This is a genomic window from Streptomyces sp. NPDC054887 (assembly GCF_053610585.1).
The window spans coordinates 1-56,220 of the sequence record NZ_JBSGYQ010000011.1; the positions used below are offsets into that span (position 1 = coordinate 1).

Below are 56,220 nucleotides of genomic sequence, written 5' to 3' on the forward strand. Positions count from 1 at the left end.
GCCCCGGTGCCGGGGGCTCCGGCCCCCCCCCACTGCGCCCCGCGCCCCCCGGCCGGGGCGGCCTGGGCCCGCGTCCCGCGCCGGCCCCGGGGGGGGGGGCCCGGGCCCCCGGGCCCCCCCACCGCCGAGGTCAGGCCTCAGACCGCGGCGAACGACTTGTCCTTCATGATCCACGTCGCCAGGGTCGAGCTGCCCTCCGAGGCCAGCGCCGTGAAGGTGACGCCCAGCTTCAGCGCCCCCGTACGGGTCAGCGAGATCTCCTCGGTCTCGGTGACCTGACCGCGCGGGACGATGAAGCGGTACGTGACGTCCGCGCCGTCCTTGAACTCGATGCCGAGCTGGCGCTCGTCCTGCTTCGGCTCGGCGGCCAGCTTGTACTGGTACGTGTCGGTGACGCCGGTGGCGGTCACCGGGGTGACGGTGTCGCCGCCCATGAAGAACGACAGCGTGTCCTTGTTCAGCTGGAGCAGCTGGAACTTCACCGTCAGGTCGCGGTCCGAGTAGATGAACCGGGCCGGGCTCACCGACTGCCAGGTGTCGACCGGGTCGATCTTGTCCTTCTTGTTGAACTTGATGCCGTCGGTGGTGGTGTAGCCGAGCTCCGTCCAGCCGCTCGCCCACTCGTCGCCGGTGTGGGCCGGCGCGGCCGGACCGGTCGTCCCGGCCTTCGCGACCAGGATCCGGCCGGTGCCGGCTACGCGGATCTGGCTGCCGTTGTTGCCTGCCATGTCTGCTCCTCCATGAAGGGGTGGCGCGGCGGCGGGTGCCGGCGCGCCGGTGTTCGGAAATGACGAAGGCCCCGCCGGTGGCGGGGCCTGGGGGACGTACGGGTCAAGCGGGCCGGACGGAGATCCGGACGGTGGAGAGGTAACGGTTGCCGGCCGGCCGGTTGTAGTCGGGCAGCCAGCGCGGCCCGTCCGCCTCGGCGACGTCGGTGACCGCCGCCCCGCCGTACGCGGTGCCGGACAGGGTGAGTACGGCGGCACGCGCGGCCAGCGCCACGGTGTGCGCCGTCGTCTTGTCCGGCCCGTACACCTCCAGGTCGATCAGCGGCTGGTCGAGATGGAGGTCGTCCACCCAGGCGCCGCCGACGCGGGAGACGAGGACGGCCTTCTGTGTGCCGTCGAAGCCGGCCGGGGGCCGGTTGTCGACCACCGTCCCGGCCAGCTCCGGCCGGTTCTTCAGGTGGTCGACGACGAGCCGTTCCGCGTCCGGGAAGGCGAGGGGACTCACATGGACACTCCCTTCGGGGGACTGTGCTGCGGAAAACACGAAGCGGCAGATCCGCCGCCCGGGTTCCGGACGCAGCTCTGCCGCTGCCCCAACTGTGATCCATGGACGCCGACTTCGCAACTCAGTACGAGAACCGCTCGTGGGAAACCGGCTCCCGGGAACGCCGAAGGGCGGCCACCCCACGGGGTGACCGCCCTTCGCCGGACATGCGCCTTACTGGTTGTACGGACCGTAGTCGTAGTCCTCCAGCGGGACGGCCTGGCCGGAGCCGGTGCCGAACGGCGAGTAGTCGATGTCGTCGTAGCCGACGGCCGAGTACATCGCGGCCTTGGCCTCCTCGGTCGGCTCGACCCGGATGTTGCGGTAGCGGGACAGACCCGTACCGGCCGGGATGAGCTTACCGATGATGACGTTCTCCTTGAGGCCGATCAAAGAGTCGGACTTGGCGTTGATCGCCGCGTCCGTCAGAACCCTGGTCGTCTCCTGGAAGGACGCCGCCGACAGCCACGACTCGGTCGCCAGCGAGGCCTTGGTGATACCCATCAGCTGCGGACGGCCGGAGGCCGGGTGGCCGCCTTCCGTGACCACACGACGGTTCTCGCCCTCGAAGCGGCCGCGCTCGACGAGCTCGCCCGGAAGCAGCTCGGCGTCGCCCGACTCGATGATCGTCACGCGGCGGAGCATCTGCCGGATGATGATCTCGATGTGCTTGTCGTGGATCGACACACCCTGGCTGTTGTAGACCTTCTGGACTTCGCCGACCAGGTGGACCTGGACCGCGCGCTGACCGAGGATCCGCAGCACGTCGTGCGGGTTGGTGGCACCCACGGTGAGCTTCTGGCCCACCTCGACGTGGTCGCCCTCGCCCACGAGCAGACGGGCACGCTTCGAGATCGGGAACGCCGTCTCGTCGCTGCCGTCGTCCGGGGTGACGACGATCTTCTTGGTCTTCTCGGTCTCCTCGATACGGATGCGGCCGGCCGCCTCCGAGATCGGGGCGACACCCTTGGGCGTACGAGCCTCGAAGAGCTCGACGACACGGGGCAGACCCTGGGTGATGTCGTCACCGGCCACACCACCGGTGTGGAAGGTACGCATCGTCAGCTGCGTGCCGGGCTCACCGATGGACTGGGCGGCGATGATGCCGACCGCCTCACCGATGTCGACCAGCTTGCCGGTGGCCAGCGAGCGGCCGTAGCAGAAGGCACAGGTGCCGACCGCGGACTCGCAGGTCAGGACCGAGCGGGTCTTGACCTCCTCGACGCCGTGCATGACCAGCTGGTCGATGAGCACGTCACCGAGGTCGACGTTGGCCGGCGCGATGACCTTGCCGTCGATGACGACGTCCTCGGCGAGCATGCGTGCGTACACGCTGGTCTCGACATCGTCCGTCTTGCGCAGGATGCCGTCGGCACCCTTCGACGCGATCTTCAGCTTGAGGCCGCGGTCGGTGCCACAGTCCTCCTCGCGGATGATCACGTCCTGCGAGACGTCCACCAGACGACGGGTCAGGTAACCCGAGTCGGCGGTACGCAGGGCGGTGTCGGCGAGACCCTTACGGGCACCGTGGGTGGAGATGAAGTACTCCAGCACGGACAGACCCTCACGGAACGACGCCTTGATGGGACGGGGAATCGTCTCGTTCTTGGCGTTCGACACCAGACCACGCATACCGGCGATCTGACGCATCTGCATCATGTTTCCTCGGGCACCCGAGTCAACCATCATGAAGATGGGGTTCGTCTTGGGGAAGTTCGCGTTCATCGCCTCGGCAACCTCGTTGGTCGCCTTGGTCCAGATCGCGATGAGCTCCTGAGTGCGCTCTTCCTTGGTGATGAGACCGCGCTCGTACTGCTTCTGGACCTTCTCGTCCTGCGCCTCGTAGCCCTTGACGATGGCCTTCTTGGCCTCGGGCACGACGACGTCGGAGATGGCCACGGTGACGCCCGAACGGGTCGCCCAGTGGAAGCCGGCCGCCTTCAGGTTGTCGAGCGTCGCCGCCACGATGACCTTGGGGTAGCGCTCCGCCAGGTCGTTGACGATCTCGGAGAGCTGCTTCTTGCCCACCGAGTAGTCGACGAACGGGTAGTCCTCGGGCAGCAGCTCGTTGAAGAGCGCGCGGCCCAGCGTGGTGCGCAGCCGGAAGCTGTCACCCTGCTGGAACTCCTGCTCGCCCTCCTCGGCGACCGGCGGCACCCAGCCACGCGGCGGGATTGTGCCCACCGGGAAGCGGATGTCGACCTTGGCCTGGAGCGACAGCTCGCGGTTGTCGAACGCCATGGTCGCCTCGGCGGTCGAGCCGAAGCTGCGGCCCTCACCGATGACCTTGCGCTCTTCCTCGTCGGTCGTGAGGAAGAAGAGACCGAGAACCATGTCCTGGGTCGGCATGGTGACGGGACGACCGTCGGCCGGCTTCAGGATGTTGTTCGAGGACAGCATCAGGATGCGGGCCTCGGCCTGCGCCTCCGCGGAGAGCGGCAGGTGCACGGCCATCTGGTCACCGTCGAAGTCCGCGTTGAACGCGGTGCAGACGAGCGGGTGGATCTGGATGGCCTTGCCCTCGACCAGCTGGGGCTCGAAGGCCTGGATGCCGAGGCGGTGCAGCGTCGGCGCACGGTTCAGCAGAACCGGGTGCTCGGCGATGACCTCTTCGAGCACGTCGTACACGACCGTGCGGCCGCGCTCGACCATGCGCTTCGCCGACTTGATGTTCTGCGCGTGGTTCAGGTCGACCAGGCGCTTCATCACGAACGGCTTGAAGAGCTCCAGCGCCATGGCCTTCGGCAGACCGCACTGGTGCAGCTTGAGCTGCGGACCGACGACGATCACGGAACGCGCGGAGTAGTCCACACGCTTGCCGAGGAGGTTCTGACGGAAGCGACCCTGCTTGCCCTTGAGCATGTCGGACAGCGACTTCAGCGGACGGTTGCCGGGGCCCGTGACCGGGCGACCACGACGGCCGTTGTCGAAGAGCGCGTCGACGGCCTCCTGAAGCATGCGCTTCTCGTTGTTCACGATGATCTCGGGGGCACCGAGGTCGAGGAGACGCTTGAGGCGGTTGTTGCGGTTGATCACGCGGCGGTACAGGTCGTTCAGGTCGGAGGTCGCGAAGCGGCCACCGTCCAGCTGCACCATCGGACGCAGGTCCGGCGGGATGACCGGCACGCAGTCGAGCACCATGCCCTTGGGGCTGTTGCTCGTCTGCAGGAACGCCGAGACGACCTTGAGGCGCTTGAGCGCACGGGTCTTCTTCTGGCCCTTGCCGGTACGGATGATCTCGCGAAGCCTCTCGGCCTCCTCCTCGAGATCGAACGACTCCAGGCGCTTCTGCAGAGCAGCGGCGCCCATCGAGCCGTCGAAGTACGTACCGAAGCGGTCGCGCAGCTCGCGGTAGAGCAGCTCGTCGCCCTCGAGGTCCTGGACCTTGAGGTTCTTGAAGCGGCTCCACACCTCGTCGAGACGGTCGATCTCGCGCTGCGCACGGTCGCGCAGCTGCTTCATCTCGCGCTCGGCGCCTTCGCGCACCTTGCGGCGCACGTCGGCCTTGGCGCCCTCGGCCTCGAGCTCGGCCAGGTCGGTCTCGAGCTTCTTGGCACGGGCTTCGAGGTCGGCGTCGCGGCGGTTCTCGATCTGCTGGCGCTCGACGGAGACGTGCGCCTCCAGCGACGGCAGGTCGCGCGTACGGCGCTCCTCGTCCACGAACGTGATCATGTACGCGGCGAAGTAGATGACCTTCTCGAGGTCCTTCGGCGCGAGGTCCAGCAGGTAGCCCAGGCGCGACGGGACGCCCTTGAAGTACCAGATGTGGGTGACGGGTGCGGCCAGCTCAATGTGGCCCATCCGCTCACGACGCACCTTGGCGCGAGTGACCTCGACGCCGCAGCGCTCGCAGATGATGCCCTTGAAGCGGACACGCTTGTACTTACCGCAGTAGCACTCCCAGTCCCGGGTCGGGCCGAAGATCTTCTCGCAGAAGAGTCCGTCCTTCTCGGGCTTGAGCGTGCGGTAGTTGATGGTCTCCGGCTTCTTCACTTCGCCGTGCGACCAGGTCCGGATGTCGTCCGCGGTGGCGAGGCCGATCCGCAGCTCGTCGAAGAAGTTGACGTCGAGCACTTGTCGTCAATCCCTCTTTCGGGGTCGAGAGTCAATCATGGTCTGAACGGGTCCGGGGAGAGCCGGCCGCTGCGGTGAAGCAGCGGCCGGCCAACCCGTCAGACCTCTTCGACGCTGCTCGGCTCGCGCCGGGACAGGTCGATACCGAGCTCTTCCGCAGCGCGGAAGACGTCCTCGTCGGTGTCGCGCATCTCGATGGACATGCCGTCCGAGGACAGCACCTCCACGTTGAGGCACAGGGACTGCATCTCCTTGATGAGCACCTTGAAGGACTCGGGGATGCCAGGCTCAGGAATGTTCTCGCCCTTGACGATGGCCTCGTAGACCTTCACGCGGCCGGTGACGTCGTCGGACTTGATGGTCAGCAGTTCCTGGAGGGCGTATGCGGCGCCGTAAGCCTCGAGCGCCCACACCTCCATCTCACCGAATCGCTGGCCACCGAACTGGGCCTTACCACCCAGCGGCTGCTGGGTGATCATCGAGTACGGACCGGTCGAGCGCGCGTGGAGCTTGTCGTCGACCAGGTGGTGGAGCTTGAGGATGTACATGTACCCGACCGAGATCGGGTCCGGGAACGGCTCGCCCGAGCGGCCGTCGAACAGGTTGGCCTTGCCGGACGGCTGGACCATCCGGTTGCCGTCGCGGTTCGGGATCGTGGACTCGAAGAGACCGGAGATCTCGTCCTCGCGCGCACCGTCGAAGACCGGCGTGGCGACGTTCGTGCCAGGGGCCACCTCGTCGGCGCCGATGACCTTGAGCCGCTCCATCCACTCCTCGCTGCCCTCGACCTTCCAGCCCTGACTGGCGAGCCAGCCGAGGTGGATTTCGAGGACCTGTCCCGGGTTCATTCGGGACGGGACACCCAGCGGGTTGAGGATGATGTCGACCGGGGTGCCGTCCTCCAGGAACGGCATGTCCTCGATCGGCAGGATCTTCGAGATGACGCCCTTGTTGCCGTGACGGCCGGCGAGCTTGTCACCATCGGTGATCTTGCGCTTCTGCGCGACGTAGACGCGGACCAGCTGGTTCACGCCCGGCGGCAGCTCGTCGCCCTCTTCGCGGTCGAAGACGCGGACGCCGATGATCTTGCCGACCTCGCCGTGCGGCACCTTCAGCGAGGTGTCGCGCACCTCGCGCGCCTTCTCACCGAAGATCGCGCGGAGCAGGCGCTCCTCCGGCGTCAGCTCGGTCTCACCCTTGGGCGTGACCTTGCCGACGAGGATGTCACCGGCGACGACCTCGGCACCGATACGGATGATGCCGCGCTCGTCGAGGTCCGCGAGGACCTCCTCGGAGACGTTCGGGATGTCCCGGGTGATCTCCTCGGGGCCGAGCTTGGTGTCACGGGCGTCGACCTCGTGCTCCTCGATGTGGATCGAGGAGAGGACGTCGTCCTGCACCAGACGCTGGCTGAGGATGATCGCGTCTTCGTAGTTGTGGCCCTCCCACGGCATGAACGCCACGAGCAGGTTCTTGCCGAGCGCCATCTCACCCTGCTGGGTGGCCGGCCCGTCGGCGAGGACCTGGCCCTCGACGACCCGGGCGCCCTCGTCCACGACAACCTTCTGGTTGACCGAGGTGCCCTGGTTGGAGCGGGAGAACTTGGCGATCCGGTACGTGGTGTACGTACCGTCGTCGTTGGCGACGGTGACGTAGTCCGCGGAGACCTCCTGGACCACACCGTCCTTCTCCGCCTTGATGACGTCACCGGCGTCGACCGCGCAGCGGTACTCCATGCCGGTGCCGACGAGCGGCGCCTCGGACGTGATCAGCGGCACGGCCTGACGCATCATGTTCGCGCCCATGAGCGCGCGGTTTGCGTCGTCGTGCTCGAGGAACGGGATCATCGCGGTGGCGACCGACACCATCTGGCGCGGCGAGACGTCCATGTAGTCGACGTCGTCGCCGGGGATGTAGTCGATCTCGCCGCCACGACGGCGGACGAGCACGCGCGACTCGGTGAAGCGCATGTCCTCACCCAGCGTCGCGTTCGCCTGGGCGATAACGAAGCGGTCTTCCTCGTCGGCCGTCAGGTAGTCGACCTCGTCGGTGACCACACCGTCGGTGACGCGGCGGTACGGCGTCTCGACGAAGCCGAACGCGTTGACGCGGCCGTACGAGGCGAGCGAACCGATCAGACCGATGTTCGGGCCTTCGGGAGTCTCAATGGGGCACATGCGGCCGTAGTGAGACGGGTGCACGTCACGGACCTCGAAGCCGGCCCGCTCACGGGAGAGACCACCCGGGCCAAGAGCCGACAGGCGGCGCTTGTGGGTGAGACCCGACAGCGGGTTGTTCTGGTCCATGAACTGCGACAGCTGGCTGGTGCCGAAGAACTCCTTGATGGAGGCGACGACCGGCCGGATGTTGATCAGGGTCTGAGGCGTGATGGCCTCGACGTCCTGCGTCGTCATGCGCTCGCGCACGACGCGCTCCATACGAGCCAGACCCGTGCGGACCTGGTTCTGGATGAGCTCGCCGACGTTGCGCAGACGACGGTTGCCGAAGTGGTCGATGTCGTCGGTCTCGACGACGATGCTCCGGCCCGACTCGCCGACCGTCTCGACCTCGCCGGCGTGCAGCCGGACCAGGTACTTGATGGTGGCGATGATGTCCTTGCTGGTGAGGACACCCGCGTTCAGCGGCTCGTCGGCGCCGAGCTTCTTGTTCACCTTGTAGCGGCCGACCTTCGCGAGGTCGTAGCGCTTCGGGTTGAAGTAGAGGTTCTCGAGCAGCGTCTGAGCGGCTTCGCGCGTGGGCGGCTCGCCCGGGCGGAGCTTGCGGTAGATGTCGAGCAGCGCGTCGTCCTGGCCCTGGGTGTGGTCCTTCTCCAGGGTGGCGCGCATGGACTCGTACTCGCCGAACTCTTCGAGAATCTGCTCGGTGGTCCAACCGAGAGCCTTGAGGAGAACGGTCACGGACTGCTTGCGCTTGCGGTCGATGCGGACACCGACCATGTCGCGCTTGTCGATCTCCATCTCCAGCCAGGCACCCCGGGACGGGATGATCTTGGCCGAGAAGATGTCCTTGTCGGACGTCTTGTCGATGGAGGAGTCGAAGTAGACACCCGGCGAGCGGACCAGCTGCGACACCACGACACGCTCGGTGCCGTTGATGACGAAGGTGCCCTTGTTGGTCATGAGCGGGAAGTCGCCCATGAAGACCGTCTGGGACTTGATCTCGCCGGTCTCGTTGTTGGTGAACTCCGCTGTGACGAAGAGGGGAGCCGCGAACGTGAAGTCGCGCTCCTTGCACTCGTCGATCGAGTTCTTCGGCGGCTCGAACCGGTGGTCGCGGAACGTCAGCGACATCGACCCGGAGAAGTCCTCGATCGGCGAGATCTCCTCGAAGATCTCTTCCAGACCAGACTTGGTGGGGACGTCCTGTCCGCTCTCGAGAGCGGCCTCGACGCGACCCTTCCAAGCGGCATTGCCGAGCAGCCAGTCAAAGCTCTCGGTCTGCAGCGCAAGGAGGTTAGGAACCTCGAGGGGCTCCTTGATCTTTGCAAAGGAGATGCGCAGCGGGGCGGTGCTGGCGCCGTTGTTCGTATTGGAGGTCGAGGCGTTGCGCGAGGCGGCCAAGAGGGGGTCCTTCCGAGGGCTCGGACTCACTACGCGCGTACCGGTCCCAAGCTGGCACAGCGGCAGAATTCCCTGGTCAGGGAGGTCGGCCATCAGATGCTCGAGCGAGGGTATGCCCCTGGTGACGGGCAGGAGGCAGCTAACAGGCAGCGCAAAGGGTCAGTGTAGCCACTTGGCTCACTGATGTCCAGAGCGGGTTGTTTGACACCCTCGCTGTACTCAACTCCTGCGGAAAACCATGCGCGCGATGCGCATATCAGTACTGCCCTCTACGTCGTCGATCCATGCCTCGGATCCGGATCGGTATGACGACGCGTCCTGAGAATTGCGCGCCTCGTGCGGTTCGTCAAGGCCCCCAGGCTCCCACGGGGCCTCCCACGGGGCGTACGGCGAAGATCACGATACTCGCCCCGGCGCCGAGAGCAAGGAAGGCGTCCCGGGAACGCCTCAGGGCGACCACCCGAACGGGTGATCGCCCTGAGGACGTGAGCAGCTGAGTCAGAGACTCAACGAGGTCACTTGACCTCGACAGCCGCGCCGGCGGCCTTGAGGGACTCGGCGGCCTTCTCAGCGGCCTCCTTGGCGACCTTCTCGAGGACCGGCTTCGGAGCGCCGTCGACGAGGTCCTTGGCCTCCTTCAGACCCAGCGAGGTCAGCTCACGCACGACCTTGATGACCTGGATCTTCTTGTCGCCGGCACCGGTGAGGATGACGTCGAACTCGTCCTGCTCCTCGACGGCCTCGGCGGCGCCACCGGCGGCACCGCCGGCGGGGGCGGCGGCAACCGCGGCAGCGGCGGTGACGTCGAACTTGTCCTCGAAGGCCTTCACGAACTCGGAGAGCTCGATGAGGGTCATCTCCTCGAACTGCGCGAGCAGGTCGTCCTGGCTGAGCTTCGCCATGATGGCGTCCTTCCACTAATTCGGCTGGTGCCGATGTACATGTGAGGCGGGCGTACTTCCGGCCCGCTGCGACCGGCGCCTATGCGGCGACAGTCAGAAAGCGAGCCGAATTACTCGGCACCGCCCTGCTCGGCCTGCTTGGCACGAAGCGCCTCCGCGGTGCGGACGAACTTCGAGGGAAGCGCCTTGAACAGCGAGGCAGTCTGCGACTGCTTGCCCTTCATGGCGCCCGCCAGCTTGGCGAGCAGAACCTCGCGGGACTCGAGGTCCGCAAGCTTCTTGATCTCATCGGCGGACAGCGCCTTGCCATCAAGGACACCGCCCTTGATGATCAGGTTCGGGTTCTCCTTGGCGAAGTCACGAAGACCCTTCGCCGACTCCACCGGGTCACCGGTGATGAAGGCAACCGCCGTCGGGCCTGCGAACAGGTCGTCCAGCGTGTTGATCCCGGCCTCGTTGGCCGCGATCTTGGTCAGCGTGTTCTTCACCACGGCGTACTGGGCGTTCTCACCGAGCGAACGACGCAGCGTCTTGAGCTGCGACACGGTGAGACCCCGGTACTCGGTCAGCACGGCGGCGTTCGAGCTGCGGAACTGGTCCGCGAGCTCGGCTACCGCGGCAGCCTTGTCGGGCCTTGCCATAGAGCGTCGGCCTCCTTCCGGGTGATGAGGACCGCTCAGAAGGGGCTGGGAAAAACGAAACGCCCCGGCGCAGGCGCACGGGGCTGGGCTCGACCGGAAAGAATCCGGGAGCTTCTCCACGACACCTGCGCAGGTCGTCCGCACTCAGCGGATCCTTCGGCCGCCGCACCTTCTTACGAAGACACGGCAACGACCAGCGGTCTTTGGCTTCCGGGGAAGACTACGCGAAGGGTTCAGCCAGAAGCAAATCGGGCCCCGCGCCTCCCCAAGGAGGCACGGGGCCCGACAGAGCCACGCGGTGAGCCGTCAGGCCCGACCCGGTCAGACAGCGGCCGGGTCCTCCTCGACGAGGAGGTTACGGGTGCGGTTCTGGTCCAGCGGGATGCTGGGGCCCATCGTCGTCGTCAGGGCGGCCTTCTTGATGTAGCGGCCCTTCGCGGCGGACGGCTTGAGACGGAGGATCTCCTCCAGCGCCGCGGCGTAGTTCTCGACCAGCTTCGTGTCGTCGAAGGAGACCTTGCCGATGATGAAGTGCAGGTTCGAGTGCTTGTCGACGCGGAACTCGATCTTGCCGCCCTTGATGTCCGTGACAGCCTTCGCCACGTCCGGGGTGACCGTTCCGGTCTTCGGGTTCGGCATCAGACCACGCGGACCGAGCACGCGGCCGAGGCGGCCGACCTTGCCCATGAGGTCCGGGGTGGCGACGACGGCGTCGAAGTCCAGACGGCCCTTCGCAACCTCGTCGATGAGCTCGTCGGAGCCGACGATGTCGGCTCCGGCGGCCTCCGCGGCCGCAGCACGGTCACCGGTCGCGAAGACCAGGACCCGGGCGGTCTTGCCGGTGCCGTGCGGCAGGTTCACGGTGCCGCGGACCATCTGGTCGGCCTTGCGCGGGTCGACACCCAGACGCATGGCGACCTCGACGGTGCCGTCGAACTTCGTGGTGGAGGTGTCCTTGGCGAGACGGACGGCCTCGAGCGGGGCGTACAGACGCTCCCGGTCGATCTTCGCGTCCGCGCTGCGGAAGTTCTTGCTGCGCTTCACTTCTGCTCCTGAGCAGTTGCACACGCGGCTCGCGCCGCGTGAGGGGTGGAGTCGTGGTGCGGACCAGCGCTTGGTCCTACCACTGAGGTGCTACGGGGGTTTCAGCCCTCGACGGTGATGCCCATGGAACGGGCGGTACCGGCGATGATCTTGTCCGCGGCCTCGAGGTCGTTGGCGTTCAGGTCGGGGAGCTTGACCGTCGAGATCTCACGCACCTGAGCGGCGGTGAGCTTCGCGACCTTGGTCTTGTGGGGCTCGCCCGATCCCTTGTCGACACCAGCGGCCTTGAGGATCAGCTTGGCGGCCGGCGGGGTCTTCGTCACGAAGGTGAAGGAGCGGTCCTCGTAGACCGTGATCTCCACCGGCACGACCATGCCACGCTGCGACTCGGTCGCGGCGTTGTAGGCCTTGCAGAACTCCATGATGTTGACGCCGTGCTGGCCCAGCGCGGGGCCGACCGGCGGAGCCGGGTTGGCCGCGCCGGCGTTGATCTGGAGCTTGATGAGCCCCGTGACCTTCTTCTTCTTGGGAGGCATTGCTCTCTCCGGGTCCTAGTGAGAGTTTCCTGCCATCCGATCACCGGACGGAGGCATACCGCACAACGATAACGGGTATAGCTGTGCGGCTAAAAACCGAGCAGGTCAGACCGGCTGCGAGAGCCTGTCTGACCTGGTCGGAAGCGGGGGTCCAGAGAAGATCAGTTCTTCTGGATCTGGTCGAAGCTGAGCTCGACCGGGGTCTCGCGACCGAAGATCTCGACGAGGCCCTTGACCTTCTTCGAGTCGGCGTTGATCTCGTTGATCGTCGCCTGGAGGGTCGCGAAGGGGCCGTCGGTGACGGTGACCGAGTCGCCCACCTCGAAGTCCAGAACCTGGACCTCCATCTTGCGGCTGGGCGCCGGCTTGCCCTCGGCCTCGGCGGCCTCGCGGGCGGCCTTCTCCTCGGCCTCCGGGGCGAGCATCTTGACGATCTCGTCCAGGGTCAGCGGGTACGGGTCGTAGGCGTTGCCCACGAAGCCGGTGACGCCGGGGGTGTTGCGGACGACGCCCCAGGACTCGTTGGTGAGGTCCATGCGGACCAGGACGTAACCGGGAAGCTTGTTCTGGCGGACGTTCTTGCGCTCGCCGTTCTTGATCTGGACGATCTCTTCCTCGGGCACTTCCGCCTGGTAGATGAACTCCTCGACGTTCAGCGACACCGCGCGCTGCTCCAGGTTCGCCTTCACGCGCTTCTCGTACCCGGCGTAGGTGTGGATGACGTACCACTCGCCCGGCAGGGTGCGGAGCTCCTCGCGGAGCGCGGCGATCGGGTCGACGGGCTCGGCGGGAGCCTCCTCGGCCTCTTCCTCGCCGGACTCGTCGTCCTCGTCCGTCTCGGCGTCGGCGGCCTCGGCCGCTTCCTCGTCGGTGTCGGTGTCGGCGTCGGCGTCCAGGTCGGTCTCGTCGGCCTCGACGTGCACGGCGGACTCCTCCGCCGGCTCGCCCGCAGCGACGTCAGCAGCTTCCGCCTGGTCCTCGTCGGCCGCCTCGACGATGTCGAGCTGGTCCTCAGCGGACTCCGGGCTTTCGCTCGGCTCAACGGCGTCGTTCAGGTTCGGGTCAGACACGGTGGCTGCTTCTTCCTGGATACATATGGGTGGAACGGCGAAAGGGGCGCCGGATGGGGCGCCCTACGCGGGATCAGCCGAAAACGTACTTGACGGCTCGGGCGAAGCCCATGTCGATCACGGTCACAATGCCGATCATGATGACGACGAAGACAATCACCACGGTGGTGTAGGTCGTCAGCTGGCTGCGGGTGGGCCAGACGACCTTGCGCAGCTCTGCGACGATCTGGCGGTAGAAGAGCGCGAGACGGCCCAGAGGGCCCTTCTTGCCGCGCTTGCCGCCCTTTCGGGACTTCTTGGACTCCGACGTCTCGTCCTGGGCATCAGGCATGTCGATGGAGCCCACGGCGTCCGTCACGCTACTCACCTGATTCCGGGTCGTGGCCGTGCCGCGCCCGGTGGAGCCGCACGGCAGTGCATAGAAGTACGTACATGCGCACACATCCTGGCGAAGATGTGTGTAGCAGGGCCGGAGGGACTTGAACCCCCAACCGCTGGTTTTGGAGACCAGTGCTCTACCAATTGAGCTACGACCCTTTGTGGTTCCCCCAACCTACCGCATCCGCCCGAGTGCACCGAGTACGCACGGTGGAGTGGCTGCTGAGGGGCCAACGACGAGTGAGTGTACGTGGTCACAGGCCCGGCGTCGAACAGATACCGCCCGAGCGCCGCACGTCGTCCCGGCGCCGGGCCCGGTGTCCGCCCTGCGGGACTGTGTGCCGGGCGGGATTGCGGTCTGGGACGATGGGCCGTATGAGCGCTGCAACTCCTCCCACCGAGCGCCGGGTCTCCGCCCGAATCGGCGCTATCTCCGAGTCCGCCACCCTCGCCGTGGACGCCAAGGCCAAGGCCCTGAAGGCCGCCGGCCGTCCGGTCATCGGCTTCGGCGCGGGCGAGCCGGACTTCCCGACGCCCGACTACATCGTCGAGGCCGCGATCGAGGCCTGCCGCAACCCGAAGTACCACCGATACACGCCGGCCGGCGGGCTCCCCGAGCTGAAGGCCGCCATCGCCACCAAGACCCTGCGGGACTCCGGCTACGAGGTGGACGCCTCGCAGGTGCTGGTCACCAACGGCGGCAAGCAGGCGATCTACGAGGCGTTCGCCTCGATCCTCGACCCGGGCGACGAGGTCATCGTCCCGGCCCCGTACTGGACGACGTACCCCGAGTCGATCCGTCTCGCCGGCGGTGTCCCGGTCGACGTCGTGGCCGACGAGACCACCGGCTACCGGGTCTCCGTCGAGCAGCTGGAGGCGGCCCGTACGGAGAAGACCAAGGTCGTCCTCTTCGTCTCCCCGTCCAACCCGACCGGCGCCGTCTACACCGAGGCCGAGACCGAGGCGATCGGCCGCTGGGCCGCCGAGCACGGGCTGTGGGTGCTGACCGACGAGATCTACGAGCACCTCGTCTACGGCGACGCGTCCGCCGTCTCCCTCCCGGCGGTCCTGCCCGAGCTGCGCGACAAGTGCATCGTCGTCAACGGCGTGGCGAAGACGTACGCGATGACCGGCTGGCGGGTCGGGTGGATCATCGGCCCGAAGGACGTCATCAAGGCCGCGACCAACCTCCAGTCGCACGCCACCTCCAACGTGTCGAACGTCGCCCAGATCGCGGCGCTGGCCGCCGTCTCCGGCAACCTCGACGCGGTCGCCGAGATGCGGTCCGCCTTCGACCGCCGCCGGCAGACGATGGTGCGGATGCTCAACGAGATCGACGGCGTCGTCTGCCCGGAGCCGGAGGGCGCGTTCTACGCGTACCCGTCGGTGAAGGGCCTGCTCGGCAAGGAGATCCGTGGCAAGCGCCCGCAGAGCTCGGTGGAGCTGGCCGCGCTGATCCTGGACGAGGTCGAGGTGGCGGTCGTTCCGGGCGAGGCCTTCGGCACGCCGGGTTACCTGCGGCTCTCGTACGCGCTGGGCGACGAGGACCTCGTCGAGGGCGTGTCGCGCGTGCAGAAGCTGCTGGCCGAGGCTCGCGACTGAGCGGGTGCTCGGCCCGCGACTGAGCGGGTGCTCGTAGGGGACGGGTCCTTGGCTGCTGCCGGGGGCCCGTTTCTGCGTCCCGGGGCCGTGGCTGGGGCTGGGGGTCGATTCCGCTTCGGTGCGGGTCCTGGGCTGCCGCCGGGTCTTCGGGTGCGGGTCCTGTAAGGGGCCCGTTTCTGCGTTCGGGCGGTACTCGTTCGGGCAAAGGCGCTTCCGGGCGGCCCGTGCGTACGGCAGGATCTTGGGATGTTGAGTGCGCGCGATGTCCGACTGCTGCCGAAGGCCCACCTGCATCTGCACTTCACCGGGTCGATGCGGCCCGGCACGCTGCTGGAGCTGGCCGACAAGTACGGCGTACACCTCCCGGAGGCGCTGACCAGCGGGGAGCCGCCGAAGCTGCGGGCGACGGACGAGCGCGGCTGGTTCCGTTTCCAGCGGCTGTACGACGCCGCCAGGTCGTGCCTGCGTGAGCCCGAGGACATCCAGCGTCTGGTGCGCGAGGCGGCCGAGGAGGACGTGCGGGACGGCTCCGGGTGGCTGGAGATCCAGGTCGATCCGACCTCGTACGCGCCCATGCTGGGTGGCCTGATTCCGGCCCTGGAGATCATCCTCGACGCCGTGCACAGCGCGTCGAGGGAGACCGGGCTCGGGATGCGGGTCCTGGTCGCGGCGAACCGGATGAAGCACCCGCTGGACGCCCGGACGCTGGCGCGCCTCGCGGTGCGGTACGCGGACCGGGGGATCGTCGGCTTCGGGCTCTCCAACGACGAGCGCAGGGGCATGGCCAGGGACTTCGACCGCGCCTTCGCCATCGCGCGGGAGGGTGGGCTGCTCGCCGCGCCGCACGGCGGGGAGCTGACCGGGCCCGCCTCCGTACGGGACTGCCTGGACGATCTGCGGGCGTCGCGGATCGGGCACGGCGTACGGGCGGCGGAGGATCCCCGGCTGCTGCGGAAACTGGCCGAAAAGGGTGTGACCTGCGAGGTGTGCCCGGCCTCGAATGTGGCGCTGGGTGTGTACGAGAAGCCTGAGGACGTGCCGCTGCGGACGTTGTTCGACGCGGGGGTGCCGATGGCGCTCGGCGCGGACGATCCGCTGCTCTTCGGGTCGCGGCTGGCCGCGCAGTACGAGCTCGCTCGGCAGCATCACGGGTTCACCGACGCGGAGCTGGCGGAGTTGGCGCGGCAGTCGGTGCGGGGGTCGGCTGCGCCGCCGGATGTCCAGGCGAAGCTGTTGGCGGGGGTCGACCACTGGCTGGAGGGCTGAGGGGCGGGGCGCTGGGCGTTGAGCTGGACGCTCAGCGGGGGCTCCGGGGCGCGGCTGCGGCTGCTGGCGGGGGGCTCTGGTCGGCCAGGGCGGGCGGGGCTTTGGGGTCGGTGCCGCGCCGGGGCGTCTCCTCGGGTGCCGAACGTGCGGGGTGGTGTGGTCTTCGGGGTGGTTGCGTTCGGCACCCTGCGGGGAGCGCCCCGGCACGTCCCCTCCTGCCACCGCGAGGTGTCGTCCCGGTGCGGGAGCTCGCCCCCGCGCGTCCCCACCGGCCACGCGAGGTGTCGTCCCGGTGCGGGAACCCGCCCCCGCACGTCCCCGCCTGGCACCGCCAGGTGTGGTCGGGGGTGCCGGCCCATACGCGTCGTTGGGTGTGGGCGGATCTGCGGCGGGCCGTTGGGGTCAGAGGGTTACGCCTACCGTCACGGGTTCGTTCACCAGGGTGATGCCGAAGGCTTCGCGGACTCCGGTGACCACCTCGCGTGCGAGGGCCAGGAGGTCTTCGGTCGTGGCCTCGCCCCGGTTGGTGAGGGCCAGGGTGTGCTTGGTGGAGATGCGGGCCGGGCCCGTGCCGTAGCCCTTGGTGAAGCCGGCCCTGTCGATGAGCCACGCCGCCGAGGTCTTCGTCCTGCCGTCGCCGGCCGGGAAGGCCGGGGGCGTCACCTCGGCGCCGAGGCGCTCGCGGGCGCGGGCGAGGAAGGCGGCGTACTGCTCGTCGGTGAGGATCGGGTTGGTGAAGAAGGAGCCCGCCGACCAGGTGTCGTGGTCCTCCGGGTCCAGGACCATGCCCTTGCCCGCGCGGAGCTTCAGCACCGTCTCGCGGGCCACGGCGGCCGGGACGCGGTCGCCGGCCTCCACGCCGAGGGTGCGTGCGGTCTCCGGGTACTTGATCGGTGCCGACAGGCCGCCGGCGTCCTCCAGGGCGAAGCGGACGCGCAGGACGACGAAGCGGTCCGGGTGCTGCTTGAAGCGGCTGTGGCGGTAGGAGAAGTCGCACTCGGCGGCCGAGAGTGTGACCTTCTCGCCCGCCCGGCGGTCGTACGCGACGACCTCGGTGATGACGCCGGACACTTCCTGGCCGTACGCGCCCACGTTCTGGATCGGGGTGGCGCCGGCCGAGCCGGGGATTCCGGCGAGGCACTCGATGCCCGCGAGGCCCGCCTCGACGGTACGGGCCACCGCGTCGGTCCAGACCTCGCCGGCGGCCAGTTCGAGTGACGTGCCGTCGAGGTGGAAACCGGTGGTCGCGATGCGCAGGGCGGTGCCGTCGAAGCCCTTGTCGCCGATGACCAGGTTGCTTCCGCCGCCGATGACGAGCAGCGGCGTGCCGGTGGCGTCGGCCTCGCGGACGGTGGCGATCACCTCGTCGTCGGTGGTGGCCGTGACGAGGCGGGTGGCGGGGCCGCCGAGCCGGAAGGTGGTCAGGGGGGCGAGGGGGGCGTCGTGGAGTTCCTGCACGGGGACAAGCGTACGGGGCGCCTCGGACAGCCCGAGGCACCCCGTGTCCGCGTCAGCCGGCCACCAGCTCCTTCTCGGTGGGCGCCGGGACGGGCGCCTCGCCGGTGCTCCGCCTGGGCATGAGCAGGGCCACGGCAGCCGCCAGGGCCACCGCGCCCGCGCCGATCCACAGGGCCGGGACCGTGCCGTCGCTGAAGGCGTCGGCGGACTCGTAGCCGCCCCGGGCCGCGAAGACCGCCCCCAGGACCGCGATGCCGAGGGCTCCGCCGACCTCCCGCAGGGCGTTGTTGGCGCCCGACGCGATGCCCTGCTCGCCGGGCGGGACGGTGGACATCACCAGGCTGGCGGCAGGGGCGAAGTACAGCGCCATGCCGATGCCGCTGAGGATCAGGGCGGGCAGCTGGGCGGCGTACGAGACGTCCGGCCCGAGGACCGCGGCGTAGTACGCGAGGCCGAGCGCCTGGAGGGCGAGGCCCGCCGCGACCACCGGGCGGCCGCCGACACGGTCGGAGAGGTGTCCGGCGAGGGGCGCGACGATCAGCGGCATGCCGGTCCAGGGAAGCATCCGCAGGCCGGCCTCGGTGGGCGAGTAGCCGGCGACGCTCTGGAGGAACTGGCTGAGCAGGAAGATCGAGCCGAACATGCCGAGGAACATCAGCAGGCTCGCGACATTGATTCCGAAGAAGGCGCGGTTACGGAAGAGCCGCATGGGGAGCATGGGGTTCTTGCTGCGGAAGCCGTGGTGCACGAAGCCGCCGAGAAGGGCGCTGCCGAGTATCAGGCCGGTGAGGACGGGCGCGCTCCCCCAGCCGTCGGACTGCCCGTTCACCAGGGCGTAGACGATGCCGAAGAGGCCGCCGCTGACGAGGAGGGTGCCGGATATGTCGAGCCGGGCGCCGGGCGCGTACGACTCGTCGAGGCGCAGGCGGGCGAGCGGCAGCAGGGCCAGGCCGATCGGAACGTTCAGCCAGAAGATCCACTGCCAGGAGATGTGCTCGGTCAGGCTGCCTCCGATGAGCGGGCCGCCGGCCACCGCGAGGCCCGTGACGGCGCCGAAGAGGCCCAGGGCCGCGCCGCGGCGGGCGGGCGGGACCGCCGCGGTGAGCAGGGTGAGGGTCAGCGGCATCATGATCGCGGCGCCGACGCCCTGTACGGCACGGGCGGCGACCAGGGCGTCGATGCCCGGGGCGAGCGCGGCGGCGGCCGACGCCCCGGTGAACACGGCCAGGCCGGTGATGAAGAGCCGGCGGCGGCCGAACCGGTCACCGAGGGCCGCGCCCAGCATGAGCAGCACGGCGAAGGTCAGCGTGTAGGCGCTCACCGTCCACTCCAGGTCTTCCAGCGCGCCCCCGAGATCGTCGCGGATGGACGGCAGGGCCGTGGTGACGACGAGGTTGTCGAGGGCCGCCATGAATCCGGCGACGCTGGTGATGATCAGTGCCCAGGTGGCGGTGGCGCGGGTGGCTGGTTCCGGGTGCGGCATGGTTTCCCCCTGTTATTAGTGATTGGTTACTAACTTTCGGCGCCACAAAGAAGGCGCGTACGCCTCCCTCGCCCTACTGCGGCCGGTCCGCGACCGGGACCTTGGTCATGTCGAAGGCCGACCACACCCGGTGCCCGACGGGAAAGCCGAGCGAGACGAGGGCGTTGATCAGCATGCCGTACGACATGAAGTACGCCGTCTCCTTGTCGTCCGCGCCGAGCTGGAGGTGACACGCGTCCCACAGCTCCTCCCAGCCGGCCCGGATCGGCTCGCCGAACGCGTGATCGCCGGCAGCCTCGGCGGCCGACACGGCGACGAACATCTGCATCTGGAGGAGCAGCCGGTCGGGATCCTCCACGATGAGCCGCTTGTACGCCTCCGCCATGGCCATGTGCGCCTCTTCGGCGGGCAGATCGCGCCCCGCGTCCGCCATCGCCAGCCGGGAATCCTCCAGACACCGCGTGGCCGCGGCAAGGAACAGCTCGCGCTTGTTCTTGAACAGGCGGAACAAGTACGGCTGCGAGACGCCCACACGCTGGGCGATCACCTCGGTGGACGTGCCGTTGTAGCCACCGCGCGCGAACTCGGTGATCGCCGCGCGGATGACGCTCTCGCGCCGCTCCTCTGCGCTCATCCTGACCATGCGAAAAAGTTAGTGGCCAATCACTACCTACGTCAAGCGGGGTAAGGGGCACGCCCCATTGCGGCGTGCCCCTTACCTCCGGCCGTACGTCAGGCGAGCTGGACCACGGCGCGGGACATGCCCAGCACCTTCTGCCCGGCGCTCGTCGCCGTCAGGTCCACCCGGACCCGGTTGTCGTCCAGCAGCGCGGCGACCTTGGCCGCCACCTCGATCACGGCGCCCTTGCCGTCGTTCGGCACGACGACGGGCTTCGTGAAGCGCACGCCGTACTCGACGACGGAGGCCGGGTCGCCGGCCCAGTCGGTGACCACGCGGATCGCCTCGGCCATGGTGAACATGCCGTGCGCGATCACGTCCGGCAGTCCGACCTCGACCGCGAACTTCTCGTTCCAGTGGATCGGGTTGAAGTCGCCCGAGGCGCCCGCGTACCGCACGAGCGTGTCGCGCGTCACGGGGAAGGTCTGCGCCGGCAGCTCGGTGCCGACCTCGACGTCCGCGTAAGAGATCTTCGCCGCCATCACGCCTCCTGGGCCGCGCGCGCTACGAGCTTCGTCCACGCCGTCACGACATGCTCGCCGGACTCGTCGTGGACTTCACCGCGGATGTCCATGATGTCGTTGCCGGCCATCGACTTGACCGCCTCTATGGTCGAGGTGACCGACAGCCGGTCCCCCGCGCGCACCGGGCGCTTGTACGCGAACTTCTGGTCGCCGTGCACCACGCGGCTGTAGTCGAGACCCAGCCCCGGGTCCTGGACGACCTGCCCCGCCGCCGCGAAGGTGATGGCGAAGACAAAGGTGGGCGGTGCGATCACATCGGAGTGACCGAGTGCCTTGGCTGCTTCGGGATCGGTGTACGCGGGATTGGCGTCGCCCACCGCCTCGGCGAACTCGCGGATCTTCTCCCGGCCGACCTCGTACGGTGCGGTGGGCGGATAGGCCCGCCCCACGAAGGACTGGTCGAGCGCCATGGACTCGTACCTCCTGATGCCTGTTGTCTGATGCCGGACGAATGACTGATATCAAACGACGCGAGGCCGCCCCCGAAGATGGGGACGGCCTCACGTACGAGCCTGTGTTTAGCGGGTTTCGCGGTGCGCGGTGTGCGAGTTGCAGCGCGGGCAGTGCTTCTTCATCTCAAGACGGTCCGGGTTGTTACGCCGGTTCTTCTTGGTGATGTAGTTCCGCTCCTTGCACTCCACGCAGGCCAGCGTGATCTTCGGGCGGACGTCGGTGGCAGCCACGTGAGTGCTCCTTGGACGGACGGTTGACGGATGAACGCATAAAAGAGTAGCCGATCGAAGGACCGACCCCACAATCGGCTACCGTGTGTAGCGGTGACCGGACTTGAACCGGTGACACAGCGATTATGAGCCGCTTGCTCTACCGACTGAGCTACACCGCTTTGATGGCCGGATCACCCCGCCCGAAGGCGGGGATCCCCGATCACCAGAGCCCCAATACGGAATCGAACCGTAGACCTTCTCCTTACCATGGAGACGCTCTACCGACTGAGCTATTGGGGCGAGCGATGAAGACATTACACGCTCGCGTGCCGATCGCCCAAATCCGTTTCCCGTACCCCGCGCGTGCCCACCGCAGCGGTCCCGTACGCCACTCGTGCCCCACTCCGGTACGACTATTTCGCTCCTCCTCGAAGGCTGGTTTCCGGCCCCCTAGGCTCGACTCACGCTGCGTGATCTTGATCTTGCACGCCAGAGCCCCACCAGGAGCCCGATGTCCGACAGCCAGCCGCAGCCGCCCCGTTCGCCCGGCGGCAATCCTGGGAACCGTGACGGCCTGCCCGGCGCCGACACCGGCACGCTCCTGCTGTGCGCGGCGCGTCTCACCGACGGCCGCACCGTGGACGTACGGCTCAGCGGCGGCCGGATCGAGGCCGTCGGGACGGCGGGCAGCCTGCCCGCGGTGGGCGCGCGCGTGGACCTCGCCGGCCATCTCCTGCTGCCGGCCCCGGCCGAGCCGCACGCCCACAGCGACACCGCGCTCACCGCCGACGCCGGCGGGCCCGTGTCGTACAGCACCGAGGACGTCCAGCGCCGCACCACCGAGGCGGTGCTGCTCCAGCTCGGGCACGGGGCGACGGCGGTGCGCTCCCACGTCCGGATCGGGGACGTGCAGGGGATCCGGTCCATGGAGGCGGTCCTCCAGGCACGGCGTTCGCTGCGCGGGCTCGCCGATCTGACCGCCGTCGCCGTGCCGCGGCTGCTGACGGGACTGGCGGGCGCGGACGGGCTCGCGATGCTGCGGGACGCGGTGAAGATGGGCGCCGGCGTGGTGGGCGGCTGCCCGGACCTCGACCCCGACCCCGCCGGGTACACGGAGGCGGTCCTGGAGATCGCCGCCGAGCACGGCTGCCCCGTGGACCTCCACACGGAGGGTGACGATCCGGCGCGCCTCGCGCGGCTCGCCGCGATGGCCGGCGGACTGCGGCCCGGGGTGACCATCGGACCGTGCGCCGGGCTCTCCCGGCTCCCCCTGGACGCCGCGACACGCGCGGCCGGGCAACTGGCCGCCGCCGGGGTGACGGTGGTGTGCCTGCCGCAGGGCGACTGCTCCGGCGTGGAGCGGCGCGGTGGCGGGCCGGCTCCCGTACGGCTGCTGCGGGCCGCCGGGGTGCGCGTCGCGGCGGGCAGCGGGGCCCTGCGGGACGTGGCGAACCCGGTGGGGCGCGGCGACCCGCTGGAGACCGCGTACCTGCTGGCCTCGCAGGGCGGCATGCGGGCCGCCGACGCGTACGGGGCGGTGAGTGCGGCCGCGCGGGAGGCGATGGGGCTGCCGGAGGTGCGGGTGGAGGCGGGGTTCCCGGCCGAGCTGGTCGCCGTGCGCGGGGACCGGATCGCGGGCGTGCTGTCCCTGGCGTACAGCCGCGTCGTCATCCACCGCGGGCGCGTGGTGGCCCGTACCAGCGCGGTCCGCGAGTACTGCGACTCGGCGGCGGCCGTGGCGCTCGATCTGCCGCGGCAGGGGCGCGGGTGAGCCGGTGTCAGACGGGGCGGGGAGTGGCCGTGGGCGGCGCCGGTTGAGACTGTGTCAGGCCCGTCGCGGGTGGTGGTGAAGGTCCGTGCGGTGCGGTGTGGGGCGTCCCTGCGGCGGTGGTGGTGCGGGCCCGTGCGGACGGGGCCCCGGCGGTCCTGCGGCCCCGTCCTGAGCACCTGCGCGCCGGGGCGCGTACGGTCGGAAGCATGCGCATTGTCATCGCAGGTGGACATGGACAGATCGCGATGCGGCTGGAGCGGTTGCTCGCCGCGCGCGGGTACGAGGTCGCGGGTGTCATCCGCGATGTGAGGCAGAGCGAGGACGTGCGGGCGGCGGGCGCCGAACCGGTCGTGCTCGACCTGGAGTCGGCGACCGTCGAGCAGGTCGCCGACGTACTGCGGGGCGCCGACGCCGTGGTCTTCGCGGCGGGCGCGGGGCCCGGCAGCGGCGTCGAGCGCAAGGACACGGTGGACCGGGGCGCGGCCGTGCTCTTCGCCGACGCGGCGGAGCGGGCGGGCGTACGCCGCTACCTCGTCGTGTCGTCGATGGGCGCCGACGAGAACCGGGCGGGCGACGAGGTGTTCGACGCGTACCTGCGGGCCAAGGGGGCGGCCGACGCGGACGTACGGTCGCGGGCCGGTCTGGACTGGACGGTGCTGCGGCCCGGCGGCCTGACGAACGACGCGGGCACGGGGCTCGTGTCGCTCGGGGTCTCGACGGGGCGGGGTCCCGTGCCGCGCGACGACGTGGCGGCCGTCCTGGCCGAGCTGCTGGAGACGTCGTCCACCGCGGGGCTCACGCTGGAGCTGATCAGCGGGTCGGTCCCGGTCACGGTCGCGGTGAAGGCCGTGGCCGGGAACTGAGGGGCCACGGGGTCCGGGCGTCCGCAGAGCGGGCGCCCGGAGAACGGGCGCCCCGAGAACGAGAAAACCCCCTCCGGTCTGCTTCTCAGCAGTCCGGAGGGGGTTTCCCCACCTGTGGCGGCGCCAGGATTCGAACCTGGGAAGGCTAAGCCGGCGGATTTACAGTCCGCTCCCATTGGCCACTCGGGCACACCGCCATGGGATGTCGCTCCGGCCCGACCGCCTGGGCGGTTGTTCCGTGGCAACGACGTAAACGATACCTGATCCCCGGGGGTGCTCCGCCACCGGATTGATCAGCCCTTCGGGCGGGTGCGGGTGGCTAGGCTTTACGGCAGCGGCCCGGGACGCCCGGCCGCGCGCCCGCCCCGTGCGGCACTCCATACCGGTACCCCGTCCCCCGAGCACAAGGAGCCACAGGACATGGCCGACTCCAGTTTCGACATCGTCTCGAAGGTCGAGCGGCAGGAGGTCGACAACGCCCTCAACCAGGCCGCGAAGGAGATCTCGCAGCGCTACGACTTCAAGAACGTCGGCGCCTCGATCGATTGGTCCGGCGAGAAGATCCTGATGCAGGCCAGCTCGGAGGAGCGGGTCAAGGCGATCCTCGACGTCTTCGAGACCAAGCTGGTCAAGCGCGGGATCTCGCTGAAGGTGCTGGACGCCGGCGAGCCGCAGCTGTCCGGCAAGGAGTACAAGATCTTCGCGTCCATCGAGGAGGGCATCTCCCAGGACAACGCCAAGAAGGTGGCGAAGATCATCCGCGACGAGGGTCCCAAGGGCGTCAAGGCTCAGGTCCAGGGCGACGAGCTGCGGGTCAGCTCGAAGAGCCGTGACGACCTCCAGGCCGTGCAGGCGCTGCTCAAGGGCAAGGACTTCGACTTCGCGCTGCAGTTCGTGAACTACCGCTGACGCGGACCACCGCCGGCCGGCACGCCGCGGCGGTGGATGCGCGTCACGACGGGGGTGGAGGCGGCTCGGCCGGCTCCACCCCCGTCGTGATGTCCGGATCCCGCCAGCGGGGTCGGGAGCGGGGGCGCAGACTCGTGGTGACGGGTGTACCGCGTGACGGGCGTACCGCCTGACAGGCGTATTGCGTGACAGGCGTATCGGTGTCGAAGGCCCGACGGGGCGCGAAGGGAAGGTGGCCGTGCTGTACGCGACCATGGACAGTCCGCTCGGTGAGCTGGTGCTGGTCGGCGAGGAGTCCGCGACGGCCGTCGGCGGTACGGCACTGGCCTCGCTGTCCGTGCCCGGGCAGAAGGGCGGGGTCGCCCTCGGCGACGTACCCGACGGGTGGCGCCGGGCGCCCGGGGCCTTCGAGGAGATCGCGCGGCAGGTACGGGCCTACTTCGGCGGGGAGCTGACGCGCTTCGACGTGGAGTACGCCGCCGGTGCCGGGACGGAGTTCCAGCGGCGGGTGTGGGACGCGCTGGACAGCGTTCCGTACGGCACGACGACGTCGTACGGGAGGCTCGCCGAGCGGATCGGGGTCTCGCGGGCCGGAGTGCGGGCGCTGGGGACGGCGATCGGGCGCAACCCGCTGCTCGTGGTGCGGCCGTGCCACCGGGTGATCGGGGCGGACGGCTCGCTGACGGGGTACGCGGGCGGGCTTGAGCGCAAGCGGGTGCTGCTGGAGCTCGAAGGAGTTGCTGCGGCTTCCGGGGCGTCGGCGCTCGCGCCGGGGGCACGGGGGCCGGCCGGTCGCGCGGGCGGGGGCGTGCGCAGAGTAGACGCGCGCTTGAGCGGGCGCGGGGCGGGCGAGGGTGGCGGGGAGGCGGTGTGAGCGGGCTGTTCCCCCGGGAGCGGGCGCGCCTCGCGCCGGGGGCGGTCCATGTGCCGGGCTGGCTCTCGCCGGCCGAGCAGCGGGAGCTGGTCGCGGCGTGCCGGGAGTGGGCTCGGGGTCCCGTGCCGATCCGTCGTACACGGCTGCCCAACGGCGGGCTGATGTCCGTGCGGACGGTGTGCGTGGGGTGGCACTGGCAGCCGTACCGCTACACGCGCACGGCCGACGACGTGAACGGCGCGCGGGTCGCCGGGTTTCCCGAGTGGCTGGCGCGGCTGGGGCGGCGGGCGGTGGAGGACGCGTACGGGGACGACGATCCGTGGCGGCCGGCGGCGTACGCCCCTGACACCGCGCTGGTCAACTTCTACGACGGCGACGCGAAGATGGGCATGCACCAGGACAAGGACGAGCGGTCCGGGGCTCCTGTGGTGTCACTGAGCATCGGGGACACGTGCGTCTTCCGGTTCGGCAACACGGAGGGGCGCGGACGGCCGTACAGCGACGTCGAGCTCGTCTCCGGCGACCTGTTCGTCTTTGGGGGGCCGTCCCGGTTCGCGTACCACGGGGTGCCGAAGGTGCGGGCGGGGACGGGGGATCCGGCGTGCGGGCTGCCGGGCGGGCGGCTCAACGTCACGCTGCGGGAGACCGGGCTCGGGTAGGGGCGCGCGGCGCTCAGTAGGGTGCGGCGCATGACTCAGGAACTGCGCCGCACCCTCGGCGTCTTCGACGCGGTGGTCATCGGGCTGGGAGCGATGGTCGGGGCCGGGATCTTCGTGGCGCTCGCCCCTGCCGCTCGGGCGGCCGGTACGGGGACGCTGCTGCTGGCGGGGCTGGCGCTGGCCGCCGTGGTGGCGTACTGCAACGCGATGGCCTCCGCGCGGCTCGCGGCGCTCTATCCGGCGTCCGGTGGCACGTACGTGTACGGGCGGGAGCGGCTCGGGCCCTTCTGGGGGTATCTGGCCGGGTGGGCCTTCGTGGTGGGCAAGACCGCCTCGTGCGCCGCCATGGCGCTGACCGTCGGGGCGTACGTGTGGCCTGAGCAGGCGCACGCGGTCGCGGTCGGCGCGGTCGTCCTGCTGACGGCCGTGAACTACGCGGGCGTGCAGAAGTCCGCCTGGCTGACGCGGGCCATCGTGGGTGTGGTGCTGGCGGTGCTGGCCGTCGTGGCGGTGGTCTGCCTGGGGGCTGACGGGCCGTCGGTGGTGTCCGGGTCCGGCGGGTCGGCCGGCGGGGTGCTCCAGGCGGCGGGGCTGCTCTTCTTCGCCTTCGCCGGGTACGCCCGGATCGCGACGCTGGGCGAGGAGGTGCGCGATCCGGCGCGTACGATCCCGCGCGCCGTTCCGCTGGCTCTGGGGATCGCGCTCGTGGTCTACGCGTGCGTCGCGGTGGCGGTGCTCTCGGTGCTGGGCGCCGGGGAACTCGCTTCCGCCGAGGCCCCGTTGGCGGACGCGGTGCGGGCGGCCGGGGTGGGCGAGCTGGCGCCCGTCGTGCGGGTCGGCGCCGCTGTGGCCGCCCTCGGGTCGTTGCTCGCGCTGATCCTCGGGGTGTCGCGTACGACGCTGGCAATGGCGCGGGACGGGCATCTGCCGGGGGCGCTGGCCGCCGTTCATCCGCGGTTCCGGGTGCCGCACCGGGCCGAGTTGGCGGTGGGGGCGGTGGTCGCCGTGGTGGCCGCGGTGGGGGATGTGCGGGGAGCGATCGGGTTCTCGTCGTTCGGCGTACTGGCCTACTACGCGGTGGCGAACGCGTCCGCCTGGACGCTCGGGGGGCGGCAGCGGGTTCTGGCCGCTGTGGGGCTTGTGGGGTGCGTGGGGTTGGCGTTCGCTCTGCCGGTGGCTTCGGTGGGGGCGGGGGCGGGGGTGCTGGCGCTGGGGGCGGTGGCCTACTGGGTTCGGGGGCGGTTCGGGGTGGGGGCGCCGCGGGGGCGGTGACGCTTCCGGGGGGTGTGGGCGTGGGCCGCGCCTGCGGGGGGCGGAGCGGTGCCCGGGCGCGGTGTGGAGCCCGCTCTCCAGTGCGGGGCGCGGGGGTCGTGAAGGAGTGGCCCGGACGTGCTGCGGGGCCCTTGCTTCAGGGGTGCGGGGGTCGGGGGCGTACCGGGGCGTCTCCTCGGGTGCCGAACGTTCGGGTCGCGCTGCGGTCCGAACGGGCCCGTTGCGTTCGACACCCTGCGGGGAGCGCCCCGGTACGTCCCCTCCCGGCACTGTGGAGGAGTGAACGGGCGGGGTGTGGAGCCCGCTTTCAGTGCGAGCGGTGTGCGTCCCCCTCCCGGCACCGTGGAGGAGTGAACGGGCGGGGTGTGGAGCCCGCTTTCAGTGCGGGCGGTGTGCGTCCTCTGCCGGCACCACTGTGGAGGGGGCCGGGCGTGGTGCGGGCGGCACGTTCTCGGACTGTCCGGGGCTTGTGAGCTAGCGGGTTGCGAAAGGCTGGTCCGTGGGGACGATTTCGCGGCCCAGGGGGAGCAGGGAGACCGGGATCAGCTTGAAGTTGGCGATGCCGAAGGGGATTCCGATGATCGTTACGCACAGCGCGATGCCCGTGAGGATGTGGCTCAGGGCCAGCCACCAGCCCGCGAGGACGAGCCACAGGACGTTGCCGATGACCGAGGGGGATCCCGCGTCGCGGCGTTCCGCCGTGGTGTAGCCGAAGGGCCAGAGGGCGTAGACGCCGATGCGGAACGCCGCCAGGCCGAAGGGGATGCCGATGATGGTGACGCAGAGGAGTACGCCGGCCAGGAGGTAGGCGAGGAAGAGCCAGAAGCCGCTGAGAACCAGCCATATGACGTTCAGGATTGTCTTCATGGGCGGTGACCTGCCATCTGCTCGAGTCGGGCGATGCGTTCAGCCATGGGCGGGTGGGTCGAGAACAGCTTCGCGGCGCCCTGTCCGGGGCGGAACGGGTTCGCGATCATCATGTGGCTGGCGGTCTCGATGCGCGGCTCGGCCGGCAGCGGCAGCTGCTTCGTACCGGCGTCGAGTTTGCGCAGGGCGCTCGCCAGGGCGAGCGGGTCGCCGGTGAGCTGGGCTCCGGAGGCGTCCGCCTGGTACTCGCGCGAACGGCTCACCGCGAGCTGGATGACCGCCGCCGCCAGCGGCCCCAGAATCATGATCAGCAGCATGCCCAGGAGGCCCGGGCCCTCGTCGTCGTCGGAGCGGCCGACGGGGATCAGCCAGGCGAAGTTCACCAGGAACATGATCACCGAGGCCAGCGCGCCGGCGACCGAGGAGATCAGGATGTCCCGGTTGTAGACGTGGCTCAGCTCATGGCCGATGACTCCCCTGAGTTCGCGTTCGTCGAGGAGGCGCAGGATGCCCTCGGTGCAGCAGACGGCGGCGTTGCGCGGGTTGCGGCCGGTCGCGAAGGCGTTGGGGGCCTGGGTGGGCGAGATGTAGAGCCGGGGCATCGGCTGGCGGGCCTGGGTGGAGAGGTCGCGGACCATCCGGTACAGCTGTGGCGCCTCGAACTCGCTCACGGGGCGGGCCCGCATGGCCCGCAGGGCGAGCTTGTCGCTGTTCCAGTACGCGTAGGCGTTCGTGCCGAGTGCGACGAGAACCGCGACGATCAGGCCGGTCCGGCCGAAGAAGCTGCCGATGACGATGATGAGTGCTGACAGTCCCCCGAGGAGTACGGCGGTCCTCAGCCCGTTGTGCCGGCGGTGCACGGTGCGCCCTCCAAATGGTGCGGCGGGGGAACCCCTTGCTGTGGGGGTGCTTCCACATCCAGTGGACCCTCCCTTCCTGGTCAACGCCAAGCGAGGGGGGCTAGTTCCCTTGTGCCACCGGGGCCGTCCGTTGGGCCGTCCGTGCCTACTGGAAGAGACTGCCCGTCGCGAAGCGCAGGACGAGCTGCGGTACGCCGGACAGGGCGACGCCCAGGACGGCGGTGAGGGCGATGGCGACCGTGACCGGAACGGGGACCGCGTGCCTGGGCTGTTCGCCCTCGGGGGCGCGGAAGAGGACCGCCGTCCACTGGAGGTAGTAGTAGAGGGCGATCACGACGTTCACCGCCATGACGACCGCGAGCCAGCCGAGGCCCGCGTCGACCGCCGCGGAGAAGACGGTTACCTTCGCGAAGAGGCCGATGATGCCGGGCGGCAGGCCCGCGAGGCACAGGAGGAAGAAGCCGAGCGCGAGCGCGGCGAGGGGGCGGGTCGCGTAGAGGCCGCGGTAGTCGGCGATCCGGTTGAGCGGGTGCGTACGGGCCACCAGGGCGGCGACCGCGAAGGCGCCGAGGTTCACGACGGCGTACATCAGGGCGTACGCGACGGTGGAGCCGATCTGGTCGTCGCTGGAGTACGCCGCCGCCGCGATCGGGACCAGGAGGTAGCCGGCCTGGCCGACGGAGGACCAGGCGAGCAGCCGGACCGCACTGTAGGCGCGCGTGGCCGACTGGCGCAGGGCGGCGACGTTGCCGACCGTCATGGTGAGCGCCGCCAGCACGGCGAGGGCGGGGCCCCAGACGTCGGCGTACGACGGGAAGGCGATGACGGTGACCAGGACGAGGCCGGTGAAGCCGACCGCCTTGCCGATGACGGAGAGGTAGGCGGCCACCGGGAGGGGGGCGCCCACGTACGTGTCGGGAACCCAGAAGTGGAAGGGGACCGCCGCCGTCTTGAAGGCGAAGCCGACGAGGGTCAGGGCGACGCCCGCCTTGGCGAGGGTGTCGAGCTGCGCCGGTACGTCGTCCAGGCGTACGGCGATCTCGGTGAGGTGCAGGGTGCCGGTCGTCGCGTACACGAAGCTGACGCCGAGCAGCATCACGGCGGTCGCCGTGACGGAGGAGAGGAAGAACTTGAGGGCCGCCTCGGAGGAGAGGCGGTCGCCGCGCTTCATGCCGACCAGGGCGAAGGCCGGCAGCGACGCCACTTCGAGGGCGACGACGAGGGTGGCGAGGTCGCGGGAGGCGGGCAGCAGGGCCGCTCCGGCCGCGGAGGACATCAGCAGGAACCAGAACTCGCCCGCGGGGAGCCTGTCCTTCGCCGTCTCGGTGATGGACAGGAGCGCGGTGAGCAGCGCGCCGCCGAGGACGAGCAGCTGGATGACCACGGTGAAGTGGTCGGCCGTGTAGCTGCAGACGTCCGGGTCGGAGGTCAGGCAGAAGGTGGTGCGGTCGCCCTGGCGCAGCGGCAGGAGCGCGAGGAGCGCGGCGGCGAGGCCGGCGATGGAGATCCGGCCCAGGAGCGCCTTCTTGTCCGCCGGTACGAAGAGGTCGGCGACCAGGACGATCAGGCCGACGCACGCGGTGATCGTCGGCGGGGCGATCGCCGTCCAGTCGACGGACTGGACGAGGCTGGCGCTTTCGGCGGCCACGGTCACGACTTGCCTCCTGCGAGGAGCTTCTGCACGGCCGGGTCGGTGAGGCCGAGGAGGACCGCGGGCCAGAGTCCGGCGAGGACGGTGAGGGCGACGAGCGGGGTCCAGGCGGCGAACTCGTAGCCCTGGACGTCGGCGATCGCCGACGGCTCGGCCGCTTGCTGCCGGGGTACGCCCATGCAGACACGGCGTACGACGACGAGCAGGTACGCGGCGGTGAGCAGGGTGCCCACGCCGGCGATCGCCATGAAGGTGAGGAACGCGGGGCGGCTGAGGCCCTCGGCGGGGTCGAAGGCGCCGAACATCGTCAGCATCTCGCCCCAGAAGCCGGCCAGGCCCGGCAGGCCGAGGGAGGCGACCGCACCGAAGGCGAGGAGGCCGCCGAGGCGGGGGGCGCGGCCGTAGAGGGCCGCTCCGGTGGCGCCGGCGAGGGTGTCGAGGTCGGCGGTGCCGTAGCGGTCCTTGAGGGCGCCGACCAGGAAGAACAGCAGGCCGGTGATCAGGCCGTGGGCGATGTTGGCGAAGAGTGCGCCGTTGACGCCGGTGGGGGTCATGGACGCGATGCCGAGGAGGACGAAGCCCATGTGGCCGACGGAGGAGTACGCGATGAGGCGCTTGAGGTCGCCCTTGGCGCCCTTGCGGGCCAGGGCCAGGCAGGCGAGGGACCCGTAGATGATGCCGACGACCGCGAGGGCGGCCAGGTAGGGCGCGAAGACGAGCATGCCGTCGGGCGCCACGGGCAGGGCGATGCGGACGAAACCGTACGTGCCCATCTTCAGCAGGACGCCGGCGAGGAGGACGGAGCCGACGGTGGGAGCGGCGGTGTGGGCGTCCGGGAGCCAGCTGTGCAGGGGCCACATCGGGGTCTTGACCGCGAGGCCGACCCCGATCGCCAGAACGGCGGTGACCTGCACCGACGTGGTCAGTCCCCGGCCGTTGTCAGTGGCGAGTGCCACCATGTCGAACGTGCCCGCCTTCAGTCCCACGAGGAGGAGACCGAGCAGCATGACGACCGAGCCGAGCAGCGTGTAGAGGATGAACTTCCAGGCGGCGGGCCTGCGCTGGTCGCCGCCCCAGCGGGCGATCAGGAAGTACATCGGGATGAGGACCATCTCGAACGCCAGGAAGAACAGCAGCAGGTCGAGGACGGCGAAGGTCGCGAGGGTGCCGGACTCCAGGACGAGGAGGAGCGCGACGAATGCCTTCGGGGAGGGGCCCGCGGGCATCTTGAAGTAGCTGTAGAGCGCGCAGAGGAAGGTCAGCAGCGCGGTCAGCACGAGGAGGGGGAGCGAGATGCCGTCGATGCCGAGGTGGATCCTGACGTCGAGCGCCGGGATCCAGCTGATGTCGGTCGTGGCCTGCATCTTCGACGGGTGGTCGTGGTCGAAGCCGAACGTGAGCACGAGGGCGGCGATGAGGATCGCGCCGGTCACGGTCACGCCGTGGCGGAGCACGGCCTGGTCGGGGCTCCTGCCCTTCAGCCCCGGCGGGGCCGGGAGGAGGGCCGCCACCGCGCCCAGGAGCGGGCCGACGACGACGAACGCCAGGAGGAACTGCATCACGGACGGGCTGATATCGATCACGGCTCACGCTCCGACGGCGGCGACGATGACGGCGGCGATCGCCAGGACGACGGATCCGGCGAGCAGGGCGCTGAGGTAGGTCTGCACGTTGCCGGTCTGGGCCCGGCGGACGCCCGCGCCGAGGAGGCGCGGGACGGCTCCCGCCCCGCGTACGTACGTGTCGACGACCTCGCGGTCCAGGAAGCGGACCAGCTCGGCCGCCGCCTGGACGGGCCGTACGAACAGGACGTGGTAGACGGCGTCGAGGTGGAAGCCGGCGGCGGCGTGCCGGTGCAGGGGTCCCAGCAGGAGCCGGCCGGGGTCGGCCGGGTCGGGGGCCGACGCGATGTCGCCGTAGGCGGGGGTGTGGGTGGCGATGGCTTCCGCCTCGGAGACGGCCGGGCTGTCCTCGGGGTGGGCGGCCACGGCGCCGATCGGGGGGCGGGCGGCCATGGCCGTGGTGTGGCGCCAGGCGCCGTACGTGACCAGTCCGCCGACCAGGGCCACGCCGGTGCCGAGGACCGCCGTGGTGACGGTCGGAGTGAGGGCGTGGCCGTCGAACCAGTCGGCCAGGTAGGTGACGCCGAGGCCGAAGGCGAGCGAGGGGACGGCGAGGACCCACAGGACGGCGTTCATGACGAGGGGCTGCTTGCCGTGGTCGGGGGCGGCCGGGCCGCGGCCGCGGAAGGCCAGCAGCCACAGGCGGATGGCGTACGCCGCCGTGAGGAGGGCGGTGAGCAGGCCCGCGACGAGCACGGTCCAGCCGGCGCCGGAGGGCACGCCGGTGGTGTCGCCGAGGGAGGCGTGCTCGGCGGCGACGAGGACGGCCTCCTTGGAGAAGAAGCCGGCGAACGGGGGGATCGCGGCGAGCGCGAGGAGCGCGACGGTCATCGTCCAGTACGCGTCGGGGATGCGCCGGGGCAGGCCGCTCATGCGGGACATGGCGGCCAGCGAGTTGGTGCCGGCGGCGTGGATGATCACGCCGGCGGCGAGGAAGAGGAGCGCCTTGAAGGCTCCGTGGGACAGGAGGTGGAAGACGGCGGCGCCGCGGTCGCCGACGGCCAGTGCGCCCGTCATGTAGCCGAGCTGGCCGATCGTCGAGTAGGCGAGGACCCGCTTGATGTCGTCCTGCGCGAGGGCGGCGAGGGCGGAGCCGACCATCGTGACGGCGGCCATCACCGCGAGGACCGTCAGGGCGGCGGCGGAGGCCGCGAAGACGGGGAGGAGGCGGGCCACGAAGTACACACCGGCCGCGACCATCGTCGCGGCGTGGATCAGCGCGGAGACGGGCGTGGGGCCCGCCATCGCGTCGGGCAGCCAGGTGTGCAGCGGGAACTGGGCCGACTTGCCCGCCACGCCGGCGAGGAGCAGCAGCGCGATGAGCGTCGGGTGGTCGAGCCCGCCGTCGGCCACGGCGGCGAGGATGCCGGTGATGCGGAACGTACCGGCGTCCGCGGCGAGCGCGAACAGGCCGAACAGGAAGGGGACGTCACCGAGCTTGGTGACCAGGAACGCCTTGAGGGAGGCGGCGCGGGCTTCCGGCGTCTCCCAGTAGTGGCCGACGAGGAAGTACGAGCAGATGCCCATGATCTCCCAGCCGACCAGCAGCACCATCAGGTCGCCGGAGTAGACGACGAGCAGCATCGCGGAGGTGAAGAGGGAGACGAGGGCGGCGTACGACGGGTAGCGCGGGTCGTCGCGCAGGTAGGCCGTCGAGTAGAGCTGCACGCAGGTCGCGATGACCCCGACCAGGACGGCGACGAGGACCGCGAAGCCGTCGAGGTGCAGGGCGAGGTCGATGGGGACCGAGCCGGTGGGGGTCAGCTGCGTCGAGGCGTCGACCGGCCGGCCGCCGCCCTGGCGGACGGCGACGATCACGGCCAGTACGGCGGCGGCGAGGGCCGGCAGCACCGCGAGGGGACGGACGAACCCGGGCGCGGTGCGGCCGAGCAGGAGTCCGGCCACGGCGCCGAGGAACGGAAGGAGGGGGACAAGGACGGCGAGGGTCGTGGTCGTCACGCGGCGGCCTCAGCCTTCTGTGCGGCCTCTTGTGCGGCCTTCTGTGCCATGGCGGAGGCTTCGGCGTCGGCCGCCGGGCCTTCGGCGGTGTCGCGCAGCCGGTCGATGTCCGAGCTGCCGCGGTTGCGGTAGACCATCAGGACGATCGACAGGCCGATGCCGATCTCCGCCGCGGCGATGGCGATGGTGAACAGGGTCAGTGCCTGGCCGGCGTGGAGGGTGTCGCGGAGCCACACGTCGAAGGCGACCAGGTTGAGGTTGACGGCGTTGAGCATGAGCTCGACGGACATCAGGACCAGGATCGCGTTGCGGCGTGCGAGTACTCCGTACAGCCCGGTGCAGAACAGGAGGGCGGCGAGCACGGCGGGGTAGGCGAGGTGCATCAGCGCTGCTCCTTGTCGCTGTCGCTCTTGCGGGAGAGGACGATCGCGCCCACGAGGGCGGCCAGCAGCAGGACCGAGAGCGCCTCGAAGGGCAGCACCCAGTGCTGGAAGAGGAATTCACCGGTCACCCTGGTCGAGCCCTGGGCCGGTCCGTCCAGGTCGATCCACTGGGTCCGGAACGCGTCCACGACCACCCACACGAGTGCGGCGGCCGCGGCGACGGCGACCGTGAGCGCCGCCCAGCGGTTGCCAGAGTCGGCGTCCGGTGAGCGGCCGATGGGGGCCTTGGTGAGCATCAGACCGAAGAGGAGGAGCACGACGACGGAACCGACGTAGATGAGGACCTGCACCCAGGCGATGAACTCGGCCGTCAGCAGCAGGTACTCGACGGCCAGGCCGCCGAGCGCGACGACCAGCCACAGGGCGGCGTGCACCAGCTGCCTGGTGGTGACGGTGACGACGGCCGCGCCGAGGGTGACGACGCCGACGAGGAGGAAGGCGATCTCGACGCCGGTCGGGGAGAGGAATCCCTGCTCGGCGGCTGCGGCGAGGTGGCTCATCCGGCGTGCCCCTCGTCTTCCTGCGGGGTGGCTTGGTCCTGGGCGGGCTGCTGCTGGGCGGCCTGTTCGAGCGCTGCCTGCTCCTGGGCGGCGGCGAGCTTCTCGGCCGTCTTGCGGGCCGCCGCGATCTCCTTGGGCTCCTCGGCCCCCGGGTCGAGCGCGGGCGGCTCGGGCACGGTCCACATCCACTCGCGGAGCTTGTCCCGCTCGTGGGTGAGTTCGTGGATGTCGGTCTCGGCGTACTCGAACTCCGGCGACCAGAAGAGCGCGTCGAACGGGCACACCTCGATGCAGATGCCGCAGTACATGCAGAGCGAGAAGTCGATCGCGAAGCGGTCGAGGACGTTGCGGCTGCGCTCGCGTCCGCCCTCGACGGCGGCCGGGACGGTCTCCTTGTGCGAGTCGATGTAGATGCACCAGTCGGGGCACTCGCGCGCGCAGAGCATGCAGACCGTGCAGTTCTCCTCGAACAGCCCGATCACGCCGCGGGAGCGGGGCGGGAGTTCGGGCTGGACGTCCGGGTACTGCGCGGTGACGGTCTTCTTCGTCATCGTGCGCAGCGTGACGGCCAGGCCCTTGGCGAGGCCGGAGCCGGGGATCGGAGGCATTACTGGATCGCCACCTTCACGATGCCGGTCAGCGCGATCTGCGCGAGAGCGAGAGGGATGAGTACGGTCCAGGCGAGCTTCTGGAGCTGGTCCTCGCGCAGCCGGGGGTAGGTGACCCGCAGCCAGATGACGCCGAACGCGAGGACGGCGGTCTTCAGCAGCGTCCACACCCAGCCGAGGCCGTCGGCGCCCCAGGGGCCGTGCCAGCCGCCGAGGAACAGGACGGTGGTCAGACCGCAGAGGACGACGATCCCGGCGTACTCGGCCAGCAGGAAGAGCGCGAAGCGCAGCCCCGTGTACTCGGTGTACGCGCCGAAGATGATCTCGGAGTCGGCGACCGGCATGTCGAAGGGCGGTCGCTGGAGTTCGGCGAGGCCGGCGACGAAGAACACGATCGCGCCGACGATCTGCCACGGCAGCCACCACCACTCGAAGGCGTTCAGGATGCCGGGGAGCGAGACGGTGCCGGCCGCCATCGCCACGGAGGCGGCGGCGAGCAGCATCGGCAGTTCGTACGCGAGGAGCTGTGCGGCGGTGCGCAGGCCGCCGAGCAGGGAGAACTTGTTGGCCGATGCCCAGCCCGCCATGAGCGAGCCGAGCACGCCCACGCCCATGACGGCGAGCACGAAGAAGATGCCGGCGTCGACGACCTGGCCGACCGCGCCCTCACCGGGGCCGATCGGGATCGCGACGAGCACGAGCAGGTACGGGAGCAGCGCGACGGCGGGCGCGAGCTGGAAGATGCGGCGGTCGGCGTTGGCCGGGACGATGTCTTCCTTCTGCGCGAACTTGACGCCGTCGGCGACGAGTTGGGCCCAGCCGTGGAAGCCGCCCGCGTACATGGGGCCGAGGCGGCCCTGCATGTGGGCCATCACCTTGTGCTCGGTCTGCCCGACGACGAGCGGCAGGACCATGAACACGGCGAAGACGACGACCAGTCGGAGGGCGACATCGAGTACGTCGTTCACGCGTCGTCGCTCCCTCGGTCGCGGGTGGTGTCGTTGGTGGTGTTGTCGTTGCCGGCGTCGGTGGTGTCGCTGGTGGTGCTGTCGGTACCGGCGTCGGTGGTGTCGTCGGCGGAGCGGGGGGCGTCCGGGCCGGGGGCCTCGCGGGGCTCCTTCGCCGCGCCCGCGTCACCGCGCAGCGTTTCCGCCGCCGCGTCGGCGGCCGAAGCCGCGTCGGCGTCGGTGTCCTCGGACGCGCCCGTCCTGGTCGCGGCCGCTTTCTCCGGCCGCTCAGCGTCCGCTTCCTCTTCCTCGAACGCGGGGCGCGCGTGGTGCCAGGGCGCGTCCGCGCTGCGCGCGGGGGCCGCCGGGGCGGGCCGGGCCACGGAGGCGTCGGCTCCGGAAGCGTCGGCCACGGAGGCGTCGGAGGTGTCGGCGGTGTCGGCATCGGCGGATCCCGCCGACTGGGCCGGCGTCTCGGCCGCCCGGCTCGCCGATCCTTCGGACACGCCACCGGTACGGCGCGGCGCGCTCGGGGCCGCGGTCCCAGCGCCGGTCTCCGCAGCGCCCGGACCGGCCGCGGCGTCCCCGGTCTCCGCAGCGGCCGCCCGGCTCGCCGAACCCTCGGTTCCGGCAGCGGCCGTCTGGCTCGCCGAGCCCTCCGACACGCTGCGCGTACGGCGGGCAGGCGTCGGCGGCTCGGCGTGTGGAGCGGGTGTCGCCGCTTCGGCCGCCTGGCTCGCCGAGCCCTCGGACACGCTGCGGGCGCGGCGCGGGGGCCGTGCGGTGGCGGCTTCCGGGGACGGCGCCGCCGCCTCGGCCGCCTGGGTGGCCGAGCCCTCCGCGACGCTGCGCGCGCGGCGCGGCGGGCGGTCGGCGGCTCCTGCCGCACCGGCCGCGCGCGGGGTGCGGGCGGGGCGTGCGGGCGCCGGGGGCAGCTGGCCCTTCTGGGGGCCCCAGTCGTTCGGGTCCGGGACGCCCGGCGGGAGCATCTGGCGGCGCTTGGGCCCGCCGTGGTCCGACTCCCCCGGTTCCTTCGCTCCCGGCCACGCCTTGGCGACGCGCGCCGCCAGGACGAAGTCCTTGCGCAGCGGATGGCCTTCGAAGCCCTCCGGCAGCAGCAGCGGCACCAGGTGCGGGTGACCGGTGAACTCGACGCCGAACATCTCGTGGGTCTCGCGCTCGTGCCACTGCGCGCCCGCGTAGACCTCGATGGCGGACGGTACGGCGGGCGCCGCGTGCGGGACGGTCGTACGGAGCAGCAGGCGGCGGACCGTACGGCCTTCGAGGGCGACGACGTGGGCGCAGACGCGGAAGCCCGTGCCCGGCTCGTCGACCGCGCTCAGCCAGTCGAAGTACGTGCAGCCCAGCTTGTCCCGCGCGATCTCCAGCGCCGCGATCCACGACCCGGTCGGCACGTCGACGGTGAGCAGGTCGTAGGCGCGCTCGGCGGTCGCTTCCTCGCCGAAGATCTCGGTGACGGCGTCGGGCAGACCGTCGTACGCGGTGGAGTGCGGGTCGGAGAGGGTCACTTCGCGGCCTCCCCCGGAGTCGGCGGCGGCGTGACGAGCCCGCTCTGGAGGGCGGCGGCGGAGGGCCGCCGGTGGCCGTAGCGCTCGCCGAGCGACTCGCGGGCGATCTTCTCCTGGAGCTTCAGGATGCCCTGGAGCAGCGCCTCGGGCCGTGGCGGGCAGCCCGGCACGTAGACGTCGACGGGGATGATCTGGTCGACGCCCTTGGTGACGGAGTACGAGTCCCAGTAGGGCCCGCCGCAGTTGGAGCAGGCGCCGAAGGAGATGACGTACTTCGGCTCGGGCATCTGCTCGTACAGCCGCTTGACGGCCGGGGCCATCTTGTCCGTGACCGTGCCGGAGACGACCATCAGGTCGGCCTGGCGCGGCCCCGGCGCGAAGGGGATCACGCCGAGCCGGATGAAGTCGTGGCGCGCCATGGACGCGGCGATGAACTCGATCGCGCAGCAGGCGAGACCGAAGTTGAAGACCCACAAGCTGTAGCGGCGGCCCCAGTTCAGGACCACCTTCATGGGCTCGGGTGCGAGGCGTGCGAGAGCTCCCAGGCGCTTGGGCTCGGGGAGGTCGACAGGGGTCACGGGGGTCACGTCCATTCGAGGACGCCCTTCTTCCATGCGTACAGCAGTCCCACGGCCAGGAAGCCGAGGAAGATGAACATCTCGACCAGGGTCGTCGCGCCGTACTCGGGCGCGGCGAAGACCGTCGCCCACGGGAACAAGAAGATGGAGTCGACGGCGAAGATCACGTACAGGAAGGCGTATACGTAGTAGCGGACCTGCGTGTGCGCCCAGCCCTCTCCGACCGGGTCCACGCCGCACTCGTACGTCAGCAGTTTCTCCGGCGTCGGCACGACCGGCCGCAGCAGCCGCCCGGCCCCGAAGGCCACGGCGACGAAGAGGACGCCGACGACTGCGAGCAGTCCGACGACCGAGTAACTCTGGAAGTACCCGTCCGCGAGAACCGTCGGTTCCGGCACGTCCGCCCCTCTCGCTCTCTGGCCGCCCAGGGCCACATCGGCCTCGTTCGACGATCTGTACGCACGGGAGTCTAGGCCCTGGTAAAGGCCGGGTAAGCAGCCGTCTCACGGAGGGGTGGGGTTATCCCTACTTCCGCGCACCCAGTGACCCCATGGCGTGCGTGCCCGGCGCCCGGCAGGCTGAGCACCATGACCGCCAGAGCCAGCCACCACCTCCCAGATTACGACCGGCCCGACGACCGGCCCGATGGGCTCCCGCCCGTCCGCTTCCCGTACGGCTCCGGCACCTGGAAGGAGATCGCGCACCTCCTCCTCAACCTGCCGACCGCGCTCCTCGGCTTCGTGCTGACCACGGTGGTGCTGCTGCTCGGCTGCGGCCTCTCCGTCACGGTCATCGGCCTGCCGGTGCTGGCGGCGGGGCTCCTGGCCGCGCGGCGGTTCGGCGCGGTCGAGCGGGCACGGGCCCGGGCGCTGCTCGGGGAGTACGTCGACGAGCCGAGTCCGGCGGCGGCGGGGCGGCCGCCTGGCGGTGTCTTCGGGCGGCTGTGGGCGCGCGTGAAGGATCCGGTGGGCTGGCGGGCGGCGCTGTACGCGTTCGTGCGGCTGCCGTGGGGCGTGCTGACGTTCGCGGTGACGCTGGCCGGGCTGTTCGTGCTGTGGCCCGTACTCCCGTACCTGGCGCGTGCGATGACCAACGCCGACCGGGCGATGGTGCGGGGCCTGCTCTGCCCGTCCGACGAACTGGAGCGGCGGATCGCCGAGCTGGAGTCGGACCGGGGCGTGGTCGTGGACACGGCGGCGGCCGACCTGCGGCGCATCGAACGGGACCTGCACGACGGCGCCCAGGCCAGGCTCGTGGCGCTCGCCATGGGGCTCGGCATGGCGAAGGAGAAGCTGACCGGCGACCTCAAGGACCCGGTCGCGGCGGCGGCGATGGTCGACGAGGCGCACGGCGAGGTGAAGCTGGCGCTCCAGGAGCTCCGGGACCTGGCGCGGGGCATCCACCCGGCGGTGCTCACCGACCGGGGCCTGGACGCGGCGCTGTCGTCGATCGCCTCGCGCTGCACGGCTCCGGTGCGGGTCACCGTCGATCTGGCCGCGCGTCCGGCCGAGGCGATCGAGGGCATCGCGTACTTCACGGTCTCCGAACTCCTCCAGAACGTGAGCAAACACAGCGGGGCGCGGTCCGCGACGGTGGACGTGTGGCGCGGCGGCGACCGGCTGCTGATCCAGGTACGGGACGACGGGCGCGGCGGTGCGCGGCTGGACGGCGGCACCGGCATGGCGGGGCTCGCCGACCGGCTCGGCGCGGTGGACGGGCTGCTGGCCCTGGACTCGCCGGAGGGCGGGCCGACCACGGTGACGGCCGAGCTGCCGTGGCGCGACCGGGACGCCACGGGACGCGCGGGCGTGGCCGGGCGGGGCGCCGGGGTGGGGGTCGGGGTGGGGAAAACCCCCGGGCGCACACGGTGACCGGCCTCATGGCCCCCGCCCGCCGGCCCCGACATTCTTGATTCGTACACAGCGAAGTCACCAACTCCCAGAGCAGAAACGGACGGCAGCGATGGCCACGGAGTACGCACCGCAGACCCGCGACCCGTGGGAGCCCGCGGGCCGGCCCCCGAGGAAGCACGTCCTTCCCGCGGCCCTGCGCGCCCCGGTCGAGGCCCGGACGTGGCGCGAGTTCGGCTACCTCATGCTCAGCCTGCCGATCAGCGTGCTGCTCTTCGTCTTCGCGGTCACCATGACGTCGCTGGGCGCGGGCCTGCTGATCACCTTCTGCGGCGTTCCGGTCCTGGCGGCGGGGCTGGCCGGCTGCCGCGGGTTCGGGTCGCTGGAGCGGGCGCGCGCCCGGGCGCTGCTCAAGCTGGACGTGGCGGACCCGGCGCCGCTGCGGACGAGGCCGGGCGGCGGGCCGATGGCCTGGATGGGCGCGATGCTCAAGAGCGGGACGTCCTGGCGTCATCTGCTGTACGCCGTGCTGCACATGCCGTGGGCGGTGTTCGCCTTCTCCGTGGCGCTGACGCTGTGGGCGTACGCCTGGGGAGCGCTCACGTATCCGCTGTGGCTGCTGTTCCCGGGTGTGGACGGTCTTCAGCTGTACGGCGACGGCTCGCACAGCGTCTACCTCGACAACCCCGTCGAGCTGGCCGCGACCAGCGCGTTCGGCCTGGTCCTCCTCCTCGTCACGCCGTGGATCATGCGCGCTCTGGTGCTGGTGGACCGGGTGCTCGTGATCGGGCTGCTCGGTCCGTCCCGGCTCGCCACCCGCGTCTCGGAGCTGGAGTCGGACCGGGGCGTCGTCGTCGACACCGCGGCGGCCGACCTGCGGCGCATCGAACGGGACCTGCACGACGGCGCCCAGGCCAGGCTCGTCGCCCTCGCGATGGACCTGGGGCTGGCGAAGGAGAAGCTGACGCAGGACCCGGAGGCCGCGGCGCGCATGGTGGACGAGGCGCACGGCGAGGTGAAGATCGCCCTCCAGGAGCTGCGTGACCTGGCCCGGGGCATCCACCCGGCCGTCCTGACCGACCGCGGCCTGGACGCGGCGCTGTCGGCGGTGGCGTCCCGGTGCACGGTGCCGGTGCGGGTCGAGGTGGACCTCCTGGCCCGGCCCGCCGCGGCCATCGAGGGGATCGCGTACTTCACCGTCTCCGAACTCCTCCAGAACGTCAGCAAGCACGCCCAGGCGTCCCGGGCCACGGTCGAGGTGTGGCAGACGGGGGACCGGCTGATGCTCCAGGTGAGCGACGACGGCAGGGGCGGGGCCGACACGACGGCCGGCTCGGGGCTCGCGGGCCTCGCGGAGCGGCTGGACGCGGTCGACGGCATCCTCGTCGTCGACTCGCCGGACGGCGGGCCGACCACCATCACGGCCGAGCTGCCCTGGCGGGGCTGAGCCGGGGAAGCGACCCGACCACTACACGGCCGAGCCAGCACGGGGGCGGCCCGACCACCACACGACCGAGCGCCCCCGCGGGGCCGATCCGGAGGCGTGCGGCGGTCGTACCGCTCCCCCGCCCTCCCCCCTGCGCGGCGCCGCGTCCTCCCCTGACTCACGCGCCCGGCGGGCCCCGACGACCGGACTTCTCCCGAGTCGTACGGCACCAATCCCCACGCCCGGCCGCGCGCCGGCGCGGATGCTGGGATGCTGGGAGGCGTCACAGGACAGTAGATCGCTGGGGGGCACAGGGACCGTGGTGGACAGAGTGCGGGTCGTCATCGCCGAGGACTCCGTGTTGCTCCGGGAGGGCCTGACCCGGCTTCTGACGGATCTCGGGCACGACGTCCTCGCGGGCGTCGGAGACGCGGAAGCGCTGATCAAGACAGTGGGCGACCTGGCGTCGCAGGACGAGCTGCCGGACGTGGTGGTGGCGGACGTACGAATGCCGCCTACGCACACCGACGAGGGCGTGCGGGCGGCGGTGCGGCTGCGCAGGGACTACCCGGACATCGGGGTCCTGGTGCTCTCGCAGTACGTCGAGGAGCAGTACGCGACGGAGCTGCTGGCGGGGTCGAGCCGGGGCGTGGGCTACCTGCTCAAGGACCGGGTGGCCGAGGTGCGCGAGTTCGTGGACGCGGTCGTCCGGGTGGCGCGGGGCGGAACGGCGCTCGACCCGGAGGTCGTGGCGCAGTTGCTCGGCCGCAGCCGCAAGCAGGACGTCCTGGCCGGTCTCACGCCCCGCGAGCGGGAGGTCCTGGGCCTCATGGCCGAGGGCCGCACCAACTCGGCGGTCGCCAAACAACTCGTGGTGAGCGACGGCGCGGTCGAGAAGCATGTGAGCAACATCTTCCTTAAGCTCGGACTCTCCCCCAGTGTGGGCGACCACCGACGGGTGCTGGCGGTGTTGACCTATCTGAAGAACTGAGCACCCGGTCCCAGAACGCGTGGGACGACTACGGAGCGTCGCCGACCAGTACGCCGGGGGGCAAGTGAACCATGGCAAAACAGGGCAATAGCGCGTCTCAAAACGGGGTCCGGTACGTGACTGACCCCAGGGAAGGGCACCCTTACCGACGTAGGGTGGGCCCTGGGGCCACCGGTGGCCGGCCGGCCCCGAGCAGCCGCCTCGAGGGAGGTCCAGTTCAGTGACCAGCCAGGTCAGCAGCCCGGCCGAGAAGGCCGACGGATCCGATGGCGCCGAAGGTGCCGACGCGACGAACGACACCGTCGTCGGGGAACAGCGCAGCACGCCGGACCGGAGGGCCTCCGGGAAGGAGGTCCGCCGTCTGGACCGGGTGATCATCCGTTTCGCGGGTGACTCCGGTGACGGAATGCAGCTCACGGGCGACCGCTTCACCTCGGAGACGGCGGCCTTCGGCAACGACCTGTCGACGCTGCCGAACTTCCCGGCCGAGATCCGGGCGCCCGCCGGCACCCTGCCGGGCGTCTCCAGCTTCCAGCTCCACTTCGCGGACCACGACATCCTGACGCCCGGCGACGCGCCCAACGTCCTGGTGGCGATGAACCCGGCCGCGCTGAAGGCGAACATCGCCGACGTGCCGCGCGGCGCGGACATCATCGTCAACACCGACGAGTTCACCAAGCGCCCGATGGCGAAGGTCGGCTACGAGACGTCTCCGCTGGAGGACGGCTCCCTGGAGGCGTACAACGTCCATCCGGTGCCGCTGACCACGATGACGATCGAGGCCCTCAAGGACTTCGGCCTGTCCCGGAAGGAGGCCGAGCGCTCGAAGAACATGTTCGCGCTCGGGCTGCTGTCGTGGATGTACCACCGGCCGACCGAGGGCACCGAGGCTTTCCTGCGCGCGAAGTTCGCGAAGAAGCCGCAGATCGCCGAGGCCAACGTGGCGGCGTTCCGGGCCGGCTGGAACTTCGGTGAGACCACCGAGGACTTCGCCGTCTCCTACGAGGTCAGCCCGGCGACCCGGGCCTTTCCCCGGGGCACGTACCGCAACATCTCCGGGAACCTCGCGCTGTCGTACGGGCTGATCGCCGCGAGCCAGCAGGCGGACCTGCCGCTGTACCTGGGCTCGTACCCGATCACCCCCGCCTCCGACATCCTGCACGAGCTCAGCAAGCACAAGAACTTCGGCGTGCGGACCTTCCAGGCGGAGGACGAGATCGCGGCCATCGGCGCGGCGCTCGGCGCGGCGTTCGGCGGGCAGCTCGCGGTGACCACCACCTCCGGTCCCGGCGTGGCGCTGAAGTCGGAGACCATCGGCCTCGCGGTGTCGCTGGAGCTGCCGCTGCTCGTGGTCGCCATCCAGCGCGGCGGCCCCTCGACCGGGCTGCCGACCAAGACCGAGCAGGCCGACCTGCTCCAGGCGATGTACGGGCGCAACGGCGAGGCCCCGGTGCCGGTGGTGGCGCCGAGGACCCCCGCCGACTGCTTCGACGCGGCCCTGGACGCGGCGCGGATCGCGCTGACGTACCGCACGCCGGTGTTCCTGCTGTCCGACGGCTACCTGGCCAACGGCAGCGAGCCGTGGCGGATCCCGGAGACCGACGAGCTCCCGGACCTGCGCGTGCAGTTCGCGACCGGCCCGAACCACGAGCTCGCCGACGGCACCGAGGTGTTCTGGCCGTACAAGCGCGACCCGCAGACGCTGGCGCGGCCGTGGGCGGTCCCGGGCACCCCGGGTCTTGAGCACCGCATCGGCGGCATCGAGAAGCAGGACGGCACGGGCAACATTTCGTACGACCCGGCCAACCACGACTTCATGGTCCGCACCCGCCAGGCCAAGGTCGACGGCATCGCGGTGCCGGACCTCCAGGTCGACGACCCGGACGGGGCCAGGACGCTGGTGCTCGGCTGGGGCTCGACGTACGGGCCGATCACGGCCGCCGTGCGCCGGCTGCGCGCGGCGGGGACGCCGATCGCCCAGGCCCACCTGCGCCACCTCAACCCGTTCCCCCGGAATCTGGGCGAGATCCTGGCGCGTTACGAGAAGGTGGTCGTGCCCGAGATGAACCTCGGACAGCTGGCCACCCTGCTCAGGGCGAAGTATCTGGTCGACGCCCACTCGTACAACCAGGTCAACGGAATGCCGTTCAAGGCCGAGCAGCTCGCCACGGCTCTCAAGGAGGCCAACGATGCCTAAGGCGAACGAGACGCTTTCGCTGGTCCCCAAGGCCGAGGCCAAGCAGTCGATGAAGGACTTCAAGTCCGACCAGGAAGTGCGCTGGTGCCCCGGTTGCGGTGACTACGCGGTCCTCGCCGCCGTGCAGGGCTTCATGCCCGAGCTCGGCCTGGCGAGGGAGAACATCGTCTTCGTCTCCGGGATCGGCTGCTCGTCCCGGTTCCCGTACTACATGAACACGTACGGGATGCACTCGATCCACGGCCGCGCGCCCGCGATCGCGACCGGTCTCGCGTCCTCGCGGCGCGACCTGAGCGTGTGGGTGGTGACCGGTGACGGCGACGCGCTGTCCATCGGCGGCAACCACCTCATCCACGCGCTGCGGCGCAACGTCAACCTGAAGATCCTGCTGTTCAACAACCGGATCTACGGGCTCACCAAGGGCCAGTACAGCCCCACCTCCGAGGTCGGGAAGATCACCAAGTCGACGCCGATGGGCTCGCTCGACGCGCCCTTCAACCCGGTGTCGCTGGCGATCGGCGCGGAGGCCGGGTTCGTGGCCCGTACGGTCGACTCCGACCGCAAGCACCTCACCGAGGTGCTGCGGCAGGCCGCCGGCCACCCGGGCACGGCGCTGGTGGAGATCTACCAGAACTGCAACATCTTCAACGACGGCGCGTTCGACGCGCTGAAGGACAAGGAGCAGGCCCAGGAGGCCGTGATCCGGCTGGAGCACGGGCAGCCGATCCGCTTCGGTGCCGACGGCTCGAAGGGCGTCGTACGGGACGCGGCCACCGGCGACCTCAAGGTGGTGGCGGTGACCGACGAGAACGCGTCGCGGATCCTGGTCCACGACGCGCACGCCGCCTCGCCGACGACGGCGTTCGCGCTCTCGCGCCTCGCCGACCCGGACACGCTGCACCACACCCCGATCGGCGTGCTGCGCAGTGTCGAGCGCCCGGTGTACGACACGCTGATGGCCGATCAGCTCGACGCGGCCATCGAGCAGCACGGCAAGGGCGATCTGCGGGCGCTGCTCGCGGGGAACGACACCTGGACCGTCGGCGGCTGACGGCGCGTGACGGCTGCGCCGTCCTCCACCGGCCCGGGCTCCTGGAACGTCAGGAGGCCCGGGCCTCGTCGTACGCGTCCTGGGCCCGCCGCACGGCGTCGACCCGCTGCTCCGTCCACCGGGCGAGCGCCCACACCTGTTCGGCCGCCTCCTCGCCCATGGCGGTGAGCGAGTAGTCGACGCGGGGCGGGATGACCGGATGGGCGTGGCGGTGGACGAGGCCGTCCCGCTCCAGGGTCTGGAGGGTCTGAGCGAGCATCTTCTCGCTGACGCCGCCGACGGTCCGGCGCAGCTCGCTGAACCGGTGGGAACGGTCGCGCAGGGCGGCGAGGACGAGCACGCCCCAGCGGCTGGTGACGTGTTCCAGGATCAGCCGTGAGGGGCACAGCGGGTTGTGGACGTCGGCGGCACGGGCCCGCCCGCTGGACCGCTCCGGGGCCGGGACGCGGGCCTCCTCCTTGCCTGCACTTACGCTCATGCCAGTACCTTACTCCAAAGTGGGTACTTTCCAAAGGTTAGCGCTGTCCGTAGGTTGGTGACTCCCTCTACCGAACGGAGCACCACCCATGAGCACCGTCGTCACCGGAGCCACCGGCCGCCTCGGCCGCCTCGTCGTCGACGCCCTGCTGGCGGACGGCGTCCCCGCCGCCTCGATCGCCGCCGTCGTGCGCGACAAGGCGAAGGCGGCGGACCTGGCGGAGCGCGGCGTCGAGCTGCGCGTCGCCGACTACGACCGGCCCGAGACCCTCGCCGACGCCTTCGAGGCGGGCGACCGCGTCCTGCTGGTGTCCGGCAGCGAGGTCGGCCGGCGCGTGCCCCAGCACGCCGCCGTGATCAGCGCGGCGAAGGCGGCGGGGGTCTCGCAGCTCGCGTACACCAGCGTCCTCGGCGGGCCCGACGCCGACTTCGACATGGCCGCCGAGCACCGGGCCACCGAGCGGATCCTGCTCGAATCGGGACTGCCGTACACACTGCTGCGCAACGGCTGGTACACGGAGAACTACACGGACAACCTGGCCCCGGTCCTCGCGCACGGCGCCGTCGTCGCCAACGCGGGCGACGGCCGGGTCGCCTCCGCCGCGCGCGCCGACTACGCGGCGGCCGCCGCCGCGGTCCTCACCCGGGACGGCCATCTCGGGAAGGCGTACGAGTTGAGCGGCGACACCGCGTGGTCCTTCGCCGAGTACGCGGCCGAGGTCGCCCGGCAGTCCGGCCGGGACATCACGTATTCCGACGTGCCCGCCGGGACCCACCTGGCCGTTCTCACCGGCGCGGGTGTGCCGGAGCCGTTCGCCGCGATCCTCGTCGACGTCGACGAGGCGATCGGGCGCGGGCGGCTGGCCGGCACGAGCGGTGACCTGGCCCGGCTCATCGGCCGCCCGACGACGCCGCTCGCGGACATGGTGGCGCGGGCGCTGCGGGACCGGTGACCTTGCGCCTCACGGCATGCGCGCCCGCGTGCGTCATGACCGGGCGCCGTGGGCGTGTGACCGCGCCCCGCGGGCGTCATGACCGTATCGCGGTACGGACATGACAGCCTGCCGGGTACGGCGCTACCTTCTTCGGGGCAGGCGGCCCTTTCCCACCACTGGCGCGGGGCCGGCGCAGGCAGAGGGTGAAAGGACGGCGGCCGATGGCGGCGAAAAGCGGCGGAGAGCAGCGGGCGGGACTCCTCTACGGCTTCGGCGCGTACGGAATGTGGGGGCTGGTTCCCCTCTTCTGGCCGCTCCTCAAGCCCGCCGGGGCGATGGAGATCCTGGCCCACCGGATGGTCTGGTCGCTCGCCGTCGTCGGCATCGCGCTGGTGGCGGTGCGCCGGTGGGCGTGGATCGGCGAGCTGGTCCGCCGGCCGCGCAAGCTCGGACTCATAGCCGTCGCGGCCGCCGTCATCACCGTCAACTGGGGGCTCTACATCTGGGCCGTCAACAACGGCCAGGTCGTCGAGGCGTCGCTCGGTTACTTCATCAACCCGCTGGTCACCATCGCCATGGGCGTCCTGCTGCTGAAGGAACGGCTGCGGCCGGTGCAGTGGGCGGCGGTGGGCATCGGCTTCGCCGCCGTGCTGGTGCTGGCCGTGGGGTACGGGCGGCCGCCGTGGATCTCGCTGGTCCTGGCGTTCTCGTTCGCGGTGTACGGGCTGGTCAAGAAGAAGGTCAACCTCGGGGGCGTGGAGTCGCTCGCCGCCGAGACTGCGATCCAGTTCCTGCCCGCGCTGGGCTACCTGCTGTGGATCGGATCCCACGGGGGCGCGACCTTCGGCACTCAGGGGCCGGGCCATGCGGCGCTGCTCGCCGCCACCGGCATCGTGACCGCCGCGCCGCTGGTGTGCTTCGGGGCGGCGGCGATACGGGTGCCGCTGTCGACGCTGGGGCTGCTCCAGTACCTGGCGCCCGTCTTCCAGTTCGGGCTCGGCGTCGTGTACTTCCACGAGGCGATGCCGGCGGAGCGGTGGGCCGGCTTCTCGCTGGTGTGGGCGGCCCTGGCCCTGCTGACGTGGGACGCGCTGCGGTCCGCCCGCCGCGGACGCACCGAAGCGCTCCGCCTGGCCGCGCTCGCGGCGGCGGGGACGAGTGTTGGTGCGGGCTCGGTTGCGGGTGGGGCGGGTGACTCGGGTGCCGCCGGCGGCCCGGGTGCCGTCTCCGCCGGCGAGGCGGCTTCGCCGTCCGACTCCGCCCCTGCGGCGAAGACCGCGCCCTAGAACCCTGCGGGGCGGCCGGCCGTGGGCGGGCGGCCCGGCTTGCGGGGCCGTACCGCCCGCGCGGGCGGCGGGCGGCGCTTCCGCCGCCGAGCCGCCGCGCGCGGGACCTACGCCACCGGGACCGTTCCCTTGGTGGACGGGGCCGGGTGGGGAGTCCGGGGCGGGGTGGCTCGCGTGCGCAGGCCGAAGGCCGTGATCACCGCTCCGGCCAGCACCATCGCCACCGGTACCGTCAGCGCCGCGCGGAACGCGTGCAGGGTGGACTCACGGGAACCGTCGCCCCCAGCCGCCACCAGGCCGTACACCGCCGTGACCGCCGAGATGCCGACCGCCGAGCCGAACTGCGTCGCGGTCGCCAGCAGTCCGCCCGCCAGGCCCTGCTCCTTCTCCTCGACGCCGTCCGTGGCAGCGATGGTGAGCGGCCCGTACGCCAGGGCGAACGCCGTGCCGGTCAGGAACAGGGTCGGCAGCATCGCGGCGTACGACCAGTCGAGCCCCAGCGGCAGGAACAGCGCGTACGACACGATCGCCAGCACGAAGCCGCCGGAGATCACCCGCGCGTTGCCGAACCGGTCGACCAGGCGCGGCGTCAGGGTCGGCGCGAGCACCGCGTCCACGCCCATGATCACCAGCGCCAGTGCCGTCTCCAGCGAGGACCAGCCGCGCAGCTCCTGGAGGTAGAGCGTGATCATGAACTGAAAGCCGAAGAAGGAGCCGACGAAGAGCAGCGCGCCCAGGTCCGCGCGGACCATCGCCGCCTTGCGCAGGATGCCGAGCCGTACGAGCGGAGCCGCCGACCGGCGCTCGATCACCACGAACGCGGCCACGAGCAGCAGCCCCGCCGCGACCGCGCCAACGGTGATCGGCCAGCCGTCCAGGCCGTGCTCCATCCGTACGATGCCGTACGCCGACAGCAGCATCGCCCCGGCGGCGGTGGCCGCCCCCGCGAGGTCGAAGGCGCCGCTCCGGCGGGCCGGCCGTTCTTCGGCCGGCAGCAGCCGCAGCGCCGCGAACAGGATGAGGCCGCCGAGCACGACCGGCGCGAAGAAGACCCAGCGCCAGCCGAGCTGCGTCAGCAGTCCGCCGATGACCAGGCCGAGCGAGAAGCCGCCGGCGGCCGTGCCGGCGAAGACGAGCAGGGCCTTGTTCCGCTGGGGACCCTCCTCGTACGAGGTGGTGATGATCGACATCGCGGCCGGCGTCATGAAGGCCGCCGCCACACCCGTCACGAAGCGGGCGACGACCAGCATCCAGCCCTCGGTCGCGAACCCGCCGAGCATCGAGAAGCCGAGGAAGACGGTGAGCCAGGTCAGGAACATGCGCCGCCTGCCCAGCAGGTCGGCCGCGCGGCCCCCGAGGAGCGTGAATCCGGCGTATCCGAGCACGTACGCGCTCATCAGCCAGGCCGCCGTGCCGGTCGGCAGCTCCAGGTCGGATCTGATGGACGGCACGGCCACCGACAGCATGGCCACGTCGATGCCTTCGAGGAAGATGGTGCCGCTGAGTACGAGCAGGAGTGCCCAGGCGCGTCGGGTCATGGGGTCGCCTCACGTCGAGTCGGTTATCGGGATGCCGGTCGGTTCTCTCTTGTAACCATTGGCATCCTGAGGCAGCATCAGGCGACATGGAAGAAGGCACTTTGAAGTCACCGAGTAACTGCGAAGTCACCGACTCCCAGGGGGCGTACGGCGACACCGACCCCTTCCAGTGGGACACCCGCGAGGACTGCGAGGTCCGCCAGATCCTCGACCGCGTCGCGGACAAGTGGTCGCTGCTCGTCATCGCGCTGCTGGACCGCCACGTACTGCGCTTCACCGAGCTGCGGCGCAAGATCGACGGCATCAGCCAGCGCATGCTGACGGTGACGCTGCGTCAGCTTGAGCGGGACGGGCTCGTCAAGCGCACGGTGCATCCGGTGGTTCCGCCGCGCGTGGAGTACGAACTCACGCCGCTGGGCGCGACGTTGCACACCACGATCCGCTCGCTCGTGACCTGGACCGAGGAGCACCAGAACGAGATCGCGGCGGCCCGCGCCGACTACGACGCCCGCGCGGCGGAGGAAGTGGAGCAGGCCCCGCGCGCTCCCGCCGCCGCCCGGTGAGATCCGCCGCGGCCTCTCCGTGACGGCGGGATCCGTCGGCGCCCGGCGCCCTCGGGTGAGGCGTCCCCACGGTTCAGCGCGTCAGTCTTCTCCCCCGGCGCGGGCCTGGCGGGCCCGGTGGGCGCGGGCCTTGCTGCGGTTGCCGCAGCGTTCCATCGCGCACCAGCGCCGGCGGCCGGGGCGTGAGGTGTCGACGAACAGCAGGTAGCAGTCGTGCGAGCCGCACTCGCGGACGCGATGGGCGTACGGTCCGGTGAACAGGTCGATCGCGTCGCGGGCCACCGTCGACAGCAGCCGGCCCCCGGTCGCGCCCGGCGCCCACTCGCGTACGGCTCCCACGCCCGCCGCCAGCCCGACCCGGGCGACCAGCGGCTCGTGCGCGGCCCGCTCGTTGACCACGTCGAGGTCCGGGGCGGCCAGGGCGCGGCCGTGGGCCCGGTCCCCGGCGAGCCGGTGGAGCGCGTCGCGCAGGGTGCGCGCGTCCGCGAGTTCGCCCTTGCTCACCGTCAGGTCGAGGCCGCCCGGCAACCGGCTGCTGCGTGCCCACCGCACCAGATCCGCCGGCTCGTGCAGCACCTCGTACCGGGCGAGCAGGCCGGGGCCGCCGGTCGGCAGGAGTTCGAGGCACAGGGCACCCGGGTCGAAGAGGTACGGACGCCCTTCGGGTGTACGCAGGGTGAGTCCGGGCGAGTCTGTTGCGGGCGCGATCACGTAACCACTATAACCAGTTAGCATGACACTGCACTGGAAGCTCGTCGTCGATGCCGCCGACCCGCACGCGCAGGCCGATTTCTGGGCCGCCACCCTCGGTTACGAGGTGGAGGACAACGACGCGCTCATCGCCCGCCTCCTCGACGCGGGCGCCGTGCCGCCGGCGATCGTGGTGGAGTCGCACGGCCGCCGCGCTTGGCGTGATCTGATCGCCGTCCGGCATCCGGACGACCCGCACGACGAGGACAGCGGCATGGGGCTCGGCCGCCGGATCCTCTTCCAGCGCGTACCGGAGCCGAAGACGGTCAAGAACCGGCTGCACATCGACGTGCACGCCGAACCCGGCACCCGCGACGCCGAGGTGGCCCGGCTGGAGGCGCTGGGCGCGGCCGTCGTCCGCCAGGTGCGGGAGCCCGGCGGCGAGTGGGTGGTCATGGCCGATCCCGAGGGCAACGAGTTCTGCGTCCAGTGACGCACCGCGCCGCGGCTGTACGCGCCGGCCATTATCCGCACCCTGTCCGCCGTCCGGCATCCGAACACCGGTGACCGGTTTCCGCTCTTGACGGAGAGTCAAACTCTCACTGAACATTCAGCACGCACAGCGCACGCACAGTCAGGCACAGCCCTGAGCACCACCAGCTCCAACGCCCCGCGCCGCCACCCGCGTCACGGGGCGTCTCGCACGTTCCGTCAGTCCCCGAACGGAATACCGGAGCCCCCACATGAACCTCTCCAGCACCTCCCGCCTCTCCCCTTCCAGACGCACCGCGGCCGTCGTCGCCCTGGCCCTCACCGGCCTGGTCGCCGCCACCGCTCCCACCGCGTCGGCCGCCCCGGCCGCCCCCGCGGCCGCGCTAGCGGCCCCCGACATACCCCTCGCCAACGTCAAGGCGCACCTCACCCAGCTCCAGTCGATAGCCACCGCCAACGGCGGCAACCGCGCCCACGGCCGCCCCGGCTACAAGGCGTCCGTCGACTACCTCAAGGCCAAGCTGGACGCGGCCGGATTCACCACGACCGTCACGACGTTCACCACCAGCGGCGCCACCGGCTACAACCTCATAGCCGACTGGCCGGGCGGCGACCCGAACCAGATCCTGATGGCCGGCGCGCACCTCGACTCGGTCTCGTCGGGCGCCGGCATCAACGACAACGGATCCGGCTCCGCCGCCGTCCTGGAGACCGCCCTAGCCGTCTCCCGCGCCCAGCTCAAGCCGACGAAGCACCTGCGTTTCGGCTGGTGGGGCGCGGAGGAGCTGGGCCTCGTCGGCTCCAAGGCGTACGTCAACAGCCTGCCGGCCACCGAGCGTTCGAAGTTCTCCGGCTACCTGAACTTCGACATGATCGGCTCGCCGAACCCCGGCTACTTCGTCTACGACGACGACCCGGCCATCGAGAAGACCTTCAAGGACTACTACGCGGGCCTCGGCGTCCCGACTGAGATCGAGACCGAGGGCGACGGCCGCTCCGACCACGCGAGCTTCAAGAACGTCGGCATACCGGTCGGCGGCCTCTTCACCGGCGCGAGCCGCACCAAGACCAGCGCCCAGGCGCAGAAGTGGGGCGGCACGGCGGGCACCGCGTTCGACCGCTGCTACCACTCGTCCTGCGACACCACGGCGAACATCAACGACACCGCCCTCGACCGCAACAGCGACGCGATCGCGCACGCCGTGTGGACCCTGGGGTCCGGCCCGGTCGTCCCGCCCGGCGACGCGTACGAGAACACCGCCGACGTCGCCGTGCCGGACAACGGCGCGGCCGTCACCTCGTCCGTCACCGTCGCCGGCCGTACGGGCAACGCCCCGGCCGCGCTCGGTGTCGGCGTCGACATCAAGCACACCTGGCGCGGTGACCTGGTCGTCGACCTCGTGGCGCCGGACGGGACGGCGTACCGGCTGAAGAACTCCAGCAGCAGCGACTCGGCCGACAACGTGATCGCCACCTACACGGTGGACGCGTCGAGCGAGGTGGCCAACGGCACCTGGAAGCTCAGGGTCCAGGACATCGCCGCGCAGGACACCGGCTACATCGACAGCTGGAAGCTCACCTTCTGATCGCCCGCACGGCCCGGCCCCGGCGGGGGCCGGGCCGCTTCACGCCGTGATGTCCTTCGTCGTGAAGCGCGCCCAGGCGGCGGAGCCGAACACGGCGGCGTACAGCGCCTGGAGCCCGAGGTTGTCCAGCACCTCGTCCCAGTACACCGGCTCGCGCAGCAGATCCGCGAAGGACAGCCAGTGGTGCGGGAAGAGGTACGGGTGGATCGCCGCAAGCTGCGGGATCGTGTCCAGGATCTGCACCGTGATCAGCAGCCCGACCGTCGTCGCCATCGCCGCGACCCCGCTGTTGGTGAGGGTCGAGACGAACAGGCCGATGGCCGCGAGCCCGGTCAGCGAGGCCGCCACCAGTGCCGCGATCAGCACGGCCCGCAGCAGGCCCTCGCCGAGGCCGATCCGCGTGCCGGAGATCGTCGTGACCTCGCCCAGCGGAAAGAGCAGGGCGGCGGTGGCCAGCGCCGACACGGCGACGACCAGGGTCGCGACCAGGCAGAAGACCAGCGTGGCCGCGTACTTCGCGAGCAGCAGCCGGGTACGTCCGGCCGGGGCGACCAGCAGATAGCGCAGCGTGCCCGCGTTCGCCTCGCCCGCCACCGCGTCGCCCGCGACGACGCCCACCGCCATCGGCAGGAAGACCGGCAGGGTCGCGGCGAGCGCCGCGAACACCAGGAAGAGACCGTTGTGGGTGATCTGGGAGAGGAAGGCGGGGCCGCCCCCCTCTCCGCCGCCCCCGCCGCCGGCCGGTGAACCGTCGCTCGTCTCGATCTTCACCGCGATGCCGATGAGCACGGGCACGGCGGCCAGCACCGCCAGCAGCGCGAGCGTCCGCCAGCGCCGGAAGGTGATCGTCAGCTCGGACCGGAAGAGGCCGAGGGTCCACAGCGGGCCGCGACCGCGCGGAGCGTCCGGCGGCCGGACCGTCGTCTCAGCCTTCGACATCGAAGCCCTCCCCGGTCAGCGCCACGAAGGCGTCCTCCAGCGAGGCGCGTTCGACACCGAACGCCCTCACGCGTACATCGGCGCGCACGAGCGCCGCGTTGAGGTCGGCCGGCTCCACGTCCCCCGGCGGCAGCTCCCCGGTGACCCGCCCCCGCGACACGGCCAGACCGGTCACGCCGTGCTCCTTGAGCACCCGGGCGGCGTCCTCCGGGTCCGGTGTGGTGACGGCGAGCCGCCCGCGGGCACCGGCCGCCAGCTCGTCGACGCTGCCCTGGACGACGAGCCGGCCACGGGCCATCACCGCCGCGTGCGTGCACACCTGCTCGATCTCGTCGAGCAGGTGCGAGGAGAGGAAGACCGTCGTGCCGTCCGCCGCCAGCTCCCGCACCAGGGAGCGGATCTCCCGCATGCCCTGCGGGTCGAGGCCGTTCGTCGGCTCGTCCAGCACGAGCAGCCGGCGCGGCTGGAGCAGCGCGGACGCGAGCCCCAGCCGCTGCTTCATGCCCAGCGAGTACGCCTTGGCCTTCTTGGCCCCCGCGGCCGTCAGGCCGACCCGGTCGAGCGCCGCCGCGACCCGGGCCCGGCGGGTGCGCGGGTCCGCCGTCGGGTCGGCCGAGTCGTAGCGGACGAGGTTGTCCCGCCCCGAAAGGAACCCGTACAGCGCAGGTCCCTCGATGAGCGCCCCCACCTGCGGCAGGACGCCCCGGGCGGCGCGGGGTACGGGGCGGCCGAGCAGTGTCGCCGTACCGGAGGTCGGTGCGATCAGGCCCATCAGCATGCGGATGGTGGTGGTCTTGCCCGAGCCGTTGGGCCCGAGGAAGCCGAAGACGCTGCCGGCGGGCACGCTCAGGTCGAGGCCGTCGACGGCGAGCTGCCCGCCGCGGAAGCGCTTCGTGAGCCCCCGCGTGTCGATCACGGTCTCACTGTCCACGGCGGGCGACTCCTCCGTCCCGGCTGTGCGCCGCTCCTGCTACTCGGCCTACTTGGCCACGTTCGCGGCCCGGACCAGCGTGTCCTGGGTGACCGCGCCGACGTAGACCTTGCCGTCGTCCGTCATCAGGGCGTTGACGAGACGGGTCTTGAAGACCGTGCCCGAGCCGAACTCGCCGGAC

Annotated in this window: 52 protein-coding genes and 4 tRNA genes (1 of these 56 only partly in view); 18 read left to right on the forward strand and 38 right to left on the reverse strand. The window is 70.9% G+C overall.

Going from position 1 to position 56,220, the window contains the following annotated elements; translation table 11 throughout:
* Window positions 1–137: 137 nt before the first annotated feature.
* The 11 genes from ACWGH0_RS08490 to ACWGH0_RS08540 all read right to left on the reverse strand — a co-directional run bounded on the left by ACWGH0_RS08490 (window position 138) and on the right by ACWGH0_RS08540 (window position 13,657).
* Window positions 138–728: a phage tail tube protein gene (locus tag ACWGH0_RS08490; RefSeq protein ID WP_453403397.1), complete on the reverse strand. Its 591-nt coding sequence runs from the start codon at window positions 726–728 to the stop codon at window positions 138–140.
* A gap of 103 nt (window positions 729–831) precedes the next feature.
* Window positions 832–1,233: a hypothetical protein gene (locus tag ACWGH0_RS08495; RefSeq protein ID WP_453403398.1), complete on the reverse strand. Its 402-nt coding sequence runs from the start codon at window positions 1,231–1,233 to the stop codon at window positions 832–834.
* Between the two features lie 213 nt (window positions 1,234–1,446).
* Entirely contained in the window at window positions 1,447–5,346 is a 3,900-nt protein-coding gene (locus ACWGH0_RS08500; RefSeq protein WP_453403399.1) for a DNA-directed RNA polymerase subunit beta', read from the reverse strand.
* A 98-nt stretch (window positions 5,347–5,444) separates the two neighbouring features.
* Window positions 5,445–8,927, reverse strand: a complete 3,483-nt coding sequence (gene rpoB / locus ACWGH0_RS08505; RefSeq protein WP_453403400.1) for a DNA-directed RNA polymerase subunit beta — start codon at window positions 8,925–8,927, stop codon at window positions 5,445–5,447.
* 515 nt (window positions 8,928–9,442) lie between these two features.
* Window positions 9,443–9,829: a 50S ribosomal protein L7/L12 gene (gene rplL / locus ACWGH0_RS08510; protein WP_453403401.1), complete on the reverse strand. Its 387-nt coding sequence runs from the start codon at window positions 9,827–9,829 to the stop codon at window positions 9,443–9,445.
* 110 nt (window positions 9,830–9,939) lie between these two features.
* Window positions 9,940–10,470, reverse strand: a complete 531-nt coding sequence (rplJ, locus tag ACWGH0_RS08515; protein ID WP_138894746.1) for a 50S ribosomal protein L10 — start codon at window positions 10,468–10,470, stop codon at window positions 9,940–9,942.
* A 321-nt stretch (window positions 10,471–10,791) separates the two neighbouring features.
* Window positions 10,792–11,514 carry a 50S ribosomal protein L1 gene (gene rplA / locus ACWGH0_RS08520; RefSeq protein ID WP_453403402.1) on the reverse strand — a complete coding sequence of 241 codons (723 nt, stop codon included), beginning with the start codon at window positions 11,512–11,514 and terminating at the stop codon, window positions 10,792–10,794.
* Between the two features lie 101 nt (window positions 11,515–11,615).
* On the reverse strand, window positions 11,616–12,050 hold the full coding sequence (gene rplK, locus ACWGH0_RS08525) for a 50S ribosomal protein L11 (protein WP_028812391.1): 435 nt from the start codon (window positions 12,048–12,050) through the stop codon (window positions 11,616–11,618).
* A 161-nt stretch (window positions 12,051–12,211) separates the two neighbouring features.
* On the reverse strand, window positions 12,212–13,120 hold the full coding sequence (nusG, locus tag ACWGH0_RS08530) for a transcription termination/antitermination protein NusG (protein ID WP_453403403.1): 909 nt from the start codon (window positions 13,118–13,120) through the stop codon (window positions 12,212–12,214).
* A 73-nt stretch (window positions 13,121–13,193) separates the two neighbouring features.
* The gene (gene secE, locus ACWGH0_RS08535) at window positions 13,194–13,478 is read right to left on the reverse strand and encodes a preprotein translocase subunit SecE (RefSeq protein ID WP_453403404.1); all 285 of its coding nucleotides are present in this window, start codon (window positions 13,476–13,478) and stop codon (window positions 13,194–13,196) included.
* Between the two features lie 106 nt (window positions 13,479–13,584).
* A tRNA-Trp gene (locus ACWGH0_RS08540) sits at window positions 13,585–13,657 on the reverse strand.
* A gap of 216 nt (window positions 13,658–13,873) precedes the next feature.
* Here ACWGH0_RS08540 and ACWGH0_RS08545 point away from each other — a divergent pair.
* Window positions 13,874–15,100, forward strand: coding sequence for a pyridoxal phosphate-dependent aminotransferase (locus ACWGH0_RS08545; RefSeq protein WP_453403405.1), 1,227 nt, complete (start codon window positions 13,874–13,876; stop codon window positions 15,098–15,100).
* 246 nt (window positions 15,101–15,346) lie between these two features.
* Window positions 15,347–16,366 carry an adenosine deaminase gene (locus tag ACWGH0_RS08550; RefSeq protein ID WP_453403406.1) on the forward strand — a complete coding sequence of 340 codons (1,020 nt, stop codon included), beginning with the start codon at window positions 15,347–15,349 and terminating at the stop codon, window positions 16,364–16,366.
* A gap of 402 nt (window positions 16,367–16,768) precedes the next feature.
* Here the strand turns inward: ACWGH0_RS08550 and ACWGH0_RS08555 are convergent, their stop codons facing one another.
* From ACWGH0_RS08555 to ACWGH0_RS08590, 8 genes are all read right to left on the reverse strand, one after another.
* A complete protein-coding gene (locus ACWGH0_RS08555) occupies window positions 16,769–17,824 on the reverse strand; it encodes a UDP-N-acetylmuramate dehydrogenase (RefSeq protein WP_453403407.1) in 1,056 nt (351 codons plus the stop codon).
* A gap of 52 nt (window positions 17,825–17,876) precedes the next feature.
* Window positions 17,877–19,307 (reverse strand): DHA2 family efflux MFS transporter permease subunit, encoded by a 1,431-nt coding sequence (locus ACWGH0_RS08560; protein WP_453403408.1) that lies wholly within the window; start codon window positions 19,305–19,307, stop codon window positions 17,877–17,879.
* Window positions 19,308–19,380: 73 nt separating this feature from the next.
* Window positions 19,381–19,950, reverse strand: a complete 570-nt coding sequence (locus tag ACWGH0_RS08565) for a TetR/AcrR family transcriptional regulator (protein WP_453403409.1) — start codon at window positions 19,948–19,950, stop codon at window positions 19,381–19,383.
* An 89-nt stretch (window positions 19,951–20,039) separates the two neighbouring features.
* Window positions 20,040–20,468, reverse strand: coding sequence for a MaoC family dehydratase (locus ACWGH0_RS08570; protein WP_453403410.1), 429 nt, complete (start codon window positions 20,466–20,468; stop codon window positions 20,040–20,042).
* Entirely contained in the window at window positions 20,468–20,920 is a 453-nt protein-coding gene (locus ACWGH0_RS08575; protein ID WP_453403411.1) for an FAS1-like dehydratase domain-containing protein, read from the reverse strand. The genes ACWGH0_RS08570 and ACWGH0_RS08575 overlap by 1 nt, the downstream gene beginning before the upstream one ends.
* A 108-nt stretch (window positions 20,921–21,028) precedes the next feature.
* Entirely contained in the window at window positions 21,029–21,193 is a 165-nt protein-coding gene (gene rpmG / locus ACWGH0_RS08580) for a 50S ribosomal protein L33 (RefSeq protein WP_003956487.1), read from the reverse strand.
* 88 nt (window positions 21,194–21,281) lie between these two features.
* Window positions 21,282–21,354, reverse strand: a tRNA-Met gene (locus ACWGH0_RS08585).
* Between the two features lie 48 nt (window positions 21,355–21,402).
* Window positions 21,403–21,475, reverse strand: a tRNA-Thr gene (locus ACWGH0_RS08590).
* Window positions 21,476–21,686: 211 nt separating this feature from the next.
* Here ACWGH0_RS08590 and ACWGH0_RS08595 point away from each other — a divergent pair.
* Window positions 21,687–22,946, forward strand: coding sequence for an amidohydrolase family protein (locus ACWGH0_RS08595; RefSeq protein ID WP_453403412.1), 1,260 nt, complete (start codon window positions 21,687–21,689; stop codon window positions 22,944–22,946).
* Between the two features lie 206 nt (window positions 22,947–23,152).
* Window positions 23,153–23,809: an SDR family oxidoreductase gene (locus ACWGH0_RS08600; RefSeq protein WP_453403413.1), complete on the forward strand. Its 657-nt coding sequence runs from the start codon at window positions 23,153–23,155 to the stop codon at window positions 23,807–23,809.
* A 115-nt stretch (window positions 23,810–23,924) separates the two neighbouring features.
* On the opposite strand, the gene ACWGH0_RS08605 is transcribed toward ACWGH0_RS08600, so the two are convergent.
* Window positions 23,925–24,006 (reverse strand) — tRNA-Tyr (locus ACWGH0_RS08605).
* 223 nt (window positions 24,007–24,229) lie between these two features.
* On the opposite strand from ACWGH0_RS08605, the gene ACWGH0_RS08610 reads away from it, so the two are divergent.
* From ACWGH0_RS08610 to ACWGH0_RS08625, 4 genes are all read left to right on the forward strand, one after another.
* Window positions 24,230–24,718 carry a YajQ family cyclic di-GMP-binding protein gene (locus ACWGH0_RS08610; RefSeq protein ID WP_093799580.1) on the forward strand — a complete coding sequence of 163 codons (489 nt, stop codon included), beginning with the start codon at window positions 24,230–24,232 and terminating at the stop codon, window positions 24,716–24,718.
* A gap of 253 nt (window positions 24,719–24,971) precedes the next feature.
* A complete protein-coding gene (locus ACWGH0_RS08615; protein WP_453403511.1) occupies window positions 24,972–25,592 on the forward strand; it encodes a methylated-DNA--[protein]-cysteine S-methyltransferase in 621 nt (206 codons plus the stop codon).
* On the forward strand, window positions 25,589–26,251 hold the full coding sequence (locus tag ACWGH0_RS08620) for an alpha-ketoglutarate-dependent dioxygenase AlkB family protein (protein ID WP_453403414.1): 663 nt from the start codon (window positions 25,589–25,591) through the stop codon (window positions 26,249–26,251). Before ACWGH0_RS08615 ends, ACWGH0_RS08620 begins: the two co-directional genes overlap by 4 nt.
* Before the next feature lie 30 nt (window positions 26,252–26,281).
* On the forward strand, window positions 26,282–27,523 hold the full coding sequence (locus tag ACWGH0_RS08625; RefSeq protein WP_453403415.1) for an APC family permease: 1,242 nt from the start codon (window positions 26,282–26,284) through the stop codon (window positions 27,521–27,523).
* Window positions 27,524–27,997: 474 nt separating this feature from the next.
* Here the strand turns inward: ACWGH0_RS08625 and ACWGH0_RS08630 are convergent, their stop codons facing one another.
* From ACWGH0_RS08630 to ACWGH0_RS08685, 12 genes are all read right to left on the reverse strand, one after another.
* Complete coding sequence (locus ACWGH0_RS08630; RefSeq protein ID WP_453403416.1) at window positions 27,998–28,390, reverse strand: YccF domain-containing protein; 393 nt, start codon at window positions 28,388–28,390, stop codon at window positions 27,998–28,000.
* Window positions 28,387–29,250 (reverse strand): zinc metalloprotease HtpX, encoded by an 864-nt coding sequence (gene htpX / locus ACWGH0_RS08635; protein ID WP_453403417.1) that lies wholly within the window; start codon window positions 29,248–29,250, stop codon window positions 28,387–28,389. The genes ACWGH0_RS08630 and htpX overlap by 4 nt, the downstream gene beginning before the upstream one ends.
* Before the next feature lie 145 nt (window positions 29,251–29,395).
* The gene (locus ACWGH0_RS08640) at window positions 29,396–30,904 is read right to left on the reverse strand and encodes an NADH-quinone oxidoreductase subunit N (protein WP_453403418.1); all 1,509 of its coding nucleotides are present in this window, start codon (window positions 30,902–30,904) and stop codon (window positions 29,396–29,398) included.
* A complete protein-coding gene (locus tag ACWGH0_RS08645; protein ID WP_453403512.1) occupies window positions 30,901–32,460 on the reverse strand; it encodes an NADH-quinone oxidoreductase subunit M in 1,560 nt (519 codons plus the stop codon). The genes ACWGH0_RS08640 and ACWGH0_RS08645 overlap by 4 nt, the downstream gene beginning before the upstream one ends.
* A gap of 27 nt (window positions 32,461–32,487) precedes the next feature.
* Window positions 32,488–34,482, reverse strand: coding sequence for an NADH-quinone oxidoreductase subunit 5 family protein (locus tag ACWGH0_RS08650; protein WP_453403419.1), 1,995 nt, complete (start codon window positions 34,480–34,482; stop codon window positions 32,488–32,490).
* Window positions 34,479–34,865, reverse strand: coding sequence for an NADH-quinone oxidoreductase subunit NuoK (nuoK, locus tag ACWGH0_RS08655; RefSeq protein WP_453403420.1), 387 nt, complete (start codon window positions 34,863–34,865; stop codon window positions 34,479–34,481). The genes ACWGH0_RS08650 and nuoK overlap by 4 nt, the downstream gene beginning before the upstream one ends.
* On the reverse strand, window positions 34,865–35,425 hold the full coding sequence (locus tag ACWGH0_RS08660) for an NADH-quinone oxidoreductase subunit J family protein (RefSeq protein WP_453403421.1): 561 nt from the start codon (window positions 35,423–35,425) through the stop codon (window positions 34,865–34,867). Before ACWGH0_RS08660 ends, nuoK begins: the two co-directional genes overlap by 1 nt.
* Window positions 35,422–36,033: a NuoI/complex I 23 kDa subunit family protein gene (locus tag ACWGH0_RS08665; RefSeq protein WP_453403422.1), complete on the reverse strand. Its 612-nt coding sequence runs from the start codon at window positions 36,031–36,033 to the stop codon at window positions 35,422–35,424. The genes ACWGH0_RS08660 and ACWGH0_RS08665 overlap by 4 nt, the downstream gene beginning before the upstream one ends.
* Window positions 36,033–37,001 carry a complex I subunit 1/NuoH family protein gene (locus ACWGH0_RS08670; protein WP_453403423.1) on the reverse strand — a complete coding sequence of 323 codons (969 nt, stop codon included), beginning with the start codon at window positions 36,999–37,001 and terminating at the stop codon, window positions 36,033–36,035. The genes ACWGH0_RS08665 and ACWGH0_RS08670 overlap by 1 nt, the downstream gene beginning before the upstream one ends.
* Window positions 36,998–38,509, reverse strand: a complete 1,512-nt coding sequence (locus tag ACWGH0_RS08675) for an NADH-quinone oxidoreductase subunit C (RefSeq protein WP_453403424.1) — start codon at window positions 38,507–38,509, stop codon at window positions 36,998–37,000. The genes ACWGH0_RS08670 and ACWGH0_RS08675 overlap by 4 nt, the downstream gene beginning before the upstream one ends.
* Window positions 38,506–39,102 (reverse strand): NADH-quinone oxidoreductase subunit B, encoded by a 597-nt coding sequence (locus ACWGH0_RS08680; RefSeq protein WP_453403425.1) that lies wholly within the window; start codon window positions 39,100–39,102, stop codon window positions 38,506–38,508. Before ACWGH0_RS08680 ends, ACWGH0_RS08675 begins: the two co-directional genes overlap by 4 nt.
* Window positions 39,093–39,485 (reverse strand): NADH-quinone oxidoreductase subunit A, encoded by a 393-nt coding sequence (locus tag ACWGH0_RS08685; protein WP_093799593.1) that lies wholly within the window; start codon window positions 39,483–39,485, stop codon window positions 39,093–39,095. The genes ACWGH0_RS08680 and ACWGH0_RS08685 overlap by 10 nt, the downstream gene beginning before the upstream one ends.
* A 189-nt stretch (window positions 39,486–39,674) precedes the next feature.
* Between ACWGH0_RS08685 and ACWGH0_RS08690 the strand changes: the two genes are divergently transcribed.
* The 5 genes from ACWGH0_RS08690 (at window position 39,675) to ACWGH0_RS08710 (ending at window position 46,602) form a co-directional block, all read left to right on the forward strand.
* Window positions 39,675–40,958, forward strand: a complete 1,284-nt coding sequence (locus ACWGH0_RS08690; protein WP_453403426.1) for a sensor histidine kinase — start codon at window positions 39,675–39,677, stop codon at window positions 40,956–40,958.
* 91 nt (window positions 40,959–41,049) lie between these two features.
* Entirely contained in the window at window positions 41,050–42,384 is a 1,335-nt protein-coding gene (locus ACWGH0_RS08695; RefSeq protein WP_453403427.1) for a sensor histidine kinase, read from the forward strand.
* A 310-nt stretch (window positions 42,385–42,694) separates the two neighbouring features.
* Window positions 42,695–43,354 carry a LuxR C-terminal-related transcriptional regulator gene (locus tag ACWGH0_RS08700; protein WP_453403513.1) on the forward strand — a complete coding sequence of 220 codons (660 nt, stop codon included), beginning with the start codon at window positions 42,695–42,697 and terminating at the stop codon, window positions 43,352–43,354.
* 220 nt (window positions 43,355–43,574) lie between these two features.
* On the forward strand, window positions 43,575–45,551 hold the full coding sequence (locus tag ACWGH0_RS08705) for a 2-oxoacid:acceptor oxidoreductase subunit alpha (protein ID WP_453403428.1): 1,977 nt from the start codon (window positions 43,575–43,577) through the stop codon (window positions 45,549–45,551).
* Window positions 45,544–46,602, forward strand: coding sequence for a 2-oxoacid:ferredoxin oxidoreductase subunit beta (locus tag ACWGH0_RS08710; RefSeq protein ID WP_453403429.1), 1,059 nt, complete (start codon window positions 45,544–45,546; stop codon window positions 46,600–46,602). Before ACWGH0_RS08705 ends, ACWGH0_RS08710 begins: the two co-directional genes overlap by 8 nt.
* Before the next feature lie 49 nt (window positions 46,603–46,651).
* Here ACWGH0_RS08710 and ACWGH0_RS08715 read toward each other — a convergent pair whose 3' ends face one another.
* On the reverse strand, window positions 46,652–47,080 hold the full coding sequence (locus tag ACWGH0_RS08715; protein ID WP_453403430.1) for a winged helix-turn-helix transcriptional regulator: 429 nt from the start codon (window positions 47,078–47,080) through the stop codon (window positions 46,652–46,654).
* Window positions 47,081–47,168: 88 nt separating this feature from the next.
* On the opposite strand from ACWGH0_RS08715, the gene ACWGH0_RS08720 reads away from it, so the two are divergent.
* Both ACWGH0_RS08720 and rarD read left to right on the forward strand, forming a co-directional pair.
* Complete coding sequence (locus ACWGH0_RS08720; protein WP_453403431.1) at window positions 47,169–48,032, forward strand: SDR family oxidoreductase; 864 nt, start codon at window positions 47,169–47,171, stop codon at window positions 48,030–48,032.
* Between the two features lie 203 nt (window positions 48,033–48,235).
* Window positions 48,236–49,300, forward strand: a complete 1,065-nt coding sequence (gene rarD / locus ACWGH0_RS08725) for an EamA family transporter RarD (protein ID WP_453403432.1) — start codon at window positions 48,236–48,238, stop codon at window positions 49,298–49,300.
* 107 nt (window positions 49,301–49,407) lie between these two features.
* Here rarD and ACWGH0_RS08730 read toward each other — a convergent pair whose 3' ends face one another.
* Window positions 49,408–50,838, reverse strand: a complete 1,431-nt coding sequence (locus ACWGH0_RS08730) for an MFS transporter (protein ID WP_453403433.1) — start codon at window positions 50,836–50,838, stop codon at window positions 49,408–49,410.
* Window positions 50,839–50,924: 86 nt separating this feature from the next.
* Here ACWGH0_RS08730 and ACWGH0_RS08735 point away from each other — a divergent pair, with 86 nt between their 5' ends.
* Window positions 50,925–51,401, forward strand: a complete 477-nt coding sequence (locus ACWGH0_RS08735) for a winged helix-turn-helix transcriptional regulator (protein ID WP_453403434.1) — start codon at window positions 50,925–50,927, stop codon at window positions 51,399–51,401.
* An 81-nt stretch (window positions 51,402–51,482) separates the two neighbouring features.
* Here the strand turns inward: ACWGH0_RS08735 and ACWGH0_RS08740 are convergent, their stop codons facing one another.
* Window positions 51,483–52,136, reverse strand: a complete 654-nt coding sequence (locus ACWGH0_RS08740) for a CGNR zinc finger domain-containing protein (protein ID WP_453403435.1) — start codon at window positions 52,134–52,136, stop codon at window positions 51,483–51,485.
* Between ACWGH0_RS08740 and ACWGH0_RS08745 the strand changes: the two genes are divergently transcribed.
* Window positions 52,135–52,584 (forward strand): VOC family protein, encoded by a 450-nt coding sequence (locus ACWGH0_RS08745; RefSeq protein ID WP_453403436.1) that lies wholly within the window; start codon window positions 52,135–52,137, stop codon window positions 52,582–52,584. The two genes, ACWGH0_RS08740 and ACWGH0_RS08745, sit on opposite strands and share 2 nt — an antisense overlap.
* Window positions 52,585–52,834: 250 nt before the next feature.
* Window positions 52,835–54,169 carry a M28 family metallopeptidase gene (locus ACWGH0_RS08750; RefSeq protein WP_453403437.1) on the forward strand — a complete coding sequence of 445 codons (1,335 nt, stop codon included), beginning with the start codon at window positions 52,835–52,837 and terminating at the stop codon, window positions 54,167–54,169.
* Window positions 54,170–54,208: 39 nt separating this feature from the next.
* On the opposite strand, the gene ACWGH0_RS08755 is transcribed toward ACWGH0_RS08750, so the two are convergent.
* The 3 genes in view from ACWGH0_RS08755 to ACWGH0_RS08765 are tightly spaced (at most 48 nt apart) and all read right to left on the reverse strand, a layout consistent with a single transcriptional unit that may run on beyond the window.
* Complete coding sequence (locus ACWGH0_RS08755) at window positions 54,209–55,108, reverse strand: ABC transporter permease (RefSeq protein ID WP_453403438.1); 900 nt, start codon at window positions 55,106–55,108, stop codon at window positions 54,209–54,211.
* A complete protein-coding gene (locus ACWGH0_RS08760; RefSeq protein ID WP_453403439.1) occupies window positions 55,095–56,039 on the reverse strand; it encodes an ATP-binding cassette domain-containing protein in 945 nt (314 codons plus the stop codon). Before ACWGH0_RS08760 ends, ACWGH0_RS08755 begins: the two co-directional genes overlap by 14 nt.
* A gap of 48 nt (window positions 56,040–56,087) precedes the next feature.
* A protein-coding gene (locus ACWGH0_RS08765; RefSeq protein WP_453403440.1) for a LolA family protein crosses the window boundary here: on the reverse strand, window positions 56,088–56,220 show its 3' end. It continues 1,124 nt past the right edge of the window; 133 of the gene's 1,257 nt are visible here — the last part of the coding sequence; the start codon falls outside the window, past its right edge — the gene reads right to left on this strand; it ends in the stop codon at window positions 56,088–56,090.

Bases quoted from the DNA above. Each gene is read 5' to 3' on its own strand.
- ACWGH0_RS08755 (WP_453403438.1), bottom strand. From the start codon at position 55,108: ATGTCGAAGGCTGAGACGACGGTCCGGCCGCCGGACGCTCCGCGCGGT.
- ACWGH0_RS08665 (WP_453403422.1), bottom strand. From the start codon at position 36,033: ATGCCTCCGATCCCCGGCTCCGGCCTCGCCAAGGGCCTGGCCGTCACG.
- ACWGH0_RS08625 (WP_453403415.1), top strand. From the start codon at position 26,282: ATGACTCAGGAACTGCGCCGCACCCTCGGCGTCTTCGACGCGGTGGTC.
- ACWGH0_RS08695 (WP_453403427.1), top strand. From the start codon at position 41,050: ATGGCCACGGAGTACGCACCGCAGACCCGCGACCCGTGGGAGCCCGCG.
- ACWGH0_RS08610 (WP_093799580.1), top strand. From the start codon at position 24,230: ATGGCCGACTCCAGTTTCGACATCGTCTCGAAGGTCGAGCGGCAGGAG.
- ACWGH0_RS08715 (WP_453403430.1), bottom strand. From the start codon at position 47,080: ATGAGCGTAAGTGCAGGCAAGGAGGAGGCCCGCGTCCCGGCCCCGGAG.
- ACWGH0_RS08595 (WP_453403412.1), top strand. From the start codon at position 21,687: ATGTCCGACAGCCAGCCGCAGCCGCCCCGTTCGCCCGGCGGCAATCCT.
- ACWGH0_RS08615 (WP_453403511.1), top strand. From the start codon at position 24,972: ATGGACAGTCCGCTCGGTGAGCTGGTGCTGGTCGGCGAGGAGTCCGCG.
- ACWGH0_RS08740 (WP_453403435.1), bottom strand. From the start codon at position 52,136: ATGCTAACTGGTTATAGTGGTTACGTGATCGCGCCCGCAACAGACTCG.
- ACWGH0_RS08710 (WP_453403429.1), top strand. From the start codon at position 45,544: ATGCCTAAGGCGAACGAGACGCTTTCGCTGGTCCCCAAGGCCGAGGCC.
- ACWGH0_RS08600 (WP_453403413.1), top strand. From the start codon at position 23,153: ATGCGCATTGTCATCGCAGGTGGACATGGACAGATCGCGATGCGGCTG.
- ACWGH0_RS08745 (WP_453403436.1), top strand. From the start codon at position 52,135: ATGACACTGCACTGGAAGCTCGTCGTCGATGCCGCCGACCCGCACGCG.
- nuoK (WP_453403420.1), bottom strand. From the start codon at position 34,865: ATGCACCTCGCCTACCCCGCCGTGCTCGCCGCCCTCCTGTTCTGCACC.
- rplK (WP_028812391.1), bottom strand. From the start codon at position 12,050: ATGCCTCCCAAGAAGAAGAAGGTCACGGGGCTCATCAAGCTCCAGATC.
- rplL (WP_453403401.1), bottom strand. From the start codon at position 9,829: ATGGCGAAGCTCAGCCAGGACGACCTGCTCGCGCAGTTCGAGGAGATG.
- ACWGH0_RS08660 (WP_453403421.1), bottom strand. From the start codon at position 35,425: ATGAGCCACCTCGCCGCAGCCGCCGAGCAGGGATTCCTCTCCCCGACC.
- ACWGH0_RS08690 (WP_453403426.1), top strand. From the start codon at position 39,675: ATGACCGCCAGAGCCAGCCACCACCTCCCAGATTACGACCGGCCCGAC.
- ACWGH0_RS08630 (WP_453403416.1), bottom strand. From the start codon at position 28,390: ATGAAGACAATCCTGAACGTCATATGGCTGGTTCTCAGCGGCTTCTGG.
- ACWGH0_RS08720 (WP_453403431.1), top strand. From the start codon at position 47,169: ATGAGCACCGTCGTCACCGGAGCCACCGGCCGCCTCGGCCGCCTCGTC.
- ACWGH0_RS08575 (WP_453403411.1), bottom strand. From the start codon at position 20,920: ATGGCGCTCGACCAGTCCTTCGTGGGGCGGGCCTATCCGCCCACCGCA.
- ACWGH0_RS08645 (WP_453403512.1), bottom strand. From the start codon at position 32,460: ATGCAGTTCCTCCTGGCGTTCGTCGTCGTCGGCCCGCTCCTGGGCGCG.
- rarD (WP_453403432.1), top strand. From the start codon at position 48,236: ATGGCGGCGAAAAGCGGCGGAGAGCAGCGGGCGGGACTCCTCTACGGC.
- ACWGH0_RS08560 (WP_453403408.1), bottom strand. From the start codon at position 19,307: ATGCCGCACCCGGAACCAGCCACCCGCGCCACCGCCACCTGGGCACTG.
- ACWGH0_RS08490 (WP_453403397.1), bottom strand. From the start codon at position 728: ATGGCAGGCAACAACGGCAGCCAGATCCGCGTAGCCGGCACCGGCCGG.
- ACWGH0_RS08570 (WP_453403410.1), bottom strand. From the start codon at position 20,468: ATGGCGGCGAAGATCTCTTACGCGGACGTCGAGGTCGGCACCGAGCTG.
- ACWGH0_RS08545 (WP_453403405.1), top strand. From the start codon at position 13,874: ATGAGCGCTGCAACTCCTCCCACCGAGCGCCGGGTCTCCGCCCGAATC.
- ACWGH0_RS08735 (WP_453403434.1), top strand. From the start codon at position 50,925: ATGGAAGAAGGCACTTTGAAGTCACCGAGTAACTGCGAAGTCACCGAC.
- rplJ (WP_138894746.1), bottom strand. From the start codon at position 10,470: ATGGCAAGGCCCGACAAGGCTGCCGCGGTAGCCGAGCTCGCGGACCAG.
- ACWGH0_RS08730 (WP_453403433.1), bottom strand. From the start codon at position 50,838: ATGACCCGACGCGCCTGGGCACTCCTGCTCGTACTCAGCGGCACCATC.
- ACWGH0_RS08565 (WP_453403409.1), bottom strand. From the start codon at position 19,950: ATGGTCAGGATGAGCGCAGAGGAGCGGCGCGAGAGCGTCATCCGCGCG.
- ACWGH0_RS08680 (WP_453403425.1), bottom strand. From the start codon at position 39,102: ATGGACGTGACCCCCGTGACCCCTGTCGACCTCCCCGAGCCCAAGCGC.
- ACWGH0_RS08750 (WP_453403437.1), top strand. From the start codon at position 52,835: ATGAACCTCTCCAGCACCTCCCGCCTCTCCCCTTCCAGACGCACCGCG.
- ACWGH0_RS08550 (WP_453403406.1), top strand. From the start codon at position 15,347: ATGTTGAGTGCGCGCGATGTCCGACTGCTGCCGAAGGCCCACCTGCAT.